We start from the raw sequence: 57,671 nt of genomic DNA, 5'->3' as shown, positions 1-57,671 counted from the left end.
AGGCATCGCCGAGCCCGACAGATAGCCGGCGGTGCTACACGGGGTCGATCCGGCAGAGGCAGAAGGGGTGGCCCGCGGGGTCCGCGTACACCCGGAAGTCCTCCTTGTCCTCCGCGTGGAGTGGCCGTCCACCCAGCTCCAGCACCCGGGCCTCGGCCGCGTCGATCTCCTCCCAGGTGGTCCCGCCGTCGAAGTCGAGGTGGAACTGCTGGGAGTTGCGGTCCGCCCGCGGCCACTCCGGCGGGGTGAGCCCCGGTGCGCTCTGGAAGGCCAGCCGGGGGCCGCCGGGGACACGCAGGACCACCCACTCGGGGTCGTCGTCCTCCGGGGTGCCGCCCACGATCCCGGCGTAGAAACGGGCGAGCGCGCGGGGATCGGGGCAGTCGATCACGACGGAACGGAAGCGTGCGACAGTCACGAGAGCTCCTCCTGGTTGGACCGGCGGTTCAGCAGGCGCAGAGACAGAACGGGTGCCCCGCCGGGTCCGCGTACACACGGAAGGTGCGGGAGCGGTCCTCGGAGTCCAGCGGCTTCGCCCCGAGCGCCAGCACCTCCTTCTCGGCCGCGTCCAGGTCCTCGACGGTCAGGTCCAGGTGGAACTGCTGCGAGGCGTCGGGGGCGGGCCACTTCGGCGGTACGAAACCGGGGGCGGCCTGGAAGGCCAGCGACGGTCCGCCCGCGGTCTTGAGGTCCACCCAGTCGCCCTCGCCCTCGACGGTGCCGCCGAGGACGCCGGCGTAGAAACCGGCGAGCGCGCGCGGGTCCGGACAGTCCAGTACGACGACTCCGAGTTCGGCGATGGCCATGGCTTCCTCCTTGAACTCCTAGAAGCGGTGTTACCTGTAGAGCCTGGTAACCAGTAACCGTTACTGCATGCTCCCGTATTGGGGGTAACCTCGCAAGGGGATTAACTAGCTAGGTAGCGTGCAGCCATGAGTGAGCGATCGCCCGCGCCCGGTGCCCTTGACCTGGTCGAGGCCCTGGTCAACACGGTGGATCTGGAGTCGGGCGCCGATTCGCTGGACACGGCGGAGGGACGGGCGCGCTTGGGGATCGCCGAGGGCGAGGTCGCGGAGGCGCGCGAGCTGCGGGAGTCGCTGCGGGTCGCTCTGCTGGCCCACGCGGGGCATCCGCCGCATCGCGCGGTGACGCCGCTGGGGGAGTTGCTGGCGGCCGCGCCGCTGGTCCTGACGGTGGCCGCGTCGGACGGCTCGGCCGCCCTCGCCCCCGCCGACCCCCGCCCGCTCCTCTCCCGTGTCGCCGCCGCCGTCGCGGAGTCCCTGATCGCCGGCACCTGGACGCGGCTGAAGGCCTGCGAGGCGGCGGACTGCCACTGGGCGTACTACGACCGCAGCCCGGCGGGCCGGGGGCGCTGGTGCTCCATGCAGGTGTGCGGCGCACGGGCGAAGATGCGGAGGTATCGGGGGAAGGGGGCGCCTTAGGAGTGCGGCGCCGTGGGGGAGCCGGTCGCGCTCACGCGGAGCCGCATGTCGACACAGCTCCGCGCCCTCCAGGGGCGCGGGGAACTGCGCGAGCGGCCACGACGGCGCCGCACCCGACCTACACGCCCTCCTCTCCTCCCCGCGGAGCCGAAGCCGCCGCCCGCGACCCCACCAGAAGCAGGCACAGCACCGCGACCCCCGCGACCAGACCGGCCAGGACCAGCAGCGGATCCAGCGGCCGGGCCGGAGACGCGGACGCCTGGGTCGCGGCCGGCTGCGCCGCCTGCGAGGCCTGTGGCGACGGCGCCGTCGGCGGTACGGCCGCCTGGGACGCCGTGGGTGAGGGCGAGGAGCCGGCACGGGGCGCCGCAGCGCTGCGGCCCGTCGTCATGCCCGGCATCGTCGAGTGCTCCTGCTGACTCGTGGACGGCTGCGTGTGCTCGTGCTGCGTCGGTGCCGCCGGGGTCGGCGCCGGAGCCGCCGCCCGGACCGTGATGCCCGCGGTCATGTCCGGGTGGACCGTGCAGACATAGCCGTAGGCACCGGCCGTGGTGAACGTGAAACTCCAGCTCTGACCCTTGTTGAGCATGGGGGAGTGGATCGCGAGCGGGCCGGAGGTGGTCTTCACGTCGTGCGGTGCCGTGTCGTAGTTGGTCCACGTCACCGTGGACCCGGCGGGCACACTCAAGGACGCCGGCGAGAACGCGTACCCCTTCATCGCCACCTGGAAAGTCGCCGCCGACGCCTCGTGACCGTACGGCAGCATCCCCACGACGAGCAGCGCGAGCACCGCCGCGGCCCGCAGTACCCCCCTCATGCGAACTCCGCCGCGACGAGCAGCCTGAGGCGCGTGGCCGGAATCCGCCAGGGCAGCCGGAATCCGGTGGCCCGGCGCAGCAGCCGGTACGGCAGCTTGGCCGCGCCCACGACGAGCAGCCGGTTCTCCTCGCGCTCGACCACCCGCAGCCGCAGCAGGACGGGGAAGGCGACGTCGTTCAGGGCGAGGTCGCCGGTGACCTGGAGCCGGTCGCCGGGCACAGTGTCGACCCGCTCGGAGGTGAGGACGGCCCGCAGTTCACGGTCGTCGAACGCGAAGCGGAACGCGGGCTGTTCGGCGTCCGGGGACATCTCCATGGACGCCTCGGCGAGCGGTATCCGTCGCCGCCGCAGCGGCAACGGTCCGTACCAGGCGGTGAGTTCGGTGAGCGAGCGGCCGGGGGCCACGGTGTAGCGCTGGGGCGGAGGAACGGTGGGCAGGGTGACGGTTGTCATCCCGAACTCCTTGGAAAGCGGTTCCCGAAATGTGGTGGCGGTGTGGAGAATGGGGCATGGACGCCGCTCCGGCCGGCTGAGCCCCGGCCGGAGCGGCGTCCACCCTTGCGCGGGACGCGTCAGCAGCTGGCGGTGAGGAAGTCCGTGGTGGGCTTGAGCATGTGCCCGGCCCACACGGTGTGCATCTTCACGTAGCTGTCGACGTCGAGCAGGTCGGTGACCTGCTGTCCGAGCGATTCCTCCAGGTGTGCCGAGTAGATGTGCTGGAGCAGCACGGTGAGGGTGTCGTCGGCCACCGAACCACCGTCACTGACGGCCGGCTTGAGGATGGACTCGATCCACACCGTGTGCATCTTGAGGTACGAGTCGAGCGCCAGCGCGTCCTGTACCTGCTGGCCCGGCGACTCCGAAAGGTGCGCCGCGTAGAGGTGCTGCAGGATCGGCAGCAGCTCGTTGTTGATGCTGGCGCACTGCTCGCCGGAGCCGGAGCCACCACCGGAGGTCGGCGTGGCCGTCGGGGGCGCGGTGGGCGTACCCGTGGGCGGCGTCGAGGTGGGGGTGGCCGTAGGAGTGGCCGTGGGCGTGCCGGTCGGCGTCGCGGTCGGGGTGGGCGCGGGCGTCGTACCGCCACCGCCACCGCCGGACGCGGCGACGACCTTCACGGACGACACCATGTCCGGGTGCACCGCGCAGTAGTACTCGTACGTCCCCACCTTGGTGAAGGTGTACGACCACGACTGGCCCTGCTTCAGGGTCCCCGAGTCGAAGGCCACCGGGGCCTTGGTCGTGGTCACCGTGTGCGGTGCGCTGTCGTGGTTGGTCCACTGGACGGTCTGGCCGGCCTCGACGACGAGCTGCTTACCGTCGCCGAACTTGTAGCTCATGATGTCGACCTGGTAGTCCGGCTTGGCGGCCGCGGCGGGCTGGACCTCGGCAGCGGCGGCAGCGGGCGCCTGAGCCGCGCCCGCGGTCTGCTGCGAGGAACTCGTCGAACCCGAGGCCGCGTTCAGCAGTCCGAGGCTGAGCACGGCCGCGAGTGCCGCACCGAGCCCCACGAACAGCAGGGACCGGCCCCCGGACCTACCGGCCTTGGCCGTCGGCGGCTCGAGCCGCCGCTCGCCGGTCTCATCGCTTCTTTTCACTTCAACTCCTATTGTTTCCCAGGGAGTTGTTTCCCATGGAGTTCAGCGGCCAGGATCGGCCGTGACCAGCAGACTCGTCACGGCGAGGACGACGAGGACCAGCCCCGTCTCAGCCGCGACCGAGTAGCCGAAGGGCCGCACGGTGGCGGCGTCGCCGCGCAGCAGCACGGCGAGATCGAGGCGGGTGCGCACCCACTGGCGGCTCGCGTACGCGGCCACCAGGACGCCCCCGAGGACGGCTGTCTTGACGAGCAGCAGATGCCCGTACGAGGTGTGCAGCAGGGCGCCGTACGACCCCACCACCTGCCAGGCGAGCACCAGCCCGGCGCCGACGATGGCCGTGACGCTCACGGCCGCGAGCTTGGAGTAGCCCGGCACGACCCGCGCCAGCTCCGCGGCCCGGCGGCGCGGCAGTACGGCCAGCGCGAGCATGGCGAGCCCGCCGATCCACAGCGCGGCCCCGAGCAGGTGCACGAAGTCGGCGACGGCACCCCAAGTGGGCTCACTGCCCTCGGAATTGTGGCCCGTCATCCCGGTCGTGCGCAGCAGCCCGAAGGTCACCGCGAGGGCGCCCACCCGCCAGCCCGGCGAGCGGGAGGTGGCCGCGCCGCCCTGGAGCAGCGCGCTGAGCACCACGGCCGCGAGCACCCACATCAGCCCTCGTGCGGCGAGCACGATGCCGGGTTCGGTGGCCAGGATGTCCGCGTAGGTCGCCGGGCGCAGCGCGTCCCGCAGCCCGCCGAAGGAGGTGTAGGCGCCCTGGAGCCCGACGGCCGCCACGGTCGCCAGCAGCCCGCCCGTCCAGGCGAGCCCCAGCAGCGCCCGGGCCCGCGGTTCCCGGGTGCCGCCCGGCCACAGCAGCGCGACGAACGCGAGCCCGCCGACGAACAGGGCCAGCGCGAGGTATCCGGTCCAGCGGACGGCGACGAGGCCCTTGCGCACCGAGGGGGACGGCGCGGGGGCGGCAGCCGGGGCCTCGTCGCCGCCGGTCCTGGTGGCGGCCGTGCCGGCGGTGAAGCTGATCCGGCCGGAGGAGGCGTGCCCGTCCTCCTCGTCCACGACGGACCAGACGACGGCGAACCTCCCGTCCGCCGGGCTGTTGAGAGCGACCCGCACGACACTCTTCTTCGCCGTATGCGACACCGGCAGCCGGTCGCCGTCCACCGTCAGCACCCGTACGTCGGCCAGGTCGACGGCCTCGTCGAAGGTGAGGACGAGGCTGCCGGGCGCCTTCTTCAGGTCTGCCCCGTCCTTGGGGGAGGAGCTCACCAACTGGGTGTGGGCGGAGGCCGGTTGGACCGCGCCGAACAGGGCGCAGAGCAGGGCGGCGAGGAGGAGCAGGGTCCGGCGCAGGGTCGTCACGGGGTCGCCTCCGGCTGCGGGGAGGCGGAGGCGGGGGCGAGGATGCCGCCCAGGAGGCTCGAGGCGGGGGCGAGCCCGACGCAGGGGGAGGCGGTCGGCGACGGGGACGGGGTCGCCGCCGGGGCGTCCAGGAGGCCGAGGACGGAGTCGGTGACCCCGACGAGCAGCGGCTGTACGAGCTTCACCTCACCGTCCGCGCAGCTGTCCGTGCCCGAGGGGGAGGGCGTGGGCGAGGTGGGCGCGGGGGTGGGCGTGGGCGAGCCGGTGCCCGGGACCGGCGTGGTGCCGTGGCCGGCGTGCCCGCCCCCCTGGCCACCACCGGAGCCGATGGGGACCGTACCGGTCACCGCGCCCCCGCCGCCGTATCCGAGGCCGCCGCCGACTCCGCCGACTCCGCCGTACGAAGGCAACTCCCCTGAGCCCACCGGGCCTTGACCACTCCCCGGGGAAGTCGTCGCCGGTGCCGTGGCCGCGGGCGGGGTGACCGGGGGAGCGGCCTCGGCCGCGCCGGAAGCGGGGGCGCCGATGCCCGACGCGTAGCCCAGCACGATCACCACGGTGCCGACGAGCGCCCCGGCGACCAGTTCGTCGCGGTGGTCACGCGGAAGGACACCCGTCGCCCTGCGGAACAAGGGCATGACTCACTCCTGACATGCTCAGCTCAATCCGACCGAAGAACGCGGCCGATGACGAACAGTGGAGTGGAGAGCGGATTCCGCATCAATACGCACCGGTTAACCGATGGTTGCCTACCTCTCCATTGCGGGGGCGTGGTCTGTGAGAACGGTCGATTCCGCACCGTGCTCGAATGCAAATCGAACTCGTGTTGAGGATTCCGGGGAGGGCAGGCATATGCCAATGCGTAAGGTCCCGACGAAATATCAGAGAAGCCGACCGACGAGGGCCGCGGCCTGCTCCGGCTGCTCGTCCAGCCAGCTTCCCAGGTGCTTCCGCACGGTTTCCTCGACGGCGGAGCGCACGGTCACGTTGCCCAGCGCGCCGCATGTGGCGCCGAGGAACTCGGGCTCGTCCAACTTCACCGACACGACAGCCGTCAGGCCCGCACAGATCCTTTCGGCGCTCAGATCGGGATCGGCCGGGGTCAGCAACTGCTGCTTGCGCGCATACGCGTTGACCGCGGCGGCCACTCCCCCGCGGAAGCCCTCCGTGTGCGTGCCGCCCTCGGGGGTGGGCCGGCTGTTGGCGAAACTCCGGATCCGCTCCTGGCGGGAGCTACACCACCGCAAACCCACCTCCACCGCCCCAGTTTTCGGGTCCTCTCGCTCGAAGCGGATGACGTCCGGATGGAGGGGCGGCCCCGCCTCCGCATCGAGGAAGGTGACGAACTCCCGCACACCGTCAGGGAATCGCAACCGCACCGAACGGGGCACGCCCGAAGTGCGTTCGTCGGTCAGCGAGATGTCCAGGCCCCGGTTCAGGAAGGCCAGTTCCCTGAAGCGCTCCTCGAGCGCGGCGAACGAGAACTCCGTCGTCTCGAAGATGCCGTCGTCCGGCCGGAAAGCGAGGGTGGTCCCGCTTCCGGTCGTCGGTCCGGCGGCGACAGGTGCGGTGACCGCGGCGCCGCGGACGTACTCCTGGACCCAGAGCACCCCCTCACGCCGCACCTCGGCCCTCAGGCTGCTCGACAGGGCGCTGGTGACGCAGGGGCCGACACCGACGAATCCCGACGTCACCGAGTGGCGACCGCCGGGGTCCGCCCCGGTGACGGGTCGGGTCAGCAGGCTCTCGAGACCGGGGCCGCCGACGTGCCCCGCGGCCTCGACGGGGACACCGGGTCCGTCGTCGGCGACCCGCACGCCACCGTCGGCGGTGAGGGTGACGTCGACGTGGGTGGCGCGGCCGGCCAGGACCTCGGCCACGGCGCGGTCGGTGGCCTCGAACACCAGCTGCCGCAGGCCGCGTTCGCCGACGGAGCCGACGTACATCCCGGGCCGCTTCCGGATGGCTTGCCGCCCCTCCAGAACCTCGATCCGACTGGCGTCGTACCTGCTGGCTTCCCCGCTCACGAAATCCTCCCGCGATGCCGCCCGACAGACCTCGCCAGCGTAGGGGAAATCCCGAAAAACACCAGGTCAGAGTAGGTTTGCCGCAGCCGTGGACGGGCGGGTGAACCCCGAACAGGAGGCCGCCGACCAAAGGGGTCCGAGCCCGTCACCACATCGCGTCCCGGACAGCACCGAGACCCCGCACGGCCCCATTGCCGGCGCCCCTGAGGACGTTGATTCACCTGCTTCTCGCGAGGAGGTTCCGGCGTTCACGCCGGGGAGGAGCACGGTCATGGAAGATCCCACCGACCCCGGGAACCTGCGGGCGGCGGCGCGGAGAACCGCGGCCTGATGCCCGTGACGCGCGGGCCGCCGGAGCGACGCTCGTACAGTTCCCGGAGAGGGCGATCACCTACCCCGGCAAGCACGTGATGTCGTCCGGCCCTCAGGGGACGCTCGCCGCCGCGGACTGGAGCCGGGGCGACTGGGACGTCGGTACGTGCCGAGGCACGGGCCGTCGCCGATCTGGCCGGAGAACTGGGCCTGTGGGTCGCCTTCGGAGCACCGCATCCGTTGACCTGGCCGCACCGCCCGCACAACAGTCTGTACGTGGTCTCGGACACCGGGGAGCTCGTCGGCCGCTACGACATGCGCTACCTGTCGCACACCGAGGTCTCGTACCTGTACACCCCCGGCACGGCCCCCCTCGTCTTCGAGGTCGACGGCGTCCGGTTCGGTGTCGCGCTGTGCATCGAGGCGAACTTCCCCGAACTGTTCGCGGAGTACGAGCGGTTGGACGTGGACTGGGTGCTGCTCTCCGTCATGGTCTACGACGCCGCCCGCGCGGTCCTCGCGCAGGCCTACGCGACCCTCTACACGTACTGGGTGGGCTACGCCGTCCCGGCCCAGTTCGGAGCGACCGCCCCCGCCACGATCACCGCCCCCGGCGGCCGACGCCTCGCGACCGGCCCCGTCGGCAACCGGCCCGGCCTCGCCGTCGCCGACATCGACCCGGACACCCAGGACCCCGACATCGACATCGCCCTCCGCCGCGCCCGCCCCTGGCGCCGGACGGCCCGCGGGGGGCTGTACGACAGCCACGTCGTCGTGGGCGACGCCAGAAGCGACATCCGCACCGAATTCTGACGTGAACGCGGCCGCACTCGTACGGCATCATGCGTGGATGATCACCGTGCGGCCCGTCCTGGAGATCTGCGCTCCCGAGGGCTTCGACCTGTGGCCGGTCGCCGCGGCCGAGCCCTACACCTTCCTGCCGCTCGGTGGAGAACTCACCCAAGACGAGATCGGCACCGCGGTGATGGCCCTCGCCTCCTGCAACGACCTCGACCCCGACGACGACCGTCCGCCGCGCCCCGCCGACCCGCTCGGCGGCTTCCTGCACGGGCTGCTGACGATGGATCCGCTCTTCGCCTCGGGCGGCCTCCGGGTGACCGACACGGCCACCGGCGCGGTCCTGGTGCCGGGCTGCTGCAGCGGGCTGGAGGACCGGGGCGACTGGTGGGAGGTCCTCGACGGCGACGGCTGGGCCGGCTTCGGCCACAACCCGTCACCCGTGGCCGAGCGGTACGGCGAAACCGTCCGCCTGACCGTGGACAGCGACGCGGAGGCGAGTCCGGTGATCGAGGTCTCCGTGCCCGAACTGCGCCGCCTGCTCACCCAGGCGGAACACGAGGTGGCCGCCTTCCTCCACCAGGCCGCGCTCTGGACCGCCAGACAGCTCCCCGACCGCTCGGAGCAGGTCTCCAGGGCGATCAAGCGCGCGCTGACGCTGCCCACGCCCGGTACGTCCGGGCCGTAGACGCTGACACCGCCGCGGTCGAGGCGGTTGGTTGCACTGATGTTCCGGTGCCGGCCGTGTCGGGGTGTTGGTGCTGGTTGTGTCGGGCGGTGGGCCGTGTCGGGGTGTTGGTGCTGACTGTGTCGAGGCGGTGGGCCGTGTCGGGGTGTCGGTGCTGACTGTGTCGAGGCGGTGGGCCGCGCCGCGGTTTCGGTGCTGCCGGTGTCAGGCGGCCCCCCGGCCCGGATCCCTGGTGCCGCCGGTGGTCAGGCGGTGGGCCGGCCCATCGCCCGGTAGGTCCACCCGGCCTTGCGCCACAGCACCGGGTCCAGCGCGTTGCGCCCGTCCAGGACGACCTTCGCCGCCGCCACCTCGCCGAGGGCCGCCGGGTCCAGTTCGCGGAACTCCCGCCACTCCGTGAGGTGGAGCACGACGTCGGCGCCCCGGACCGCGTCCACGGCGGTGTCGGCGTAGACGAGGGTCGGGAACAGACGGCGGGCGTTGTCCATGCCCTTCGGGTCGTAGACCGTGACCTGGCCGCCCTGGAGGTGGATCTGCCCGGCGACGTTCAGCGCGGGCGAGTCCCGGACGTCGTCCGAGTCGGGCTTGAAGGTGGCGCCGAGCACCGCGACCCGCTTGCCGAGGAACGGTCCGCCGCCCAGTATCTGCCGGGCCAGTTCCACCATCTGGCCGCGCTGGCGCATGTTGATCGAGTCGATCTCGCGCAGGAAGGTCAGCGCCTGGTCGGCGCCGAGCTCACCCGCACGCGCCATGAAGGCCCGGATGTCCTTCGGCAGACAGCCGCCGCCGAAGCCGATCCCGGCCCGCAGGAACTTCTTCCCGATCCGGTCGTCGTAGCCGATGGCCTCCGCGAGCCTCGCGACATCGCCGCCGGAGGCCTCGCACATCTCCGCCATCGCGTTGATGAAGGAGATCTTGGTCGCCAGGAAGGAGTTCGCGGACGTCTTCACCAGCTCGGCGGTCGGGAAGTCGGTCACCACGAACGGCGTGTCCTCGCCGAGCGGCGTCGCGTACACCTCGCGCAGCAGCTTCTCCGCACGCTCGCTGCGCACGCCGACGACGATCCGGTCGGGGTGCAGCGTGTCGTCCACCGCGAAGCCCTCGCGCAGGAACTCCGGGTTCCAGGCCAGCTCGGCGTCGGCGCCCGCGGGGGAGTGGTCGGCCAGGTAGCGGGCGAGCCGGTCGGCGGAACCGACGGGCACCGTCGACTTGCCGACGACGAGGGCCGGGCGGGTCAGATGAGGGGCGAGGGACGCGATCGCGGAGTCGACGTACGACATGTCGCAGGCGTACTCGCCGTGCCGCTGCGGGGTGTTCACACAGACGAAGTGCACGTCACCGAAGGCGCCGACCTCTTCCCAGTCCATGGTGAAGCGGAGCCGGCCGGTGGAGCCCTCGATCCCGGCGACATGCTTGCGCAGCAGGTCCTCGAGACCCGGCTCGTACATGGGGACCTCGCCCCGCTGGAGCATCTCGATCTTCTCGGGCACCACGTCGAGCCCCAGCACCTCGAAACCGAGCTCGGCCATGGCCGCGGCGTGGGTGGCGCCGAGGTAGCCGGTACCGATCACGGTGATCTTGAGGGCCATGGAGACTCCAGAAAGGGGGACGGGCCAGTGCGCGCCCGAGCATAGTCGGAGCGTCTGACGGGCAGTTTTCCCGCTGTCGCCAAGCTCACGTATCACTCCCGTGGGCCGGGCCCTAAAATTTGAGTTACTTAACGGTAATTAGCACAGGCACTGCAGCGTCCTTGGAGCGTGAGAGACCTTGGCCGGATCGGCTGACTTCGACCTGTACCGCCCGTCCGAGGAGCACGACATGCTCCGGGACGCCATCCGCTCGCTGGCGGAGGCGAAGATCGCGCCCTACGCCGCCGCGGTCGACGAGGAGGCCCGCTTCCCGCGCGAGGCGCTGGACGCGCTGGTCGCCAACGACCTGCACGCCGTGCACGTCCCCGAGGAGTACGGCGGCGCGGGCGCCGACGCGCTGGCCACGGTGATCGTCATCGAGGAGGTCGCCCGCGCCTGCGTGTCCTCCTCCCTCATCCCCGCCGTGAACAAGCTGGGCTCGCTCCCGGTGATCCTCTCGGGTTCCGAGGACCTGAAGAAGAAGTACCTGTCGCCGCTCGCCAAGGGCGACGCGATGTTCTCGTACGCCCTCTCCGAGCCGGACGCCGGCTCCGACGCCGCCGGCATGAAGACCAAGGCGGTCCGCGACGGCGACCACTGGATCCTCAACGGCGTGAAGCGCTGGATCACCAACGCGGGCGAGTCCGAGTACTACACGGTGATGGCGGTCACGGACCCGACCAAGCGCTCCAAGGGAATCTCCGCGTTCGTCGTCGAGAAGTCCGACGAGGGTGTCTCCTTCGGCGCCCCGGAGAAGAAGCTCGGCATCAAGGGCTCGCCCACGCGCGAGGTCTACTTCGACAACGTCCGCATCCCCGCCGACCGCATGATCGGCGACGAGGGCACCGGCTTCGCCACCGCGATGAAGACCCTGGACCACACCCGCATCACCATCGCCGCCCAGGCCCTCGGCGTCGCCCAGGGCGCCTTCGACTACGCCAAGGGCTACGTCCAGGAGCGCAAGCAGTTCGGCAAGGCCATCGCCGACTTCCAGGGCATCCAGTTCATGCTCGCCGACATGGCCATGAAGATCGAGGCGGCCCGCGCCCTGACGTACCAGGCGGCGGCGGCCTCCGAGCGCCTCGACAAGAACCTCACCTTCCAGGGCGCGGCGGCCAAGTGCTTCGCCTCGGACGTGGCGATGGAGGTCACGACGGACGCGGTCCAGCTGCTGGGCGGGTACGGGTACACGCGGGACTACCCGGTGGAGCGGATGATGCGCGACGCCAAGATCACGCAGATATACGAAGGCACGAACCAGGTCCAGCGGATCGTGATGGCCCGCAACCTGCCGTAGCGAGCTGCGGAGGAAGCCCCGGTCCGATGGGGCCGGGGCTTTTCAGCGCGCTGCCCGCGCCGCGTACGACACGAAGTCCCCCAGGCGGTGGGCCCGAGGGCGAGGTGGGGGCCGGTCGGGTTCTTGGAGTCGCGTATGTGGATGGTGGTCGGGGTGGGGGCTGTCTCGACGCAGGCGGCGAGATCCCCTCGCTCCCGGCCTCAGTCCTCGAACCCCTCCGCCGCCCGCTTCTCCCGCAGCTCCAGGATCGCCCGGCGCCTCGCCAGTCGATGTGTCCGGCGGATCTGGGCCTCCTGGTAGCGGCGCTCGTCCCGTTCCGTCTCCGGGAGCACCGGCGGGACCCGGCGGGGCCTGCCGTCGGCGTCGACCGCGGCGAAGACGAGGTAGGCGGAGCCGACCTGGGTGGCGGGCGTGGACTCGTTCCAGCGTTCGGCGAGGACCCGCACACCGACCTCCATCGAGGTCCGGCCGGTCCAGTTGACCTGGGCCTTCACATGGACGAGGTCACCCACCCGGACCGGCTCCAGGAACGCCATCTCGTCCATGGAGGCGGTGACCGCGGGCCCGCCGCTGTGCCGGCCTGCCACCGCGCCCGCCGCGTCGTCCACCAGCTTCATGATCACGCCGCCGTGCACGGTACCGAGGAGGTTGGTGTCGGCCTGGGTCATGATGTGACTCAGCGTGGTGCGGGACGCCGAGGTGGGCTTGCCCGGGATCTCCGGAGTACCCGGTTGCGCGACGGTGGCCTGGTCTGTCATGGCCTCCACCTTATGCCGTGATGACAATCGCGGAATTTGTGTCAGCTTGGCAACAGCGGTGCCCTGATTTTCCGACGACCCTTGTATAGGGCACAGCCGGTACCTGCACACTGGGCCCCATGAACGATTGGCCCGAGGGATGGTCCGGCGACAACCGTGACCGGTACGGACGCGGCAGCGCGAGCGCACAGCCCGAGAGCGCCCGCGTGATGCGGCAGGTCGGCCGCGGTCAGGGGGCGCCCGGGCAGTCGGCGCCGCCGTACGGCAACGGCGTGCCCCAGCAGCCGTCGTACGTCGACGGCCGGGGCCACGGCGGTGGCTACGACAGCGGCTACAACACCGGCCAGGTCTACGGCGCCCCTGGCGGGGGCGGTGGCTACGGCGGCCCCGCCGAGCCGGGCGGCAGCGGCCGCGGTCCGCGGCCCGCGCCGAACTGGCGCAAGCGGATCAAGTGGACCGCGATCGTCGTGATCACCGGGCTGATCGTGACGACCGTCGCGACCTACTTCTGGGCCGACTCCAAGCTCAACCGCGAGGTCGACCTGTCCAAGGTCATCGACCGGCCGGAGCAGGGCGACGGCACCAACTACCTGATCGTCGGCTCCGACAGCCGCGCCGGACTCTCGTCCGAGCAGAAGAAGCAGCTGCACACCGGCTCCGCCGCGGGCAAGCGCACCGACTCGATGATGATCCTGCACACCGGCAGCAACGGCGACACGCTGATCTCGCTGCCGCGTGACTCGGACGTGGAGATCCCGACCTTCGTGGGCTCCGAGTCCGGCAAGACCTACAAGGGCACGGGCCGGCACGTGAAGCTGAACGCCGCCTACGCCGAGGACGGCCCCGAGCTGCTGGTGCGCACGGTCGAGTACAACACCGGGCTGAAGATCGACCACTACGTCGAGATCGGCTTCGCCGGCTTCGCGAACATCGTGGACGCGGTCGGCGGGGTCGAGATCGACATCCCCAAGGGCGGCATGAAGGACACCAAGTCCGGTGCGAACTTCACGGCCGGCAAGCAGACCCTGAACGGCGACCAGGCCCTCGCCTTCGTCCGCACCCGGTACGCGCTCGCGGGCTCCGACCTGGACCGCACGAAGAACCAGCAGAAGTTCCTGAACGCGCTCGCCAACCAGGTCGCCACCCCGAGCACCATCCTGAACCCCTTCAAGCTCTACCCGACGATGGGCGCGGGCCTGGACTCGCTGATCGTCGACAAGGACATGGGCCTGTACGACCTGGGCAAGATGTTCTGGGCGATGAAGGGCGTCAACGGCGGTGACGGCACGTCCATGAACATGCCGATCTCCGGTTCCACGGGCGGCAACCTGGTCTGGGACAAGGCCAAGGTGAAGACCCTGGTCGACGAGCTGAAGAACGACGAGAAGGTCACCGTCTCGGGCAACTGAGGGCCAGGGTCCTCAAGTCCGCCGTCCCGAACCGAGCAGCGCGATGTGCGGAAGGGCCAACTGCCCTTCCGCCACCGTGTGTTCGGCGCACAGCCGGTCGTACTCCCGCCGGATCCGTACGACGGTCCCCGCATCCTGCGAGGTGACGATCAGTCCGATCGTGGCGACCCCGCCCACGGCGGCGCTCCACCACTCCTCGACTCCGGCCCGGTGCTCCCAGGTGAGTTCGGCCGCCTCCGCCTCGATGAATCCGGCCCCGCCGAGCAGTTCGGCGAGGCCGTCCGCCGTACGGGGCCAGTCCTGCGCCGGATCCAGCCGCGGGAGGTAGGCCGGCGCCACGGCCCCGCCCGCCTCGCAGGCGCGGCCCAGCAGGTCCTGTCCCGCGCCGCGCCGTGCGCTCCACGTCGTGAGGGCGATCCGGCCGCCGGGGCGCAGCAGGCGGTGGAGTTCGGCGAGGGCGGCACGGGGGCGACCGACATGGTTGAGGACGAAGTTGCCGACGACGGCTTCGAACTCGCCGTCTGGGTAAGGGAGTTCGGGCAATACACCGGTGCACGCGTCGAGCCCGCGGGCACGCGCCGCCGCCACCATCCCGGCGTCGGCGTCCACGGCACTCACCCGGGCACCGCGCGCCCGCGCCGCCACCGCCGCCGTACCGGTGCCGGTGCCGACGTCGAGGACCCGCGTCCCCTCACCCACTCCGGCCGCGTCGAGCAGGGCCTCCACCGGGTGGGCGCACAGCCGCGCGAAACTCCCGGCATAGGCCTCGGTCCGGCCTCGCCACATCTCCCGCTCGGCGGCGTCGAAGGCCTCGGTGGCGTCCGTCGCCGGGGGCAGCGGCGGCGGCCGGAAGAGCCGGTCCGCGGGCCGTCCCCGCTCGTCCGTGTAGGGCGGCGTCGTGTTCTCGGGCGAGGTCATGTCCGGCAGTCTGCACCCCGATGATCAGGGGCAACTCCGGCAGGGTGCCCGCCCCCGCCGATCAGGGGCACTCCGGCAGGGCTGCCCACCCCGCCCATCAAGGGCCCCCCGATCAAGGGCACTACGCCCATCAAGGGCCCCCGATCAAGGGCACTACGCCAATCAAGGGCACCCCGCAGGGCGCCCTTGATCCGGTCAGCCGGCCGGCGTCACATCGCCATCCCCGACATCGCCTGACAGGTCTGCGCACAGCGACGACACGCCTCCGCGCAGCGCATCATCTGGGCGTCGTCCGGCATGGACATACACGCCTCGGCGCACATCTCGCATGCCTTGGCGCACATCGCGCACATCTCCGCTGACAGGGGCGAGCGGCGCATCATCATGTCCGCGCACATGCGGGTCATCTCGGCGCAGTCGATGAGCGCGCGCATGATCTGCATCTGCGCCTGGCCGCCCATCTGCATGCAGGAGCTCATGGTCTCCTCGCAGACGCTGTGGCATTCCATGCACGCCGCCACGCAGTCCTGCATCTCCTTGCTCATCGCGGACATGCTCTCGGCCTGGGTCATGGCTCCTCCTGGGGGACGCGGGAGCCCGGGCGGGCCCCGTGCCCTTCCGTCCTACGCCCGTCCGGCCCCGACCGCCACAAAACTGACGCAATCGGGCGTTGGCCCGGGCCCATGGGGCGGCGGCCCGGATCAGCCCCGGCCGGGGTCGTGGTTCCGCCTGCACGCACCCCACCTCGTCCGCCTGCACGCACCCCACCTCGTCCCCCTACACACACCCCACCTCGTCCCCCGTGACCACCCCGAACTCCCCCTGGAGCTCGTCCTCGGCCCGTACCTTGCGTACCCGCTCGAAGTCCGCGCCCGCGATCACCTTCAGCACCGCCCCCTGACCCTTCACCGCCCGCAGCTCGCTGCCGGGCAGGGCCGCCGCCAGGGAGCGGGCGGAGCGGTCCCAGCGGGGGTCGTAGGCGACGACCGTGCGCTTCAGCGTGCGGTCGGCGGAGTTCACCGGGAACCCCGTCGTGCGGAACCCCGTCGACGCCAGCGCCGCGTCGACGCGCTTGCCGAGTCCGTCCGCCGCCGTGCCGTTCTCGACCTGGACGCGGATCTGCTGCGGGGCCACCGGGACCAGCAGCGCCTTGTTCTTCGGCTTGTACGCGGCCAGCGGCTGGTCCTCGCGCAGGGACTTGAAGAGCCGCGACGACTTCACGGGGTCCCACTTCAAGGTCGACCCCACGCCCTTGACGGCGTATCCCATCTCCTCGATCGGCACGGTCGTGAACTCCGAGGAGGACGGGGAGAAGTTCCGCATCGCCCGGCCCAGACCGAGCAGTTCGTCCGTGCCGAAGCCCTTGTCGGCGCGTACGGAGCCGAGGACGGCCCGGGTCACGTCGCGGAACCTCATCGGGTTCAGGAGGATGCCGGACGAGGTCGCCCGGTCGATCAGCGCCGCGAGGAAGCGCTGCTGCCGCTTCATCCGGCCGAGGTCGGAGGAGCCGTCGGCGTGCCGGGAGCGGACGTACTGCAGGGCCTGCCCGCCCATCAGCCGGTGCCGGCCGGCCGCGAGGTCGAGGCCGGTGTACGCGTCCTTGAGCGGGTCGGCGTTGCAGATCTCGACGCCGCCGAGCACGTCCACCGTCTTCATGAAGCTGGTGAAGTCGACCTCCAGATAGTGGTCGATCTTCACATGGGTCATGTTCTCGACGGTCCGGACCGTCAGCTGGGGCCCGCCTTCCGCGTAGGCCGCGTTGATCTTGATGGGGTGCCCGTGGTGGCGTTCGCCCGTGGTCGCGTCGACGTGCGCGGGCGTCATCGCGTACGAGTCGCGCGGCAGGCTCACCACGCTCGCCCGCTCCCGGTCCTCCGAGATGTGCACGATCATGATCGTGTCGGTGCAGTGGCAGGGCTCGCCGCCCAGCCGGTACTTCTGCCGCTCGGCCTCGGTGATCTTGTCGCGGCCGTCGGTGCCGACCAGCAGCACGTTCATGCCGTCTCCGGCGCGCGGCCGGTTCTTCATGTCCTTGAAGGGGTCCACCCGCGCGATGTCCGCGTCGAGGCTGGTGACGACCGCGTGCCCGATCCCGGCGGAGGCGAGCACGACGACGGACAGCGTGGTCGCCGCCCGCATGCCCCAGCGGGGCCGCTTGCGTCGCACGGGGGGCCGGGAGGGCCGGCGCTGCGGGGGGCGAGGGCGGGCGGCGGAGGGGCGGGGCGGCGTGCTGGGCATGGGGGGACACCTCCGCGAGGGCAGCCGAACGAGGGATCATGAGCACCGTAGGCCCATACGATCTGCGACGACCGGCACCGCCCCGGGCGGGGCGCGGAGGTGTCCCCCGTTCGCGGTAACGTGTGCTCCCTATGAACGCCAAGCCCGACGTGCAGCTCCCCGCCGTATCTGTGATCATGCCCGTCCTCGACGAGGAGCGGCATCTGCGCGGAGCCGTTCAAGCGATCCTCGCGCAGGAGTACGCCGGCGAGCTGGAGGTCGTGATCGCCCTCGGTCCGTCCACGGACCGCACGGACGAGATCGCCGCCGAGCTCGTACAGGAAGACCCGCGCGTCCACACCGTCCCGAACCCCACCGGCCGCACCCCCGCCGCCCTCAACGCCGCGATCAAGGCATCCCGCCATCCGATCGTCGTCCGCGTCGACGGGCACGGCATGCTCTCGCCGAACTACATCGCGACCGCCGTACGGCTCCTGGAGGAGACCGGCGCGCAGAACGTCGGCGGCATCATGCACGCCGAGGGCGAGAACGACTGGGAGCACGCGGTCGGCGCCGCGATGACCTCGAAGATCGGCGTCGGGAACGCGTCCTTCCACACGGGAGGCGAGGCGGGCCCGGCCGAGACCGTCTACCTCGGCGTGTTCCGTCGCGAGGCGCTGGAGCAACAGGGCGGCTACAACGAGGAGTTCATCCGCGCCCAGGACTGGGAGCTCAACTTCCGGATCCGTGAGGCCGGCGGGCTGATCTGGTTCTCGCCGGAGCTCAGGGTGTCGTACCGCCCGAGGCCGAGCGTGAAGGCCCTCGCCAAGCAGTACAAGGACTACGGCCGCTGGCGGCACGTCGTCGCCCGCTACCACGAGGGCTCCATCAACCTGCGCTACCTCGCCCCGCCGGCCGCGGTGTGCGCGATCGCGGCCGGAATCGTGGTCGGCGCCGCGCTGACCCCGCTCGGCTTCGTCGTCCCCGGCGGCTACCTCGCGGCGATAGTCCTCGGCTCGCTGCCCGCGGGCAAGGGGCTCCCGCTGAAGGCACGGCTCCAGATCCCGGTGGCCCTCGCCACCATGCACATGTGCTGGGGCTACGGCTTCCTGACCAGCCCGCGCTCGCTGGCCAGGCGGGTCATCGCCTCGCGTCGGCCCGCGGTGCTGAACAAGGTGTGAGTCGCATCACCAGGTGAACCCCGGGTTGACGTGCATGCAGGCCGAGTCGTCCGCCCCGTTGAGGGCCTCAGCCGTCTTCGGGGTGGTGTTGTCCTCCTTGGCAGCCTTGTACGTCGTACCCTCGCGCCAGTCGGCGCCGATGACGAGGGTGACCCCGGAGACGTCCGTCGACTTCTTCACCGAACTCATGGGGATCCCCAGGGACTTGGCGACCGCCTGGGCGTCGCCCTCCAGTTCGGCGCTCGGGTAGCGCACGAGTGTCGTCGGCTCGCTCAGGGACCCCGTCCGGTCGGCGACCGCCTTGTCGTAGCCCTTGTCCACCAGCAGTCCGGCCACCGTGCTCGCGCGGCCGCTCGCCGCGGCCAGGGAGCCGGTGCGGGTGCCGTTCTGGACCAGGACCCCGATCTCGTCCTTCGCGGCGGCCGGGTCGTCGGAGGCCGCCTCGGCCTTCTCGGCGGTCGCCTTCCTCGCGTCCTTGCCGTCCAGCGCGATGTCGTCGCGCACCAGCCGGAAGAGCTGCTCGGCGTCCTCGGTCGGCTCCACCCGGGCGCCCACGTACCGATTGGGCATCGTGGTCATGGTGATGCGCTCCGGCTCGACCTTCCGCAGCTCGTTGCTGAGGTCGTAGAGCTTCTTCACGGTGCCGAGTCCCGAATCGACCGTGACCGCCTTCGTGGCCTGCTCGGCGAGCTTGCGCAGCTTGTTCGGGCTGCTGAGGGTGGCGTTGTCGCGCAGCTCACGGACCATCGAGTTCATGTACATGTGCTGGGCCTTGGCGCGGGCGAGGTCGCTGCCGTCCTCGAAGCCGTAGCGGGTGCGCAGCCACTGCAGGGCCTGCTCGCCCTTGACCGGGTGCGTGCCCTTCTCCAGCTTCAGGCCGGAGCCGTGCCCCTTGCTGTCCCGCGAGAGGATGTTGGCGTCCACGCAGACCGGGACACCGCCGATGGCGTCGGCCATGGACACCACGCCCGAGAAGTCGACCATCATGAAGTGGTCGATGTGGATGCCGGTGAGCTCCTGCCAGGTGGCCACCGTGCAGCCCGGGCCGCCGTGGCCGAGGCTCTGGTTGGTCATCGCCCGGCCGTCGCTCGCCGCGTACACCTTGCCGTCGTCCGGATCCGTGCACGTGGGGATCTTCACGAGGGTGTCGCGCGGCATGCTGACGACCGAGAGGTTGCTGCGGTCGGCGGACAGGTGCAGCAGCATCTGCACGTCCGCGAGCGGAGTGGAGCCGAACGTCTCCTTGGCGCCGCCCAGCTTCTGGTTCTCCTCGTTGTCCCGCGCGTCGGAACCGATGATCAGGATGTTCAGCGGGGTCTGGCCCGCCGCGTTCGGCGTCGGCTCGGCGACCTTGTTGTCGCCCAGGTTCAGGTCGTCCTGCTCGATGTTGGAGTTCAGGTGCCGGTAGTAGAGGTAGCCGGTCCCGGCCACCGCGAGTATCAGCACCGCGAGCGTGGTCGCGGACCATCTGAGCATCCGGTGCTTGCGCGGCGCCCTGCGGCTGCCGTGCCCGGACTCCGCCTCGGTCCCCGGCGCGACGTCCTGCACGCTGTATTGCGTTGTCAACGTTCCCGTCCTCCCCACCCACCCCACCGGACCCGCACGCCATGCGTCGGGCCCGCCGCACGTCTTAGACATACGACGGGCCCGTGAGGTTGCCCTACGAACCTGTGTGAGACCTGGGGCCTGCCTCTGTGGACCTCAGCTCGCGCACTGCGCCTTGTCCGCCGTCGACTTGTCCACGCCCGGTGCGGCCGCCGCGGAGGAGTTGAGCTTCACGCCCGCGCCCTTGAAATCCTTGCCCAGGGTGAGGGTCATGGTCGGCAGGCCCTGCGCGTTGGTGACGCTCTTGCCCGGCTTCATCGCCGAACCGGAGAGCCCCATGATGTCCGCGAGCCTGCGCGCCTGGTCGGCCTGGTCGGGGGCGTACTCCAGGGTCGTCTTCGCGAGCGCCGCCTCGGCGTTGCCCGCGTTCTCGGACTTGGTCACGCCCTCCTCGGTCTGGAGGTAGGCCAGCTGCTGCTGCGCGCTGCCTCCCGCCGCACCGCCGTTGAGGATGCGCACGCGGACGTCGGACGCGGCGGACTTGGTGCCCTTGAGCCGGGCCGCGACCTCCGCCTTCTCCTTCTTCTCCTGCTTCTTGACCTCGGTGAAGGAGACGTCGTTCTTGATCGCGTCGAAGATCGCGGGGGCCCTCGTGTCGTCGATGACCACCGTCGCCTTGACCACCGTCTCGGCGGGGTTGTCCTTGACCGGGATCGTCATGAAGCTGATGTTCTTCGTCGGCACCTTCTTGAGCTCCAGGGCGATGTCCTTGAGCGTGCCGACCTTGCCGATCGCCTTGTCCACGGTCAGCGCGTTGGTCGCGGCCTCCGCCAGCTTCAGCAGCTTGGTGGGGCTGGTGAGGGTGTCGCCGGAGGTCATCTTGCGCATCAGCGAGCCCAGGAACTGCTGCTGCGCCTTGATCCGGTCCAGGTCGCCCTTGTTGCCGAAGGCGTGCCGGGTACGCACGAAGGCGAGGGCCCGCTCGCCCTCCACCTTCGACTTGCCGGCGGGCAGGACGAGCTTCGACTGCTTGTCGTCGACGGCCTTCTCCACACAGACCTCGACCCCGTCCACCGCCGTGGTCAGGGTCTTCACCGCGTTGAAGTCGGCCATCACGAAGTGGTCGGGCTTGATGCCGGTGGCCGCCTCGACCGTGCGCATCGTGCAGCCCGCGTCCCGGCCCTTCTCGCCGAGGCTCTTGTTGAAGCGGACGTCCTCCTGCCCCGCGACGACCGTCTCGGAGCCGTCCTCCTGCTTGGTCTCGCAGTCCGGTATGTCGACGATCAGGTCGCGCGGGATGCTGAGCGCGGTCGCGTTCGTCCGGTCCTTGGAGACGTGCAGCAGGATGTTGGTGTCGGCGTGGCCCACGCTGCCCGCGTCGCCGTAGCCCTCGTTGCCCTCACCGGTGCGCTTGTCGGTGCCGATGATGAGGATGTTGAAGGCCTCGTCCTTGCTGAAGTTGCTGGCGGCCGCGTCGCCGACGTCGGTCGTGCCGACGTTGCCCTCGAGGTGCTTGAGGTAGAAGTAGCCCGTCGTGGCACCGGCGACCAGGACGAACGCCATCGTGCCGCCGGTCCACAGCAGGGCCTTCTTCGCCTTCGACTTCTGCTTGACCGGCCGCCGTCCGCGCCGCCCCGGCAGCGGCTCCTCGGGCGGCGCGCCCCGCCGCCTGCGCGGTGGCGGTACGTCCCGGCCGGGGGCCACGGGGGCGGTCGTACGACTGCCCGGTACACCCGTCCTGCTCGGCGAAGGCGCGGCCGCGGCCCTGCGCGGGCCGGGAATTCCCGGCTGCGGTGCGGAAGGGCTCAGTCGCAGTTCGTATTCGCCGGTGTTCGGATTGAGCACCCACTGGTCTGCGGGGTCGACGTCGTCCGCCCGCCCACGGCCTTGTGCGTCCACGTTGTCCGAATCCTCCGTCAGGGCCACACGGCGATCGCTGGATCGCTCACACTATCCGCCCGGTTGGGCCTGGAGCGACGTGAGTTGTTCCTGCTCCGATCCTGTCAGTATGTACGCACACCCCGGCCCCTCCGTTCGGCCCCCGGCCGTCCCGTTCTCCTAATAGGTGTAGACCGAGTACACATCCATGCACTGACCGGTGTCCGAGCCGTTGATGGCGTCCGTGTTGCCCGGCAGATCACCGGCCTTGGCCTCGGACTGCTTCGGATACGCCGTCCCGGTACGCCAGTCGGCGCCCACGACGAGGGTGACCCCGGAGACATCGGTCGACTTCTTCACCGAACTCATGGGGATTCCCAGGGACTTGGCGATGCGCTGGGCGTCGCCCTCCAGGTCGGCGCTCGGGTAGCGCACCACCGTCCGGTCTTCGGAGAGGCCCGCCGTCGCGTCCTTGGACGCCTGCGAGAAACCCTTCCGCACGAGCTCCTCGGCGATCGTGCCGGCGCGTCCGCCCACCGGGCCGAGGGTGGAGGTCGCCGTCGCGTTCTGCACGAGGACGCCGATCTCGCCGTCCGGCGCGGAAGGCGCCTTGGTGGCCGCGACGGTCTTCTTCCCCTTCGAGGCCTTGCCCTTCTTGTCGAGGGACACGTCGTCGCGGAGCATCTCCCAGAGCTTGTCGGCGTTCGCGCCGTCGGGTACGACGTGCTCCTTGTTCTTCGGATCCTTGACGTTCGGCATCGTCACCGAGGTGATGCGGTCCGTCGGCACCGACTTGAGCTGCATGCCCAGGTCGTAGAGCTCCTTGACCGAGCCGATCTCCTCGGACACCTGGAGGGACTTCGTGGCCGCCTCGGCGAGGTCCATCAGCCGCGGGGTGTCGGTGAAGACGTTCTGCCCCTTCAGCGTGCGGATCATCGAGTTCAGGTACATGTGCTGGGCCCTGGCCCGCATCAGGTCGCTGCCCCAGGCATGCCGGGTGCGCAGCCACTGCAGGGCCTGCTCGCCCTTGACCTTGTGCGTGCCCTCCGGCATCTTCAGCCCGGATCCGCCGGGCACCTGGGCCGTCGGGCGGTCCCACACGTTCTGCTTCACACAGACCGAGACACCGCCGATGGCGTCCGCCATCCGCACCACGCCCGAGAAGTCGATCGTCATCCAGTGGTCGATGTAGACCCCGGTGAGGTTCTGCCAGGTGGCGAGCGTGCAGCCGGCGCCGCCGCGCGCCAGGGTGGTGTTGATGATGTCGTTGGTCGGCGGGTACGTCTTCCCGGTGTCCGGGTCCGTGCACTTGGGAATGTCGACCCGGGTGTCGCGCGGGATGCTCACCATCGCGGCGCTCTTGCGGTCCGCGGACAGGTGGATCAGCATCTGCACATCGCCCAGCGGCGGGTTGCCGCGGTTGTCCCTGCTGCCGCCGAGCTTCACGTTCTCGTCGGAGTTACGGCTGTCCGAGCCGATCAGCAGGATGTTCAACGGCGTCTGCCCGGCCGCGTTGGCCTCGGCCTTGCGCGCCTTGGAGTCACCGCTGCTGCGCTCACCCTTGCGGATGTTGCCGTTCAGATGCTGGTAGTAGAGGTATCCGGCGCCGGCCGTGCCGAGTATCAGCACGGCGAGCGTGGTCGCCGACCATCTGAGCACCCGGTGCTTGCGCTGGGCCCTGGCCCGCCGCCGCCCGTGCCGCCCGGGTCTGTCCGGACCGGGCCCCTCGGCGGGCCGCACATCCGGCCGCGCCCCCTCCTCGTGCACACTGCTGTGCCCCATCCCCTGTCTCCCCACCCTCACGCAGAACGAACGCAAAGACCTGCCGTACGACTGGTTAGACGCACGACAGGCCTCTTAGGTCACCGCGGAGCCTGCGAACAACTCCCGTCTGCGGCACGAGCGTCCGGCACGCACGCTCGCGGCCTTGCCTACTTGGCGCACTCGACCTTGTCGGCCGTCGACTGCTGCACCCCCTCGGGTGCCTTCGTCGCCGTGGTGAAGGACACCCCGGCGCCCTTGAAGTCCTTGCCGAGGGTGAGGGTCATGGTGGGCAGGCCCTGGGAGTTGGTGACGCTCTTGCCGGGCTTCAGCTGGGCTCCGGACAGGCCCAGGATGTCCGCGAGCCTGCGCGCCTGGTCGGCCTGGTCGGGGGCGTACTCCAGGGTCGTCTTCGCCAGCGCCGCGTTCGCGTTGCCGGCGTTCTCCGACTTCAGTACGCCCTCTTCGTTCTGCAGGTACTCCAGCTCGGCCTGCGCGCTGCCCGCCGCCGCACCGCCGTTGAGGATGCGCACCCGCACCTCGGACGCGGCCGACTTCGTGCCCTTGAGCCGGGCCGCCGCCTCGGCCGCCTCGGCGCTCTTGGACGCGCTCGCCTTCTTCTTGACCTCGGTGAACGACACGTCGTTCTTGATCATGTCGAAGACGGTGGGGGCCGTCGCGTTGTTGAGGACGACCGTCGCCTTCACCTTCTCCGTCGGGTTGTCGACGACCGGCACCGTGGTGAACGTCAGGTTCTTCACGTTCAGCTTGCCCAGCTCCAGACCGAGGTCCTTGAGCTTGCCGATGCTGTCGAGGTTGGAGTCGACGGTCAGCGCCTTGGTGCCCGCCTCCGCCAGCTTGATCATCTTCGTCGGGTCGGTGAGCGTGTCGTTCGACTTCAGCTTGCGCATCAGCGCGCTCAGGAACTGCTGCTGGAGCGTGATCCGGCTCAGGTCACCGCCGAAGCCGACCGAGTGCCGCGTGCGCACGAAGGCGAGAGCCTGTTCGCCCGAGATGGTGTGCGTGCCCTTCGACAGCTTGAGCTTGGAGTCCTCGTCGTCGATGTCCTTGGCCAGACAGATCTCGACCCCGCCGACCGCCGTGGTCAGCGTCTTGACCGCGTTGAAGTCGGCCACCATGAAGTTGTCGGCCTGGATCCCGGTGAGCTCGGTGACGGTCCGCACCGTGCAGCTGGGCGTCCGTTCGTCCTGGCCCAGGCTCGTGTTGAAGCGGACGTCGTCCGTGCCCGGGATGACCTTGGTGCTGCCGTCCTCCTGCTTGGTCTCGCAGTCGGGGACGTCCACGATCAGGTCGCGCGGGATGCTCAGCGCGGTCGCGTTCGTCCGGTCCTTCGAGACGTGCAGCAGGATCGTGGTGTCCGCGTGCCCGACGCTGTCCTTGTCGCCGTAGCTCTCGTTGCCCGCGCCGGTGCGCTTGTCGGTGCCGATCAGCAGGATGTTGATCGCCTTGTCCGACTGGAAGCCGCCGGTGCTCGCACCGTCGTCGGAGACGGAGGTGATGTTGCCGTTCAGGTGCCGGATGTAGAGATAGCCACCGCCCGCCGCCGCGACCAGCACGAACGCCATCGTGCCGCCCGTCCACAGCAGGGCCTTCTTCGCCGTCGACTTCTTCTTGACCGGCCGGCGCCCACGGCGACCCGGCAGTGGCTCCTCGGGCGGCGCGCCCCGCCGCCTGCGCGGCGGCGGCACCGCACGGCCCGGCGCCACGGGAGTGGCCGTACGAGCGGCGGGTACTCCCGCCCTGTTCGGGGAGGGCGCGGATCTGCGGGGACCGGGAATACCCGACTGCGGTGCGGAAGGGGTCAGTCGCAGTTCGTATTCACCGGTGTGCGGGTTGAGTACCCACTGGTCTGCGGGGTCGATGTCGCCCGCCCGCCCACGGCCTTGTGCGTCCACGGTTGCTGAATCCTCCGTCGGCCGGATGCACCGGAGCGCTCACACTAGCTGCCCGATTCGCCGACAGGTTACGGCGGTGACAAATTCCACGCCCCTACAACCGGGCAATCCGCCCATTTGCTCGGACACCGGTTCGCCGCCTTGGGAAACGCTTTACCCGCAGCTGTCCTCGGCGGCCGTGTTGCCGCGGAAGGTGGGCGCCGTGCCCCCGTTCTCAGATTCTCCATAGGGTTCTTCGTCATGAGAATGTTCTGAAAACTTCCGGGCTTTCTCCGTCACCTTCACCGGCGCATCCTTGCGCAACCGTTCGAAAAGTCGCCGGGCCTCGGGTTCCGCGAGTTGATCACGATTGGCGTCGTTGACGTACGGCTCCCGCGGCACGGTAAGGAATTGCACACGCTCCGTAGGGATGTGCCGCAAGCCGCGCACGAGTTCGTACAGCCCGCGCAGACTCGCCAGATCGGGATCGGTGGTGAGCGAGGAAGTCGCCGCGTCCAGCACGGGATAGAGCTTCACCGGATTCAGCAGTACGTCATTGCTCTGCACCTTGTGGACGAGCGCCCCGAGAAAACGCTGCTGACGGTCCATCCGCTCGGTGTCGCTGCCGTCGCCGAGGGACTTGCGGGCCCGCACATAGCCGAGCGCCTCCTCGCCGTCCAGCGTCACCCGGCCCGCCGGAAGCCGCAGCTTGGCCGCCTTGTCGTTGATCGGTTCGTCGAGACAGACCGTCACTCCGTCGACGGCGTCCACCATGTCCTTGAACCCGTGGAAGTCGACGACCATGTGATGGTCCACGCGAATGTTCGTGAGTTTCTCGACGGTCCGGATCGTGCAGGCCGAACCGCCCTTCTGGAAGGCGCCGTTGAACATCGTGAACGCGGGTTCACCACGGGTCCCGTCCGACCCCAGACAGGCCGGCACCTGCACCATCAGGTCCCGCGGCAGCGACACGGCCGTCGCGGTGCGCCGTCCGGCGGACAGATGCAACAGGATCGTGGTGTCCGACCGCTCGGTCCCCGAGTCCCGCCCGTACCGCGCGTTCTCGTCCCCCGACCGTGAGTCGGACCCGATCAGCAGAATGTTCTGCGCGTCCTTGACGAGCGAGGTGGGCCGCTCCTTCTCGTACCGGGCGAGTTCGGCGGCGGCCGCGTCGTCCGGGGTGATGTTCCCCTCGAGCTTGGCGTAGAGGGCCCATCCGGCACCGGCGGTGGCGGTGGCGGCCACGGCGGCGGCGAGCCCGGCACCGCGCAGCCACCGTCGCCGCCGGCGGCGTATGAGCCCTTCACCGCCGGCCGACGCCCCAAGGCCGGGCCCGAGGGCGCGAGCGCTGTCGGTCACGGGTCGGCCCACCCCTCATGGCGTACGAATCTGTCCTTACGACCATGACGCGGGCCGGTTCTCAGGGGCGGCCGGTACTGCTCCACGCGGGTGACCGCACCCGGCGTGCCGGTACTGCTCCAGTCGGGTGACCGCCCCCGGCGTCCCGGTAGTGCTCCACTCGGGTGACCGCTCCCGGCGTCCCGGTAGTGCTCCATTCGGGTGACCGCCCCCGGCGTCCCGGTAGTGCTCCACTCGGGTGACCGCTCCCGGCGTGCGCCCGTCCGGTCAGCGACGAACAGCCGTGACCCGCTCACTCTCGATCCGCTGGGCGAGCTCCTCCTCGCCCAACCGCTCCAGATGACGGCACAGCACCACGGACCCCCCGGTGGCGAGCGCCCCGTACAACCCGGCGTTCAACCCGTCCCACGTGTCGTACGGCAGCCCCGACAACACGCGGTCCCCCGTCCCCTCGGCCCGGGCCCGCTCGACGACCTCCGCCGCGCTGAACTCCCGCCCCGCCACGATCAACGCGGGCTCATCGGGGTCCACCGGAGCGAACGGAACAAACCGGTCCCCCTGTCCCGGTACCTCCACGGCATAGTCCACGAAGCCGTCCGGCGTCTGCGGAAAGCGCCCGCCCAGCGGCCGCAGGGCCAACGCGACCCGCTCCCCGGAACACGCCCGCGCCGCCTCCAGGGTCTCCGGCCCGCTCACGACCACGTCGGCCGCGGCCGGATCTCCGCCGACGTCCGCGACCACCCCCACCGACGCGCAGGCCAGCAACCACACCGCCGTCTGCCAGTGCGCGGGCAGCAGCAGCGTCACCCGGTCACCGGGCGCCGCGGCGAGGTCGCCCTGGAGGAGGTTCGAGGTCTTGGCCACCCAATTGGCGAAGGTGGCCACGGACAATTCGACACGTTCGCCCGTGGCGTCGTCGTAGAAGGTCACCAGGGGGCGTGCGGGATCCGCGGCGAGCGCGGAACGCAGCAGGTCGGCAGGGGTGCGATCGGTGGCGTTCATCCGCAGAAGCGTACGCGGGCACGCGGCCGGACACCCTCGCGCGGGGCCACCGGTTCGGCGCAACAACACCCGACGGACCGTCAGTTCCCCGATGGACAGATTTATATGACTATGTCCAGGATCGGGAGCATGCGTGGACTACTTGCTTCCTCGGTCGGCGTCACCTGCGCGGCCGCTCTCGCCCTGTCCCTCACCTCGCCCGCGGTCGCGGCGAGACCGGTGTCCCCGGCGGCCGTGAGACCGGCGTCGGGCGCGGAAGCCCCCGGCAGCACCCAGTCGCTGCCCCTCGCGCCCCTCGCCTCCCGCGATGTCACCCTCGCCCCGGCCGACGAACAGGGCCTGCCCCGGCGGGACGTTCAGCCCTTCTCCCTGGCGGGCGTGATCTGGGACGACCCGGACACCGAGTTGCACGGCCGCGTCCAGATCCGCACCCGTGCGGCCGGCACCGACACCTGGTCCGGCTGGCAGGACCTGGAGGCCCACAACGACGACACCGCCGACCCCGGCGCTGCCGAGCGCATCTCCGGCCGCGTGCACGGCGCCACGGCACCGTTGTGGGTGGGCGACTCGGACGGCGTGGAGGTGAGGGTCCGAGCCGAAGCCGACCGCAGCGCCGAGGACATGGGCCGCGGCTCCCGTACGGTCCCCACGACCGCTCCTCTCCCGAAGGGGCTGCGTCTGGAACTGGTGGACCCGGGGGAGAGCGCACCGGCGTCCGCCCGGCAGGAAGCCGCGGCGGCAGACGCCCCCCACCGGGCCGTCGCACGCTCCGCCCCCACCCCCGAACCGGGCGAAGACCCCGCCACGATGGACACGTCCGCCCCCAACGCCGAACCGCCCGAAGATCCCGCCGCGATGGACGCGTCCGCCGCCAACACCGGTCTGGCCGCTCCCGGCGCCACCGAGATCCCGGAGCTGAACCGGCAGCAGACCGAACAGGAACTGTTCGCCCTGCGCGCGGGGGAGTTGACGGAGCAGCAGCGGACGAAGCCGTACATCGGACCGCGCCCGCGCATCGTCACCCGGCGCGGCTGGGGCGCCGACGAGAGGCTGCGCGAGCGGAAGTTCGTCTACACGAAGAAGGTCAAGGCGGCCTTCGTGCACCACACGGCGTCCGGCAACGGGTACCGCTGTACGCAGGTGCCCTCGCTCATTCGCGGTATCTACCGCTACCACGTCAAGAGCATGGGATGGCGTGACATCGGCTACAACTTCCTCGTCGACAAGTGCGGAAACATCTACGAGGGCCGGGCGGGCGGCGTGGCGAAGGCGGTCCTCGGTGCCCACACCCTCGGGTTCAACACCAACAGCATGGGGATCGCCGTCGTCGGCAGCTACGGCTCCAAGAAGCCGTCCGCCGCCGCGACGAATGCCGTCGCACGGCTCACCGCGTGGAAGCTCGGCCTGTACGGCGGCAACCCGAAGGGGAGGACGTATCTGAAGTCGGGCGGTGGCAACCGCTATCCGAAGGGTAAGAAGGTACGACTGAACGTGATCTCCGGCCACCGGGACGGCTTCGCCACGGAGTGCCCCGGACGGAAGCTCTACCGCAAACTCGGATCCACCCGCACGACAGCTGCCCGTCTCCAGGGTCGTTGACGGTCACTGAGGACCGAGAGAGACCGGGCAGACACCGAGGAGAGACCGAGCAGACACCGAGGAGAGACCGAGGAAAGTCCGTAATCCGTTTCACCGCCGTCGGGGGGCAGGCGTGAATGCCGCACGGCCACCGAAGGTGCCGCACAACGGTCGCACCAACGGTCTGCATACACTGACCGGTCGAAAGACAGTTCGGGTCGGTCCCGGCAGGAAGCGGAGACAACAGGTGACAGAAGCGATCCTCCTGGTCGGCGGCAAGGGCACGAGACTGCGACCCCTCACGGTCCACACTCCGAAGCCCATGGTCCGCGCGGCCGGCGTCCCCTTCCTCACCCACCAGCTGGCCAGAGCGAGAGCGGCGGGCGTCGACCACATCGTCCTCGCCACGAGCTACCTCGCGGAGGTCTTCGAACCGCACTTCGGCGACGGCTCCTCCCTGGGGCTTCACCTCGAGTACGTCACCGAGGTGGAGCCCCTCGGCACGGGCGGCGCGATCCGCAACGTGGCCGCCCGTCTGCACTCCGCCCCCGACGAGCCGGTCCTGGTCTTCAACGGCGACATCCTGACGGGCCTGGACATCAGGGCGCTGGTGCGCACGCACGAGACGACGGGCGCGGACGTCTCCCTGCATCTCACGAAGGTGACGGACCCGCGGGCCTACGGACTGGTCCCCACGGACGAGACGGGCAGGGTCCTGGCGTTCCTGGAGAAGCCCCAGACCCCGGAGGAGATCGTCACCGACCAGATCAACGCGGGCGCGTACGTCTTCCGCCGCTCGGTCATCGACACGATCCCGCAAGGCCGCCCGGTCTCGGTGGAACGCGAGACCTTCCCCGAACTCCTGTCGGCCGGAGCCCACCTCCAGGGCATGGTCGACTCGACGTACTGGCTGGACCTCGGCACCCCCGCCGCCTTCGTCCGCGGCTCGGCCGACCTGGTCCTGGGCCGGGCCCCGTCCCCCGCGGTCCCAGGCCGCTGCGGCGACCGCCTGATACTCCCCACGGCCAGGGTCGCCCCGGACGCGAAACTGACCGACGGCACGGTGGTCGGCGAGGGCGCGTACATCGCGGAGGGTGCCAGGGTCTCCGGCTCGACGATCCTTCCGGGCGCGGTGGTCGAACCGGGTGCCGTCATCACCGACTCCCTGATCGGCACCAGGGCCCGCGTGGGCGAACGCTCGATCCTCACCGGCACGGTCATCGGCGACGGCGCGATCATCGGCGCCGACAACGAACTACGGGACGGCGCGCGGGTCTGGTGCGACGCGAAGATCCCCGCGGGAGCGGTCCGCTTCTCGTCGGACCGGTGAGGAGAGGTTCCGGCGGCGGGTGTGGGGGCGAGCCGGGCCGGGGCGGTGGCGTCCGTTCTGGTTCCTTGTCGACGCCGGTCCGCTTATGTCAGCCCGTCCGGCGTTTGAGGACGAGGCCCCTTCAGGGCCGACGGGGTCCGGGGCGGAGCCCCGGCGGGGGTGCAGGGGGCGGAGCCCCCTGTGCGGGGTCGAAGGGGCGGCAGCTCCTGGGGACGGGAAGGGTAGGGGCGGCGGGGGCGAAAACCGCAACGCCAACCCTCACCCCGCCACACCGTCACAACCTCCCGATGTCCCCCCGAGTCATCCGCGGCGCCCGCCTCCCCGGCACCCGCCCACTCAACAGAATCAACCGAGCCGCCCGATGCCGCTGCCCCGCATACGGCTCCAGCAGCGCCAACATCGCCGCATCATCCGCATCCCGATCCCCCGCCAGCGCGAACCCCACGATCCCCGGCAGATGCAGATCCCCCACGGTCACCGCATCCGCCGCCCCATGACTCCGCTGCACCACCTCCGCGGACGTCCACGGCCCCACCCCCGGCACGACCTCCAACCGAGCCTGTGCGGCCGCCGGAGACATTCCCACCGCCTCCTCCAGCCGCGCAGCCACCCGCACGGCCCGCAGAATCGTCGAGGCCCGCTTGTTGTCCACCCCGGCCCGATGCCACTCCCACGACGGAATCAACGCCCACGTCCGGGGCGCCGGCATCACCCACAACCGCCCACCCGCCGCAGGCCCCGGCGCCGGCTCCCCGAACTTCCGCACCAGCAACCGCCACGCCCGATACGCCTCATCGGTCGTGACCTTCTGCTCCAGCACGGAAGGAATCAACGACTCCAGCACCAGCCCGGTCCGCGTCAGCCGCAGCCCCGGCCGCCGATGCCAGGAATGAGCCACCACCCGATGCCGGGGCACGAAGACGGAAGGATCGTCCGCGGCCCCGAGCAACTCCGGCAACCGCGAGAGCAGCCACTCACCCCCGGGCCCCCACGCCTCGCCGCGCACCTCACCGCCGTACACGCAGACCCGCAGGGTCCCCGGACCGACGGGCGTAAGACTGGCCCGCCACACGGACCCGTCCGGAAGAGCCCGGAACGTGGGGTCCCCGGGCCCCCGTCTGAGCGCCCCGAGCACCAGCCCGAGATCGACGGGCCACCCCGGCGCCCACTTCCGCACCAGCGGGGCCTCCACCCGCGCCGCCTCCCGCCGCGCGGCGGGCACGACGACCTCCCCACCGCGCACGGTCGTACGCGTGGGCCGGGGAGCGAAACGTCCTGCCACGAATGACGTCCTGGGATAGAAGAGGAGCCGGGACCCGGGGTACGAGAGGAACCGGGACACGGGGTACGAGAGGAACCGGAAGAAGCCCTACGAGACTAGGCGCAAGCCGAGGCCCACCACCGCACCTCGACGAAACGGGCGCACATCACCGCACCTCGATGAAACTCCCCGCATCCCGGTCCGGCCGGGGCCGGGGCTCCTCCGCCGGATGCCCCACCGCAACGGCCCCCATCGGATCCCAGTCCTCCGGCAGCCCCAGCACCTCCCGCACCACATCGCGGCAGAACATGGTGGACGACACCCACGCCGACCCCAGCCGCTCCCCGGCCAGCGCGACGAGGAAGTTCTGCACCCCGGCCCCGGCGGCGACGACGAACATCTCCCGCTCGGCCGCGTCCCGCCGCACATCGCCGTACGTGTGCGACCCGTCCATCACCAGACAGGGCACGACGAGATACGGCGCCTTCCGCAGCACGTCCCCGCGCCGCACCCGCTTGGCTATCGACTCCTCGGACTTCCCGTCCCGCCGCAGATCGGCGATCCAGGCGTCCCGCATGGCGTCCAGCAGCCCGGTCCGCGACACCTCGGACTCCAGCAGCACGAACCGCCACGGCGTCGTGTGATGCGGCGCCGGCGCGGTGACGGCCGCGGCGACGGCTCGTCGTACGGCGCCTGGGTCGACGGGCTCGTCCGTGAAGGCCCGTACGGTACGGCGCTGGGTGACCGCCTCCCGGACGGCCTCCGAGGTACCCAGCCGGAACATGTCGTCGCGCGCGTGACGCACCATGGCCCGCGCCCCCTCACCGTGCTCCTCGGCCACGACATGGGCCAGCCCGCGCACGACGGCGACGGGCAGCCCGGCGGCCTTGCCCTTGACGAGATCACCGGCGGCGGCCAGTTCGTCGGCCGTCGCCACGACGGTCGCGCTCAGCGGATTGCCGTACGCGTCCGTCCCGCCCCGCAGATCGTCCAGCACCCGCACCCCGGCGGCGCCGATGGCGACATCGGTGAGCCCGGCGCGCCAGGGCCGCCCGAAGGTGTCGGTGACGACGATCCCGACGTCGACCCCGAGGGCGTCCCGCAGCCCGTCCCGGATCGCCCGCGCCGAGGCGTCCGGGTCCTCGGGCAGCAACAGCACGGTCCCCGAAGGGGTGTTGGAGGCGTCGACCCCGGCGGCGGCCATCACGAGCCCCTGCCGGTTCTCGACGATCCTGAGCGGTCCGCGCCGGGCCACGACCCGTACGGTCTCGGCGTCGATCGCGGCCTCCCGGTCGCCCGCCTCGACGACCCGCCCCTCCGCCTTGGACACGATCTTCGAGGTGACCAGCAGCACGTCCCCGTCGACGAGCCCCGGCTCGGCGGCGGCGATCAGCTTGGCGAGGTCGTCCCCCCGAGCGACCTCGGGCATCCCGGAGACGGCCCACACCCGGAAACCGCCGCCACCCCCGTCCACCGCACCGCTCGCCGCCCCGCGCCCGGACCCGACCACCACGGTCCCGGCACCGCCGCTCGCCGCCCCGTCGCCCTTCGCCGGCCCGCCGTCGGCCACACGCGGGCCGCCCCGGCTCCCGGCCACCGATCCCGGCGCTTCCCCCGGGCCCCGTGTCTCATCCGCCACCTCGCCGCTCAAGCTCCGCGCACCTCCTCCGCCAGCTCCAGCGCCTCCTGGGCCATCCGCGCGGTCGCGTCCAGGTCGGTCATCATCAGGGGTACGGCCCGGCAGCGGATGCCGGCCGACTCGATCCGCTCGACCGCTCCGGCGTCCACGGTGTCGACGAGCCAGCCGTCCAGCAGCCCCGAGCCGTAGTGCTCGGCGACCGCCGCGGCCGTGGACTCGACGCCGACCGCCGCCAGCACCTTGTCGGCCATGCCGCGCACGGGCGCGTCCCCGACGATGGGGGACAGGCCCACCACCGGCACCCCGGCCTCGGCGATCGCCTCACGGATGCCGGGCACGGCGAGGATCGTGCCGACCGACACCACCGGGTTGGACGGCGGGAACAACACGACGTCCGCCTCCGCGATCGCCTCCAGCACCCCCGGCGCCGGCTTGGCCTGCTCCGCGCCCACCGGCACGACCGCGTGGGCCGGCACGGACGCCCGCAGCCGCACCCAGTACTCCTGGAAGTGAACGGCCTTGCGCTCGCCGTCGACCTCCACGGCCACATGCGTCTCGACCCGGTCGTCGGTCATCGGGATCAGCCGCACCCCCGGCCGCCACCGGTCGCACAGCGCCTCGGTCACCGCGCTCAGCGGATACCCCGCACCGATCATCTGCGTCCGCACGATGTGCGTGGCGAAGTCCCGGTCCCCGAGCCCGAACCACTCGGGCCCGACGCCGTACGCCGCGAGCTCCTCCTTGAGGTGGAAGGTCTCCTCGGCCCGCCCCCAGCCCTGCTCCTCGTTGATACCGCCGCCGAGCGTGTACATCACCGTGTCGAGGTCCGGGCAGACCTTCAGCCCGAAGAGGTGGATGTCGTCCCCGGTGTTACCGATGACCGTGATGTCCGCGTCCTGCGCGGCCTGCTTCAGACCGCGCAGGAACCGGGCACCGCCGATGCCGCCTGCCAGAACCACAATGCGCATGGGAGCAAGTCTTACAGGCGGGTACGACAACGCGTCATGCGGTTACGACGTCCACCTCGTCGTGGGTCTCGCGGGCGGTGCACGCGGTGTACATCGGCATCTCGGTCAGCCCCGGGTAGTACACGTGCAGACTCACCGCCGGCTCCAGCGCGTCGTTGACGACTTCGTGCACGTACCCCGGCGCGAACACCCGCTGTGCCCCCGCCCCCAGCGCGCGCGTCCCCCGCTCGGTGCGCTCGGTCAGCGTGCCCTCCAGGACGGTGAGGACCCCGGAGGAGCGGCCGTGGTCGTGCAGCCCGCTGCCCTGACCGGGGACCCAGGACAGCAGCCACACCTCGTAGCCGGGTCCGGTACGCAGCCGGTGGTACCAGCGGCTCGTCGCGTCGTACTGGACGAGGTGCGCCCACTGCGAGCGGTCGGCGGCGATGGAGCGTGCCAGGCCGACGAAGTCGGCGACGGTGGCCGGGTGCTCGCGGGGGGCCTGGAGGAGGTGCGGGACCTCGAGGAGGTCGCCGGCGATCTGGAGGTCGTTGTCGCTGTTCATGGGGTGCGATGGGTCCTCGGCGAAGAGTGTGGGGGCTGGCTGGTGTCGCGTACCGTCCGCCCGGGTCACGGGAGGACAGGAATGCCCGGGTGCGGGCGGGGAACAAGCAGCCGAGTCACGATGGACTCAGGAGCAGCCGGAGCGCGGTGGGCTCAACAGCTGGAACAGCAACAACAGCTACAGCGAGCGCGGGCAGCACCGTGGGACCCGGCGGTGCGGGTCGAGGTGAGTGCCAAGTTCGCGAGCATGCCCACAAGGACAGCGGGTCACACGTTCACTGTCAACTCGACACCTCGGAAGTGGGACATGTTTCACCTCATCCGGTCCATCTCCCTGATGAAAGGTTTGTTCGGGTGCCTACCGGGACACATGGCGCACAACCGGGCGCACGGGCCGCGACTTCGCACGACTTCCACGGGCGCACACGGAACGAGTTCGAACTGATGGGCGTCCTTCCCCGTACAGGTCCGAAAGGGCCGGCTCGGCTCGGCAGCCCTCTCGGGTCTCGTCTGCTTGTCAAGGTTTATGCCGATTTGAACACTTTCTGCTAGGCCTTGGTTCCGCAGAGTGAATAAGGGGCCCAATAGCAGATCTCGGCTTGACTCGCCCGGAGCAGCACACTTGTAATTTCACTCGTGTCGTTCAGCCGAAATCGGTAACGGCCGTCACACGGGGACGCGAAGACAGACGAGGGGCGCACATGACCGAGCTGGTGCAGCAACTGCTGGTCGACGACGCGGACGAGGAACTCGGCTGGCAGGAGCGCGCGCTGTGCGCCCAGACCGACCCCGAGTCCTTCTTTCCCGAGAAGGGCGGCTCCACCCGCGAGGCCAAGAAGGTCTGCCTGTCCTGCGAGGTCCGCTCCGAGTGTCTCGAATACGCCCTCGCCAACGACGAGCGCTTCGGCATCTGGGGCGGCCTGTCGGAACGCGAACGCCGCAGGCTGAAGAAGGCCGCCGTCTGACGCAAGGCAGGCTCCACCGCACTTTTCGTACGCAACCGAACGGCCCGTCGCCCGTGGGTTATCCACAGGCGGCGGGCCGCCGTCCTGCCCAGCCGATAGTGTGGGCGCTCGTCCGAGACGCCTCGCCGCCCCCTCAGGGCACAGGCGTCCACCGCAGTCCACCGAACCGGGGCCCGTACCTCGATGTCCGTGCACAGCCACACGGCAGCCCAAGACCACGCTGCCACTCCTGAGTTCCCGCGTCATGTGGTGACCGCGGTGCTCGTCTCCCACGACGGCGCCCGCTGGCTGCCCGACGCGCTCGCCGGGCTGCTCGGCCAGGAGCGCCCCGTGCAGTTCGCCCTGGCCGCCGACACCGGCAGCGCGGACGACTCCGCGCGGCTGGTCACCGACGCCCTCGGGGCCGACCGGGTCCTGCACCTCGCCCGGCGCACCGGCTTCGGCCAGGCCGTCGAGGAGGCCGCCCGCACCGCTCCCGTCCTGACCCCGGACGAGCTGCCGTACCTGAAGCGGCCCAGCGGCTGGGACCCGGTCACGCGCACATGGCGCGACGACGCCTACGACCTGCCGGAGCTGCCGCACGGCGAGCCGGTCCAGTGGCTCTGGCTGCTGCACGACGACTGCGCCCCGGAGCCAGACGCCCTGGCCCAGCTGCTGCGCGTCGTGGAGAACGAACTGGAGCTCGGCCGGGACGACGTCGCCGTGGTGGGCCCCAAGCTCCGCGGCTGGTACGACAAGCGGCAGCTCCTGGAGGTCGGCGTCTCCATCGCCCACTCCGGCCGCCGCTGGACGGGCCTGGACCGCCGCGAACAGGACCAGGGCCAGCACGACCACGTCCGGTCGGTGCTGTCCGTGTCCACCGCGGGCATGCTGATCCGCCGCGACCTCTTCGAGCAGCTCGGCGGCTTCGACCGGCGTCTGCCCCTCATGCGTGACGACGTCGACCTGTGCTGGCGCGCCCAGGCCGCCGGCCACCGCGTCCTGATCGCCCCCGAAGCCGTCGTACGCCATGCCGAGGCGGCCTCCCGGGAGCGCCGTACCGTCGACTGCGCGGGCCGCACCACCGCGTCCCCGCACAAGGTCGACAAGGCCGGCGCCGTCTACACCCTGCTCGTCAACACGCGTACGGCCGCGCTGCCCTGGGTGCTGGTGCGCCTGGTCCTGGGCACCCTGCTGCGGACCGTCGCCTATCTCGTCGGCAAGGTCCCCGGACAGGCCCTCGACGAGATCCGCGGCCTCCTCGGCACCCTGCTGCGGCCCGAGCGGATCATCGCCGGGCGGAGCAAGCGGGGCACGCCGGTCGTCGACAAGGACGAGCTCAGGCAGCTGTTCCCGCCGCCCGGCGCCACCGTCCGGGCCACCGTGGAACAGGTCGCGGGCAACCTCTTCGGCGGCTCCGACGCCGAGGCCTCCGCGGCCGGACGCCATGGCGGCGGCATCGAGTCCGGGCCCGGCGGCGACGACGCGGACTTCCTGGAGATCGAGCAGTTCGCCCGCCTCAAGCGCGTCGCCCGCAAGCCAGGACCGGTGCTCTTCCTGGCGCTGCTGCTCGTCGCCCTGGTCGCCTGCCGCAACCTTCTGGGTGGCGGCGCGCTCGCGGGCGGCGCCCTGCTGCCCGCCCCGGCCGACGCCGGCGAGCTGTGGTCGCGCTACGCGGACGCGTGGCACGCGGTGGGTGCCGGCGGTACCCCGTCCGCGCCGCCGTATCTGGCGATCATCGCCGCGCTGTCCTCCGTACTGTTCGGCTCGACCGGTCTCGCCCTGACGGTCCTGCTGGTCTGCTCGGTGCCGCTGGCCGGCCTCACGGCCTACTTCGCCTCCCGCCCGCTCGTCGAGTCCCGCCTCCTGCGCGCCTGGGCGGCCGTCGTCTACGCCTTCCTGCCCGCCGCCACCGGCGCCCTCGCCGGCGGCCGCGTGGGCACCGCCGTCCTCGCCGTCCTGCTGCCGCTCATCGCGCGCGCGGGCGTCGCCGCCGCAGGACTGACGAGCAGCACGGGCGCGCGTGGCAGTTGGCGCGCCACCTGGGCGTTCGCGCTCCTGCTCACGATCACCACCGCGTTCACGCCGATCATCTGGCCGATCGCCCTGATCCTCGGCGTCGGCCTGCTGGTCGTGCGCCGCACCGACATCACCGCCTACGGCCTGCGCTTCCTGGCCCAGTTCGGCACCCCCCTGCTGGTCCTCGCCCCCTGGTCGCTGACGCTGCTCCCGTTCGGCTTCTTCGAGCAGGCGGGCCTCGAGTACGGCTCCTCGGCCGCCTCCGCCCTCGATCTGCTCGGCGCGAGTCCCGGCGGCCCCGGCACGGTCGACGGGCTGATGCTCATCGGCGTGGTGCTGGCAGCCCTGGCCGCCCTGCTGCGCACCGAGCGGCAGTTCGGCATCTGGACGGCCTGGGCGGTGGCCCTGGTGGGCCTCGTCTTCGCGGTCCTGTCCAACGACTCGACCTGGGCGGGCCCCGCCACCCTCGTCTACGGCCTGGCCCTGCTGGCCGCCGCCGTGCTCGGCGCCGACGGGGCACGCGCACGCGTGGCGGAGCAGAGCTTCGGCTGGCGCCAGCCGGTCGCCGCCCTGATCGCCTTCGCCTCGGCCGCGGGCCCGCTGCTCGTCGCCGCGGGCTGGATGATCGGCGGCGCCGACGGACCGCTGGAGCGCCGCGACCCCGTCCAGGTGCCCGCGTTCGTCGCCGAGGAGAGCGGCACCCGCGACCAGGCCCGCACCCTCGTCCTCGACAGCGACTCCGCGGCCCACGTCGGCTACATGCTGGTGCGCGGCTCCGGCGCCCGCCTGGGCGACGCCGAACTCGCCGCGGCCGACGGCGAGAACGACAAGCTGGACAAGGTCGTCGCCAACCTCGTCGCCGGCTCCGGCGCCGACCAGGCGAACCAGCTCGGCGGCTTCGCCGTGCGCTACGTCCTCGTCCACAAGGGCGCGCCCCGCGAGGTCACGCGCGTGCTGGACGCCACGCCCGGTCTGACCCGGCTCAGCCAGCAGGACGGCAGCGGACTGTGGCGGGTCGACCAGGAGGTCGCGCGCGCCATCCTCGTCGCCAAGTCCGGATCCGGTACCGCGCAGCCGGTGGCCGCCGGCCCCGTGGACATCCACACCACGGTCCCGTCCGGCGCCGACGGCAGGATCCTGCGCCTCGCCGACACCGCCGACGAGGGCTGGACCGCCACCCTGGACGGCAGGCCGCTGACCCGCACCACCGTCGACGGCTGGGCCCAGGGCTTCGAACTGCCCGCCTCCGGCGGCAAGCTGGACGTCACCTTCGACGATCCCTTCACCCACACCCTCTGGCTGTGGATCCAGGGCTTCCTCGCCGTCGTCCTCGTGGTCATGGCCCTGCCCGGCCGCCGCCGCGACGTCGACGACGACCTCCCCGAGGAGCCGTCGATCCCGGCCCAGGCCGTGGCGGGCGAGGGCCGCCGCGCCCGCCGTCTGCGCGCCCAGGCCGAGGAGGCCGCGCGCCCGGACGACCTCCCCCCTCCTCCGCAGGAAGCCCCGGCCGCGGTCCCGCACCAGCAGTCCTACGCGGACTGGGACGCCCCGACCTACGCGAACGCCGAGTACGGCACCTACGGCGGCGAGCAGTACCAGGGCACGGCCCAGCAGTACCCGGCGGGCGGCTACGACCAGCAGCCGTACCAGGCAGACCCCTACCAGGGCGGCCAGTACGACCCGTACGCCTACGGCGGCCAGAACCAGCAGACGTCGTACGACCAGCAGACGTACGGCGGCCAGTACGAGCAGCAGTACGACCAGGGCTACGACCCCGCGTACGACCCGGCGCAGCAGCACCCGGACGCCACCGGCAGTGAGCGCCCCGACGGGAGTCAGCAGTGAACCGCACCACCGTGTCCCTCATCGCCGGCACCGCCGCGCTCGCCGCCGTCACCGGGTTCGCCACGCTCAGCTCACCGCAGGCCGCCGGCACCGCCAGGACGGCGGCCGAGCTGCCCGTGGAGCGCACCAGCCTGCTGTGCCCGGTGCCCAGCACCTCCGACATCGCGGAGACGTCGTACACGTCGTTCACGCCCGTCACCAAGGACGCGGACAGCGGCGGCAAGGCCGAACTCCAGGCGGCCGCCGCGGAGTCGGACGGCAAGAGCAAGAGCAAGAGCAAGGGGAAAGGCAAGAAGGCCGGCAAGCCGGTCCTCGACCCCGAGGAGCCCGGCAAGCCCGCCACCGGGGAGACCTCCGGCGGTGACGCGCCGGCCCTCGTCGGCACCGCCGAGGGGAAGTTCGCGCCCGGCTGGACCGTCCAGGAGACCACGAAGGTCGCCGCGGGCTCCGGACGCGGGTTGCAGGGCGTCAACTGCTCCGCCCCCGACACCGAGTTCTGGTTCCCGGGCGCGAGCACGGCCGCCGACCGCACCGACTACGTCCATCTGACCAACCCCGACGACTCCGCCGCCGTCGTCGACATCGAGCTCTACGGCAAGGACGGCGCCCTGGACTCCACGCTGGGGGAGGGCATCACCGTCGCGCCGCACTCCAGCGATCCGATCCTGCTGTCCACGCTCACCGAGGAGAAGCAGGAGAACCTCACTGTCCATGTGAACGTCCGCAGCGGGCGCGTGGGCGCGGCCGTGCAGGCGCTGGACGACAAGCTCGGCGGCGACTGGCTGGCCGCGTCGACGGACCCGTCGGGCAGCCTGGTACTGCCCGGTATCCCGAAGGACGCCACCTCCGTGCGCCTGGTCGCCTTCACGCCCAGTGACTCCGACGCCGACCTGAAGGTGCGGCTCGCGTCCCCCTCCGGCCTGATCACCCCCGCCGGGAACGAGACGCTGCACGTGAAGGCGGGCATGACCACCTCCGCCGACCTCGGCGACGTCACACGCGGGGAGGCCGGTTCGCTGGTCCTGACCCCCACCGACGCATCCGTGCCGGTGGTCGCCGCCCTGCGGGTCGTCCGCGGCAAGGGCGACGACCAGGAGACGGCCTTCATCCCGGCCACGCGTCCGGTCGGCGCGCGCGCGACGGTCGCCGACAACAGCGCCAAGGGCACCACGCTGTCGCTGACCGCCCCCGGCCGGGCGGCCACCGTCAAGGTCACGGCCTCGGCGGGCAGCAAGGGCGGTGAGGCGGTCTCGAAGACGTTCACCCTCAAGGCGGGCACCACCGAGAACGTGGAAGCACCCACCCCGACCGGCCTCAAGGGCACGTACGCCCTCACGGTCGAGCATGTCTCAGGAGGCCCGGTCTACGGCGCCCGCACCTTGGTGGCCACTGCCGACGGAGTGCCGGGCTTCACGATCCAGGCCCTCCCGGACGACCGGGGCATGGTGGCGGTGCCGGAGGCGGACCAGGACCTGTCGGTGCTGCAGAAGTAGCCCGGGGTGATCCGCGGGCGGTTCAGTCCTCGCCGTACCGCGGATCCACCGTCTCCGGAGTGAGCCCCAGCAGTTCGGCCACCTGCTCCACGACGATCTCGTGCACCAGCGCCGCCCGCTCGTCGCGCCCCTTGGTGCGGATCTCCACCGGCCGCCGGTAGACGACCACGCGCGCGGGGCGTCCCTCACGCGCCGGAATCGTCCCGCCGAGCGGCACCGCCTCGTCGTTCCAGGACTGTCCGTCCAGTCGGGGCACTTCCAGGACCAGGAAATCGATGTCGGCGAGCTGCGGCCAGCGCCGCTCCAGGCGCTCCACGGAGTCCTGCACCAGGTCCGCGAACGCCTCGGCCCGACTCGCGGCGAGGGGCACCTGCGGCGGGGCGATCGGGCCGCGCATGCCCCGTCCGTGGCGATCACGGCGGCGGGGCCCGGGGCCGGTGGCGCGGGGCGGTACAGGGTTGTCCATCACTGGTGAAGGGTAATCCCCGCCGCACCCCCGCGCCCGCCGCCCACGCGGTACCCCGGACATGGTCCGAAACGACGTACGGCCTGCTCGTACGGCATGTCGGCAGTTGACCATTCCAGCCAAGGTTGGGCTCGAATCCGTATCCCTGGGAGACCGCTGATCTCAAGGCAATTGACATGGTTTGCACCAACTGGTGATCGGTTTCAGGTGCGTTCGGCCCCTCGACAGCGGGTGTCCGTGCAGGTCACGGCGGTGTGACCGGAGTGCCGTGTGGGGCGTTTCACAACACGACACGGTGGGGTGACCTGGGGGAGAGTCGTCGCGGCCCGTTCAAGAGTGCGGTACCGTCCAACGTCGTGAGCCCTGTACGTCGCTGTTCGCGCACCGCTTGCGGCCGTCCCGCCGTCGCGACGCTGACGTACGTCTACGCCGACTCGACCGCGGTCCTCGGCCCGCTCGCCACCTACGCCGAACCCCACTGCTACGACCTGTGTGCCGAGCACTCCGAGCGCCTCACCGCCCCGCGCGGCTGGGAGGTCGTGAGGCTCCTCGACGCCTCGGCCCCGGCCCGGCCCAGCGGGGACGACCTGGAAGCGCTTGCCAACGCCGTGCGCGAAGCGGCCCGCCCGCCGGAGCGCGCCGCCGAAGCCGGCGGCGGAGCCCGCAGGGCCGACCCGATGGAGGTCGCGCGCCGCGGCCATCTGCGGGTCCTGCGCTCTCCCGACAACTGACCCGTCCGCTGGGCGCGTTCGGTGCTTCTCGCTCGGTGACGCACGCCCATTGACGTGGACTTGGCGCGGACACGACCATTCCGTAAGCCGAAGTGAGAAATCGCTTTCCGCATGGCGGAATCGGGGAGGCGCCCGTGTACGTCCAGGAACTCGAACCCGTCGCCGACTCGCTCGGGCTGTCCGCCCTGATCGCGGCCCTGCCCCTGGTGATCGTCCTCGTCCTGCTCGGCGGCGTCCGCATGAAGGCGCACCTGGCCGGCCTCACCGGCCTCCTGGCGGCCGCTCTGGTCGCCTGGCTCGCCTACGGCATGCCGCTGGGCCAGACCGTCTCCAGCGCCGCACAGGGAGCCGCCTTCGGGCTCTTCCCCATCCTGTGGATCGTCGTCAACGCCCTATGGGTGTACCGGATGACCGTCCGCACCCGGCACTTCGACATCCTGCGCCGCTCCTTCGGGAGACTGTCCGACGACCCGCGCATCCAGGCCCTCGTCGTCGCCTTCTGCTTCGGCGCGCTCCTGGAGGCCCTCGCCGGGTTCGGCGCACCGGTCGCGATCTGCTCGGTCATGCTCGTCGCCCTCGGCTTCGACCCGGTGCGCGCGGCCGTTGTCGCGCTGGTCGCCAACACCGCCCCGGTGGCCTTCGGCGCGATGGGCACACCGGTCGTGACGCTCGCGCAGGTCACCGGGCTGCCGTTGGACGACGTGGCGTCCGTGGTGGGCCGTCAGACGCCTTTGCTGGCCCTCGTGGTGCCCCTGGTGCTGGTCTTCCTGGTCGACGGCAGAAGGGGCCTGCGCGAGACCTGGGTGCCCGCACTGGTCTGCGGAGTCGCCTTCGCCGTCGCCCAGTTCGCGGCCTCCAACTACGTCTCCGCACAACTCGCCGACATCGGGGCCGCCTTGGCCGGCGCGGGCGCTCTGGTGGCCGTACCGCACGCGCGCGTACCGGCCGACGAGTCCGTACGCGCGTCCGTGCTGACCGGCGCGCGCAGCGAGGACCTCGACGAGAGGGACTCGCGTGGTGAAGTCCTGCGCGCCTACGCCCCGTACGCGCTGATCGTCGTGATCTTCTCCGTCGCGCAGATCCCGGCCGTCAAGGACTGGCTGGCGAAGGCGACCCGGACGTACGACTGGCCCTTCCTCAACGTCGTGAATCCGGACGGGGATCCGGTCGGCGGCAACGTCTTCACCTGGCCGATCGTCTCCACCGGCGGCACCCTCGTGCTGCTCGCGGGGATCCTGACGGCCCTCGTGCTCGGCGTGCACGCGCGCGTGGCGGTCCGTGAATGGGTGGCGACCGTCCATGAGTTGAGGTTCGCGATCCTGACCGTGACCTCCGTGCTGGCGCTCGCGTATGTCATGAACCTCTCCGGACAGGCCGCCACCATCGGCCACTTCGTGGCGGCCGCGGGTGCAGGACTGGCCTTCCTGTCACCGGTCCTGGGCTGGTTCGGAGTGGCCGTCTCCGGTTCGGACACCTCGGCCAACGCGCTGTTCGGGGCGTTGCAGGTGACCGCCGCCCGGGAGTCCGGGCTCTCCCCGGAGCTGCTGGCCGCCGCCAACAGCTCGGGCGGGGTGCTCGGCAAGATGATCTCGCCACAGAACCTCACCATCGCCTGCGCGGCCGTCGGGCTCGCGGGCCGCGAGGGCGACCTGCTGCGCAAGGTGCTGCCCTGGAGCCTCGGACTGCTGCTGGTGATGTGCCTGATCGTGGTCGGCCAGAGCTCACCGGTGCTGGACTGGATGCTGCCCTGACGTCGTGACCTGAGGTTACGGCCGGGCGCCCCCTCAGCCACCGCACAGCGCGCTGTCAGCGGGTGCGGGTAGTTTGTGTCGACCGACATAACTTCCAGGAAGGTTGGCCGTGGCTGATCTGTCACAGCTCGTGAAGGCGTACGACGTCCGCGGAGTCGTCCCGGACCAGTGGGACGAGACGCTGGCCGAGCTCTTCGGCGCCGCCTTCGTCCAGGTGACCGGGGCGAGCGCGATCGTGACCGGCCACGACATGCGGCCCTCCTCGCCGGGCCTGTCGCGAGCCTTCGCGCGCGGAGCGGCCGCCCGCGGCGTGGACGTCACCGAGATCGGCCTGTGCTCGACCGACCAGCTGTACTACGCCTCCGGCGCGCTGAACCTGCCGGGCGCGATGTTCACGGCCTCCCACAACCCCGCCCAGTACAACGGCATCAAGATGTGCCGGGCGGGCGCGGCGCCGGTCGGCCAGGACACCGGCCTCGTCGAGGTCCGCGAACTGGTCGAGCGGTGGAGCGAGGCGGGCGCCCCGGAAGCGGCCGCAGGGACCGGCACGGTCACCCAGCGGGACACGCTGGACGACTACGCGGCCCACCTGCGCTCCCTCGTCGACCTGACCTCCGTCCGCCCCCTGAAGGTCGTCGTGGACGCAGGCAACGGCATGGGCGGCCACACCGTCCCGACGGTGTTCGCGGGCCTGCCCCTGGACGTCGTCCCGATGTACTTCGAACTGGACGGCACGTTTCCGAACCACGAGGCCAACCCCCTCGACCCGGCGAACATCGTCGACCTCCAGAAACGGGTCCGCGAGGAGGGCGCCGACCTCGGCATCGCCTTCGACGGCGACGCCGACCGCTGCTTCGTCGTCGACGAGCGCGGAAACCCGGTCTCCCCGTCCGCCATCACCGCCCTGGTCGCCTCCCGAGAGCTCGCCAGGCACGGCGGCAAGGGCACGGTCATCCACAACCTGATCACGTCCTGGTCGGTCCCGGAGGTCGTCAGGGAGAACGGCGGCACACCGGTACGCACGCGCGTGGGCCACTCCTTCATCAAGGCCGAGATGGCCAGAACCGGCGCGATCTTCGGCGGCGAGCACTCGGCGCACTACTACTTCAAGGACTTCTGGAACGCGGACACGGGCATGCTGGCGGCCCTCCACGTCCTCGCCGCGTTGGGCGGCCAGGCAGACCCGCTCTCGTCCCTGGTGGCCCAGTACGACCGTTACGTCGGCTCCGGCGAGATCAACTCCACGGTCGCCGACCAGACGGACCGCCTGGCCGCGATCAAGGCGGCCTACGAGGGCCAGGAGGGCGTACAACTCGACGAACTCGACGGCCTCACGGTCACCACCCCCGACTGGTGGTTCAACGTCCGCCCCTCCAACACGGAACCCCTCCTGCGCCTCAACGCGGAGGCGAGGGACGAGGCGACGACGGCGAAGGTGCGCGACGAGGTACTGGCGATCATCAGAGCCTGACGGGACGCGGGCTGCCGACGGCTCGGGCCTCGGCGTATGCGGCCCACGTGAGGGTTTTTCCCGACGCCGGTCCGCTTCTGTCAGCCCGTCCGGCGTTTGAGGACGAGACCTCATCAGGGCGCACGGGGGCCGGAGCGGAGCCCCGGTGGGGTGCAGGGGGCGAAGCCGCCTGGGCGGGGCCGAAGGGGCGGCAGCCCCTGGTGGGGGTCCCCGCTCTGGGGGAGGGACGGGTAGGGGCGGCGGGGGGCGAAAACCGCGACGGCAATCCCCACCCGCGACCTCGCCCCAACCCCGGCGCCCCCCTCTCCCCGGCGGTACCCTGACCAGGCACATCCGCACATGCAGCCGTACCGCCCCCGAAGGGAACCCCCATGCCGCTCGAAGCCGGCCTCCTGGAGATCCTCGCCTGCCCGGCCTGTCACGCCCCCCTCAAGGAGCAGGACACCGAGCTGATCTGCACCGGCCGGGACTGCGGCCTGGCCTACCCGGTCCGGGACGGCATCCCCGTCCTCCTCGTCGACGAGGCCCGCCGCCCCGCGTAAGCGCCCCGCCGCCGTAGGCGGGGCAGCGCCCCAACTGCCGTAAGAGCGACAACGACACAGCGACCACCGGTGTCCCGGCCCCGCGCGACCGACGACCCGGCGAAGCGACAACCCGGCGTCCCCGGAGACCCGGCGATCGGAGGCTGCCGCCCCATGCTCGACGAATCGCTGCTAGACACCCCCGAGGCCCTCTCGGAGGCCGACCGCCGAGGCCTGCTCCGCGGCGCCGCAGAGGCCGGCGCCCGCGTCCGCACAGCAGCCCGGCACGCAGCCGATGCGGGGGTGAACGACCTCAAGCCCGACGGCCGCCCCCGTGCCGTCCTCATCGCGGGGCCCGGCGCCGCCGCCACCTGCGCCGCCGACCTCCTCGGCACACTCGCCGGCGCCGGCAGCCCCGTCACCCGCCTCGCCCCCACCGGAGTCGCCCCCGCCGCAGGCGCCCTGCGCTGGGAACTCCCCGGCTGGGCGGGCTCGGTCGACCTGCTTCTGCTCGCCACTCCCGACGGCACCGAACCAGGCCTGTCCCTGCTCGCCGACCAGGCCTACCGCCGCGGCTGCACGGTCGTCGCAGTGGCGCCCGCCCGCACCCCGCTCAGCGAGGCGGTCGAGGGCGCCCACGGCCTGTTCGTGCCCATGGCCACGGCCCCGTACGAGCAGGACACCCCCCTCACCGCTTCCGCCCCCGGCGTCCTGTGGGCCCTGCTCACGCCGCTCCTGGCGATCCTCGACCGCACCGGCCTGCTCACCGCCCCGACCGACACGCTCGAGAAGATCGCCGACCGCCTCGACCAGATCGCCGAGCGCTGCGGCCCCGCCATCGCGACCTACAGCAACCCGGCCAAGACCCTCGCCTCCGAACTCTTCGACGCGCTCCCGGTGATCTGGACCGAGGGCACCTCCGCAGGCCCCGCGGGCCGCCGTTTCGCCGCCGCCCTCGCCGAGCTCTCCGGCCGCCCCGCCGTGGTCTCCGAACTGCCCGAGGCCCTCGATGCGCACAGCACCCTGCTCGCCGGGCCGCTGGCCGCCGGCGCCGACCCGGACGACTTCTTCCGCGACCGCGTCGAGGAGGCTCCCGCGCTGCACGCGCGCGTGGTGCTCCTTCGCGACCGTCCGATCGGCGGTCTCAGCGCAGCTCCGGCCGCCCGTGACCTGGCCCTCAGCCACGACACGCCGATCAGCGAGCTGGAACCGGAGTCCGGCGGCGAGATCGAGACCCTCGCGGAACTGATCGCCGTCACGGATTTCGCCGCCGTTTACCTGGCGCTCGCCTCAGGGGCCTGACGTTGCCCAGGACGCCCTGATCGCCGTACGTACAGAAAGAGCCTGATGGACCGCCTCGACAACACCGTCCGCCCCTACGCCTGGGGTTCCACCACCGCCATCCCCGAACTCCTCGGCGTCCGGCCGACCGGTGAACCGCAGGCGGAGATGTGGATGGGCGCCCACCCGGGAGCCCCCTCACGCACCGGCCGGGGCACCCTTGTCGAGGTCATCGCCGCGGACCCGGCGAAGGAGCTCGGCGCCGAGGCCGTCGCCAAGTTCGGCCCCCGGCTGCCCTTCCTGCTCAAGATCCTCGCCGCGGGCGCCCCGCTCTCCCTCCAGGTGCATCCCGACCTCGCCCAGGCGAAAGAGGGTTACGACGACGAGGAGCTCCGCGGCATCCCCGTGGACGCGGGCCACCGCAACTACAAGGACGCCAACCACAAGCCCGAACTGATCTGCGCGCTCACCGAGTTCGACGGCCTGTGCGGCTTCCGCGAACCCGCGCGCGCGGCCGAACTGCTCGACGCGCTCGGCGTCGACTCCCTCAAGCCGTACGTCGATCTCCTGCACGCCCGCCCCGAGGAGGCGGCCCTGCGGGAGGTCCTGACGGCCGTCCTGACCGCCGACCGCGCGGAGATGGCCCACACGGTCACCGAGGCCGCGGCCGCCTGCGCCCGCCTCGGCGGCGACCACGCCCCGTACGCCGACATCGCCCACCACTACCCGGGCGACCCGGGCGTCATCGCCGCGATGCTCCTCAACCACGTCCGACTCCAGCCGGGCGAGGCCCTGTTCCTCGGCGCCGGCATCCCGCACGCCTATCTGAGCGGCCTCGGCGTCGAGATCATGGCCAACTCCGACAACGTCCTGCGCTGCGGCCTGACCCCCAAGCACGTCGACGTCCCCGAACTCCTGCGCATCGTCCGGTTCGAGGCCGCCGAACCGGGCGTCCTCCGCCCCGAGGCGTCCCCCGACGGCGAGGAGGTCTATGAGACCCCCATCGACGAGTTCCGGCTCTCCCGCTACGTCCTTCCCGATGGCGGCGCCACTCACGACCTGACCCGCCCGACCCCGCAGATCCTGCTCTGCACGGCAGGTTCCGTGCGAGCCGGGGAACACGAACTGAGCCCCGGCCAGTCGGTGTTCGTACCGGCGGGCGAGAAGGCCGAGGTGTCCGGCACGGGCACGGTCTTCCGGGCAACGGTGATCGTGTGACCGTGACGTGTGATCGTATGACCGGGCCTGTGGACGGCTGAGACGTCCGTGCCGGGGGAGGCTGCAAGAATGGCCCCACGGCAAAGGACGGGCAAAGGCCTGGACGGGCGTAGAGGCACTTGAGGCGAAGGGACAACGCGAGCAGATGAGCGCGTCAGGCGGAACCAGGGCGATCGTGGCGGCACTCGGCGCCAACCTCGCGATCGCGGCATCGAAGTTCGTGGCGTTCGCGTTCAGCGGCTCCTCGTCGATGCTCGCCGAGGGCGTGCACTCCCTCGCCGACTCCGGAAACCAGTTCCTGCTGTTGCTCGGCGGCAAGAAGGCCCAGCGCGAGGCCACCCCGCAACACCCCTTCGGGTACGGCCGCGAGCGCTACATCTACGCCTTCCTGGTCTCCATCGTCCTCTTCTCGGTCGGCGGCATGTTCGCCGTCTACGAGGGCTACGAGAAGATCAAGCACCCGCACGAGATCGAGCACTGGTACTGGCCGGTGGGCGTCCTCATCTTCGCGATCATCGCCGAGGGCTTCTCCTTCCGGACGGCCATCAAGGAGTCCAACCCGCTGCGCGGCAACCTCTCCTGGAAGGAGTTCGTGCGCCGCGCCAAGGCACCCGAACTCCCGGTCGTCCTCCTGGAGGACTTCGGCGCGCTCGTCGGCCTGGTCCTCGCCCTCGGCGGCGTCGGTCTGGCCCTCCTCACCGGCGACGGCGTCTGGGACGGCATCGGCACCCTCTGCATCGGCATCCTGCTCATCCTGATCGCCCTCGTCCTGGCGGTGGAGACCAAGTCCCTGCTCCTCGGCGAGGCCGCCGGCATCGATGCGGTCCAGAAGATCGAGGCCGCGATCGTCGACGGCCACACCGTCACCGGCATCATCCACATGCGCACGCTCCACCTCGGTCCCGAGGAACTGCTCATCGCCGCCAAGATCGCCGTCCAGCACGACGACACGGCCGCCGAGGTCGCCTCCGCGATCAACGCCGCCGAGTCCCGCATCCGCGAGGCCGTCCCGATCGCCCGCGTCATCTACCTGGAGCCGGACATCTACAGCGAGACCGAGGCCGCCAAGGGCGCCGACCGGGAGGCGACCCCCGGAGGACCGGCACAGCAGCCGACGCCCGGCCACTGAGGTTCTGCCGCGGTAGGGCTTGTGGGCTGTACGACGACGGGGCCCGCCGACTCTCTCGGCGGGCCCCGTCCGTTCTCGGTGCTCCGGCAGCAGCTACCGGACCTCGCTGAGCACCTCCAGCACCGCCCCCTCGTCCGGCGCCGCGATGAGCCTCTCCCGGAACCCGGGATCCATCAGCTTGCGCGACAGCAGCGCCAGGATCCGAAGGTGTTCATCGCCCGCGGCCGCCTCGGGGACGGAGATCATGAAGACCAGCCTGGCCTTCGTACCGTCCAGCGAACCCCACTCGACACCCTCGGCGGAGCGTGCGAACCCGACGACGGGCGCGGTCACCGCATCCGTCTTGGCGTGCGGAATCGCGATCTCCTCCCCGAGCCCGGTGGTTCCCTGCTCCTCCCGCCGCAAGGCGGTGGCGACCAGTTCCTCCAGATCCGTCACCTTGCCGGTCCGGGCGAGCAGCTCGGCCAGCTCCCGGATGGCGGCCTCCTTGTCACGGGCGTCAAGGGCGACCTTCACGGTCTGCTCGGTGAGATAGCCGGAGAGGACTGCGCAGTCGGCTTGGGCGCCGGCACCGGTATGGGTGTCAGCGCGGGTGTTCGCTTTGTCGTCGGCGCCGGTGCCCCCGACGTTCGGTGTCCCGGCCGGTGCCGTCTCCACGGCGGGCGCGCTCGACGAGGCCACGAGCCGTTGCGCCACCACGGCACCGGCGGCTCCACCGGCCGCCGCACCGGCGCCCACCCCGACCAGCGCGGGCTCGAGCGGCCCGGCCACGCCCAGTCCGGGCACCGGTGCCGCACCCTTGCGCCTCCGCTCGCTGACGTCGACCAACGTGACCGTCGTCAGCGCGGTGACCGCGGTACCGATCAACACGGCCACGAAGAACATCGGCACCCCGCTCACCGCGCCCAACACCGCCACGATCGGCCCGCCGTGCGGCACCGCGTCCTCGACCCCGGCGACACCGGCTATCGCGCCGGCCACAGCGCCGCCGAGCATGTTGGCCGGAATCACCTGTGCGGGCCGCGCCGCCGCGAACGGGATCGCACCCTCGGAGATGCCGAAACAGCCCATGAACAGCGAGGCCAGGCCGGTCTCCCGCTCCTGCTCGGTGTAGAGGCGCTTCCGTATCAAGGTCGCCAGTCCCTGCCCGAGCGGCATGACCGGGATCGCGGCCGCGCACATGCCCATGACCGTCTGGTTGCCGGTCGCGATCAGCCCCGTGCCGAACAGGAAGGCCGTCTTGTTGACCGGCCCGCCCATGTCGAACGCGATCATGAGTCCCAGAATCGCGCCCAGCAGGATCGCGCTCGTGCCCGTCATTCCGCTGAGCCAGTCGGTGAGGTGCTCGAACACCCAGGAGATCGGCTTCCCGATGACGTAGATGAAGAACAGCCCCAGCGTCGTCGTCGCCACGATCGGAATCACGATGATCGGCATGATCGGCTGCACGAACTTCGGGACCTTGGCCTTCTTGATCCACAGCACCAGGTACCCGGCGAGGAACCCGGTCACGATCGCCCCGATGAACCCGGCGCCCGCCTTCGAGTCGTACAGGTCACCCGTGTTCGCGATCCAGCCACCGATCATGCCGGGCACGAGGGCGGGCCGGTCCCCGATGGCGTAGGCGATGTATCCGGACAGGATCGGCACCATCAGCGTGAAGCCGATGACACCGATGTTGTTGATGTCCATCCAGAAGGAGTCCTTCGGGATGACCAGGCCGCCGGACGGGTCGGTGTGCCCGCCGAGCGAGAGCGAGATCGCGATCAGCAGCCCGCCGACCACCACGAACGGGATCATGTAACTGACCCCGTTCATCAGCGCCTTGTACGCGACGCTCCGCTCCTTGCCGCCGCCCGCTGCCGACGCGGCCGGGGTGGCGCCCGCCGTGTGCACCGGCGCAGACCGCACCCGTTCGATCAACTGCTCGGGGTGGTGGATCCCTTCGGCCACCCCCACGGTCAGAACGCGCTTGCCCACGAAACGGCTCAGGTCCACGTCCTTGTCCGCGGCGATGATGACGCCGTCCGCAGTGCTGACATCGTTGTCATCCAGGATGTTTTCAGCCCCGATCGAGCCCTGGGTCTCCACCTTCATCTCGATGCCACGGCTCACGGCGGCCTGCGCGAGCTTCTCCGCAGCCATATAGGTGTGGGCGATGCCGGTCGGGCACGCGGTCACCGCGAGCAGCTTCAACCGCTGCTCCTCGCTGCCGCCGCCCGTGGGGGGAGGTCCGGCCGGACTGGTCACGTCGATCTCCTCACGCCTTTGTCACGCGGAAACGCCGTCCCGGACGCCCCGCAAGATCGATCGGATCTTCCGATCTCTTCGCATCCCCCCTCACCTGCCCAGACCACCCGAGAAGCAAAAGTCCCTGCATGACCTGGTCTGTTGTCGCCCTTCCGCAGCTTTCAGATCTGTTGTCACCGCAGTCACGTCACCCTGTCAGCACGACTGACGGCACCTCGCCGACGTCCCGGACCTTCGCCCGTGATCGGCCTGATGTATGCGGAGGCGGACTGGGGTGCCCCGGCCGACCGGTGTAGCTTGGGACGGAGCCAGACGTCGCTGCTGATGGCGGTCGGGCGGTCCGCACGCGGACCGGCCGAGGGAGAGAGGGCCTCCGACGGACTGCGCTGCGCGCACCGGGCATGCCTGTGTCCTCTTCGGGCACCCCTGTGTCCGCCGCCGCGCAGACCAGCAGTACTTCCGCGCCCCAAACCCGAGGAGCAGCACCACATGACGACTGTCGACAACCGACAGGACTTCAAGGTCGCCGACCTCTCCCTGGCCGAGTTCGGCCGCAAGGAGATCACCCTCGCCGAGCACGAGATGCCCGGCCTGATGTCGATCCGCAAGGAGTACGCCGAGACGCAGCCGCTCGCCGGCGCCCGCGTCACCGGCTCCCTGCACATGACCGTGCAGACCGCCGTCCTCATCGAGACCCTCGTCGCCCTGGGCGCCGAGGTCCGCTGGGCGTCCTGCAACATCTTCTCCACCCAGGACCACGCGGCCGCCGCCATCGCCGTCGGCCCGAACGGCACCGTGGACAACCCCCAGGGTGTCCCGGTCTTCGCCTGGAAGGGCGAGACCCTGGAGGAGTACTGGTGGTGCACGGAGCAGGCGCTCACCTGGCCGAACACCCCCACCGGCGGCCCGAACATGATCCTGGACGACGGCGGTGACGCCACCCTCCTCGTCCACAAGGGCGTCGAGTACGAGAAGGCCGGCAAGGTTCCCTCCGTCGACACCGCCGAGTCCGACGAGCACCGCTGCGTCCTCGAACTCCTGCACCGCACCATCACGGACGGCTCGCAGAAGTGGACCCAGCTGGCCTCTGAGATCCGCGGCGTGACCGAGGAGACCACGACCGGCGTCCACCGCCTGTACGAGATGCACCGCGACGGCACCCTCCTGTTCCCGGCGATCAACGTCAACGACGCCGTCACCAAGTCGAAGTTCGACAACAAGTACGGCTGCCGCCACTCCCTGATCGACGGCATCAACCGCGCCACCGACGTCCTCATCGGCGGCAAGACCGCGGTCGTCCTCGGCTACGGCGACGTGGGCAAGGGCTGCGCGGAGTCCCTGCGCGGCCAGGGCGCCCGCGTCATCGTCACCGAGATCGACCCGATCTGCGCACTGCAGGCGGCGATGGACGGCTACCAGGTCACGACGCTGGACGAGGTCGTCGACAAGGCCGACATCTTCGTCACCACGACGGGCAACAAGGACATCATCATGGCCTCGGACATGGCCAAGATGAAGCACCAGGCGATCGTCGGCAACATCGGTCACTTCGACAACGAGATCGACATGGCCGGCCTCGCCAAGATCCCCGGCATCGTCAAGGACGAGGTCAAGCCGCAGGTCCACACCTGGAAGTTCCCCGACGGCAAGGTGCTCATCGTGCTGTCGGAGGGCCGTCTGCTGAACCTGGGCAACGCCACCGGCCACCCGTCGTTCGTGATGTCCAACTCCTTCGCGGACCAGACCCTGGCCCAGATCGAGCTGTTCACCAAGCCCGACGAGTACCCGACCGACGTCTACGTGCTGCCCAAGCACCTCGACGAGAAGGTCGCCCGCCTCCACCTGGACGCGCTCGGCGTGAAGCTGACCCAGCTGCGCCCGGAGCAGGCGGCGTACATCGGCGTCGAGGTCGACGGCCCGTACAAGCCGGACCACTACCGCTACTGAGCCGTACGGCACAGCAGCAGACCCTCCGAGGCAGGCCCCCGCACCCCCGTGTCGGGGGCCTGCCCCTTCGGCCTTGTGACCCTCGCCGTGTGACCGTCAGGCCGGACAGCCCGTCAGAAGCCAGGACCCCCATGCCCCGCGGCCGTTATTCGCTCCACGATCCGCACGATCACACCCCCCTCGCAGAAGAACACTTCCGGTGCGCCCCCGGTCCGTCCGGCTGGCGCTACGTCTCCCAACTGACCACCCCCGCGGGCGATCACAGCGGCTCGGTCGACCTCACCCTCGACGAACTCGGCCGTCCCATCCGCCTCGAACTGCACGCCGCGAGCTGGCAGGTGCGCGGTGCAGCGCTCGACGGTGTCACCTGGGTCCGCACAGACCCCACCGGGACCCACGCCACGGAAGGCAATGTCGCCGCCCATGCCTTCACCGGCACGTCCCCCGCCTTTCTCGTCGCCACCACCCGTCTCCTGCGCCTCACCCCCTCCGCATCAGCAACCCGCGTACGCCTCGTGGCCTTCACGGACCCCGTCCTCGCCCCGCGCACCGTGGACCAGTCCTGGACCTTGCTGAAAAGAGAACCACACGCCACTGACAACGGCCCGCTGACCGTGGAGGAATACCAGGTCACAGCCCTGGACACGGGCGAACAGCACACTGTGCACATCGCCGGCGACGTGGTCCTCGCGGCTCCCGGGATCGAGCTGGAGGACCTCGAATCACCGCCGTCGGCGTTCCCAGCGCCACCGCTGGACTGAAGCGACCTCAGACAGACTTCGGCGGCTGCCCGCTCCCGCACCGGACATCAGCGGCGCCCGGTAACCCGCCTGATCACGCCGGCGGAACAAACCCGGACGCGGCCCCGCCCTCCGGCGGCACGGGGGGTCGGGGCCCCTCGGAGGACTTCTCGGACGAAACCCCATCCACCGGAGCACCAGGACGCGCCACGCCCGGAGCCGCCTCGACGCCGTACGGGACAGGCGGCTGTGGAGTCAACGGAGCAGCGGGCTGCGCCCCCGGATACGGGTAACCGCCCTGCGCTCCGACCGCAGGGCCGGGCGGCCTCCACGCAGGAGACGGCCCGGCCTCCGTCGTGCCGCTGCCGTAGGCCCGCCGGGCCTCGCGGGCTTGCCGTTCCTGCACCACCGCCGCCAGATACGCGCCCGGCGGCACATCCTGCGGCGCAGGAGTTCCCGTACGCGCCGCGAGATCGGACGCCAGCCGCTCCGCCATGGCCCAGCCGACCTGCGGGTCGAGTTGGTGCATCCGCGTCAGGTACTGACGGATGGCAAGCCACAGGCCATCGGGAACCGCCGACAGATCGAGCCCGGAGAACCGGCCGGCCAGCCAGGGCGGAGGCGGCGGCACAAATCCGCTGGACTGCACAGGAATTCGCTCCCGCACGACCAGCGTTCCCGCGAACACGTCACCGAGCCGACGCCCCCGCGCCGACACGAGCGAGGCGATACAGGCCACGACCCCGAACGTCATGAGAATCTCGATGACACCGATCGCGCCCCGCACCAGCGCATGCCGGAAGCGGATGGGCCCGCCGTCGTCCCGGACCACGCGAAGCCCCACGGCGAGCTTCCCCAGCGATCGCCCATGGCTGAGCGTCTCGACCGCGATCGGGCCGCCCACCAGTACGAGCAGGAACGCGGCGATCGAGAGCGCCACCTGGGCCGCGTCGTCCAAGGAAGCGGAAGCGGCCACCAGCGCGACGGTCACGGCGATGTACACGACCACGGCCACGATCAGATCGAGCAGCACGGCCAACGCCCTGCTGGGCAGCCTCGCAGGGCGCAGCTCAAGCGCCACCGCCTCGCCCGTCACGAGCTCACTCACGCCTGCTGTCCTTCCCCTGACCCGACTGGTCAACGGCCAGTCTGCCAAGCTGAGGGCGCATCGCGTCGCAGTACGACAAGCTGACACTCATGACGGACCGCCGACGATCAGCCGAGGAGCAGGCAAACCGATGGACCTCGACGTCTTCGTCACCGCTCACCGAGCCGAATGGGACCGCCTCGACGCTCTGCTCCGGCGCCAGCGCCGCCTCAACGGCGCCGAGGCGGACGAACTCGTCGCTCTCTACCAGCGCACCGCGACCCACCTGTCGCTGATCCAGTCCAGCGCCCCCGACCCGCAGCTCACCGGTCGACTCAGCCAACTCGTGGCACGCGCGCGTAGTGCCGTCACAGGAACCCGCCGCGCCTCCTGGCGCGATGTCACCCGCTTCCTCGCCTACGGCTTCCCCGCCGCTGTCTATCGATCGCGGCACTGGTGGGTGCCCACCGCGCTGCTGTCCACCGTCGTCGCCGCACTCCTGGGCTGGTGGATCGGCACCCACCCCGAGGTGCAGTCCTCCATCGCGGCCCCCGGTGAACTGCGCGAGCTCACCCGCCCCGGCGGCCAGTACGAGACGTACTACTCGAGCCATCCCGCGGCATCCTTCGCCGCCCAGGTCTGGACGAACAACGCCCAGGCGGCCGCCATGTGCCTGGTCCTGGGGATCTTCCTGGGCCTCCCGGTCCTCTGGATCCTGTTCCAGAACATGCTCAACCTCGGCGTCGGCATCGGCCTCATGTCGTCGGTCGGCCGTCTCGACACCTTCCTCGGCCTCGTGCTCCCGCACGGCCTCCTCGAACTCACGGCGGTTTTCGTCGCGGCCGGCACCGGCCTCCGTCTCGGCTGGACCCTGATCGATCCCGGCCCTCGCCCCCGACGCACGGCACTGGCGGAGGAGGGCCGCGCTGCCGTGGGCATGGCCATAGGCCTCGCGCTGGTCCTGTTCGTCTCCGGCGCCATAGAAGGCTTCGTCACCCCCTCGGGCCTGCCCACCTGGGCCCGCATAACCATCGGGGTCGTCGCCGAGCTGGCCTTCCTCGCCTACGTCTTTGTCCTGGGCGGACGAGCGGCGCATGCGGGTGACACGGGCGACCTCGAGGCCGCCGAACGCAGCGCCACCGTCCCTACGGCCGCCTGATGTGCAGGGGACCCTGCTGAGCTGCTATTGTCTCCTTCGCCCCACAGGAGCCGTTGACACGGAGCAGGTGGGGAGGTAGATTCGAACAGTTGCCTGGAGCTGGGTTCATTCCGCTCGGTAGCAGTGAGTGTCTGTCCGCTTCTAGAAATCTTGATTTCAGAGAAGCCCCTTCCCGATGAATTCGGAAACAGATGGCCGGTCAGTCCGGTCAGAAAGTTCTGATAATGTTGGGAGCGCCGGAAAGGGAAACGCGAGAGCGGGAACCTGGAAAGCACCGAGGAAATCGGAACCGGAAACGGTCTGATAGAGTCGGGAACGCAAGACCGAAGGGAAAAGCCCGGAGGAAAGCCCGAGAGGGTGAGTACAAAGGAAGCGTCCGTTCCTTGAGAACTCAACAGCGTGCCAAAAA

The 57,671-nt window shown here is 70.9% G+C and carries 48 protein-coding genes; 21 read left to right on the top strand and 27 right to left on the bottom strand.

Going from position 1 to position 57,671, the window contains the following annotated elements:
* Window positions 1-34: 34 nt before the first annotated feature.
* Together ACIBJB_RS36260 and ACIBJB_RS36255 are read right to left on the bottom strand one after the other, a co-directional pair.
* The gene (locus ACIBJB_RS36260; protein ID WP_057611570.1) at window positions 35-418 is read right to left on the bottom strand and encodes a VOC family protein; all 384 of its coding nucleotides are present in this window, start codon (window positions 416-418) and stop codon (window positions 35-37) included.
* 28 nt (window positions 419-446) lie between these two features.
* Entirely contained in the window at window positions 447-806 is a 360-nt protein-coding gene (locus tag ACIBJB_RS36255; protein WP_398937187.1) for a VOC family protein, read from the bottom strand.
* Window positions 807-932: 126 nt separating this feature from the next.
* On the opposite strand from ACIBJB_RS36255, the gene ACIBJB_RS36250 reads away from it, so the two are divergent.
* Complete coding sequence (locus tag ACIBJB_RS36250; RefSeq protein ID WP_398937185.1) at window positions 933-1,442, top strand: CGNR zinc finger domain-containing protein; 510 nt, start codon at window positions 933-935, stop codon at window positions 1,440-1,442.
* A gap of 118 nt (window positions 1,443-1,560) precedes the next feature.
* Here the strand turns inward: ACIBJB_RS36250 and ACIBJB_RS36245 are convergent, their stop codons facing one another.
* The 6 genes from ACIBJB_RS36245 to ACIBJB_RS36220 all read right to left on the bottom strand — a co-directional run bounded on the left by ACIBJB_RS36245 (window position 1,561) and on the right by ACIBJB_RS36220 (window position 7,245).
* Entirely contained in the window at window positions 1,561-2,259 is a 699-nt protein-coding gene (locus ACIBJB_RS36245; protein WP_398937183.1) for a cupredoxin family copper-binding protein, read from the bottom strand.
* Window positions 2,256-2,714, bottom strand: a complete 459-nt coding sequence (locus tag ACIBJB_RS36240; RefSeq protein ID WP_398937180.1) for a hypothetical protein — start codon at window positions 2,712-2,714, stop codon at window positions 2,256-2,258. The genes ACIBJB_RS36245 and ACIBJB_RS36240 overlap by 4 nt, the downstream gene beginning before the upstream one ends.
* Before the next feature lie 119 nt (window positions 2,715-2,833).
* A complete protein-coding gene (locus ACIBJB_RS36235) occupies window positions 2,834-3,856 on the bottom strand; it encodes a plastocyanin/azurin family copper-binding protein (protein WP_398937178.1) in 1,023 nt (340 codons plus the stop codon).
* Window positions 3,857-3,898: 42 nt separating this feature from the next.
* Complete coding sequence (locus tag ACIBJB_RS36230) at window positions 3,899-5,218, bottom strand: copper resistance CopC/CopD family protein (RefSeq protein WP_398937175.1); 1,320 nt, start codon at window positions 5,216-5,218, stop codon at window positions 3,899-3,901.
* A complete protein-coding gene (locus ACIBJB_RS36225) occupies window positions 5,215-5,856 on the bottom strand; it encodes a hypothetical protein (protein WP_398937173.1) in 642 nt (213 codons plus the stop codon). The genes ACIBJB_RS36230 and ACIBJB_RS36225 overlap by 4 nt, the downstream gene beginning before the upstream one ends.
* 243 nt (window positions 5,857-6,099) lie before the next feature.
* Window positions 6,100-7,245, bottom strand: coding sequence for a DNA gyrase subunit B (locus ACIBJB_RS36220; RefSeq protein WP_398937171.1), 1,146 nt, complete (start codon window positions 7,243-7,245; stop codon window positions 6,100-6,102).
* A gap of 504 nt (window positions 7,246-7,749) precedes the next feature.
* On the opposite strand from ACIBJB_RS36220, the gene ACIBJB_RS36215 reads away from it, so the two are divergent.
* Window positions 7,750-8,370: a carbon-nitrogen hydrolase family protein gene (locus tag ACIBJB_RS36215; protein WP_398937470.1), complete on the top strand. Its 621-nt coding sequence runs from the start codon at window positions 7,750-7,752 to the stop codon at window positions 8,368-8,370.
* 37 nt (window positions 8,371-8,407) lie between these two features.
* On the top strand, window positions 8,408-9,043 hold the full coding sequence (locus ACIBJB_RS36210; protein ID WP_398937169.1) for a hypothetical protein: 636 nt from the start codon (window positions 8,408-8,410) through the stop codon (window positions 9,041-9,043).
* A 245-nt stretch (window positions 9,044-9,288) separates the two neighbouring features.
* Here ACIBJB_RS36210 and ACIBJB_RS36205 read toward each other — a convergent pair whose 3' ends face one another.
* Window positions 9,289-10,632, bottom strand: coding sequence for a UDP-glucose dehydrogenase family protein (locus ACIBJB_RS36205; RefSeq protein ID WP_398937167.1), 1,344 nt, complete (start codon window positions 10,630-10,632; stop codon window positions 9,289-9,291).
* A gap of 178 nt (window positions 10,633-10,810) precedes the next feature.
* Between ACIBJB_RS36205 and ACIBJB_RS36200 the strand changes: the two genes are divergently transcribed.
* The gene (locus ACIBJB_RS36200; protein WP_398937165.1) at window positions 10,811-11,968 is read left to right on the top strand and encodes an acyl-CoA dehydrogenase; all 1,158 of its coding nucleotides are present in this window, start codon (window positions 10,811-10,813) and stop codon (window positions 11,966-11,968) included.
* Here ACIBJB_RS36200 and ACIBJB_RS36195 read toward each other — a convergent pair.
* Both ACIBJB_RS36195 and ACIBJB_RS36190 read right to left on the bottom strand, forming a co-directional pair.
* A complete protein-coding gene (locus tag ACIBJB_RS36195) occupies window positions 11,869-12,105 on the bottom strand; it encodes a DUF397 domain-containing protein (RefSeq protein ID WP_398937468.1) in 237 nt (78 codons plus the stop codon). The genes ACIBJB_RS36200 and ACIBJB_RS36195 overlap by 100 nt on opposite strands.
* 63 nt (window positions 12,106-12,168) lie before the next feature.
* A complete protein-coding gene (locus ACIBJB_RS36190; RefSeq protein ID WP_398937163.1) occupies window positions 12,169-12,726 on the bottom strand; it encodes an acyl-CoA thioesterase in 558 nt (185 codons plus the stop codon).
* Between the two features lie 119 nt (window positions 12,727-12,845).
* On the opposite strand from ACIBJB_RS36190, the gene ACIBJB_RS36185 reads away from it, so the two are divergent.
* Window positions 12,846-14,135: an LCP family protein gene (locus ACIBJB_RS36185; protein ID WP_398937161.1), complete on the top strand. Its 1,290-nt coding sequence runs from the start codon at window positions 12,846-12,848 to the stop codon at window positions 14,133-14,135.
* Window positions 14,136-14,147: 12 nt separating this feature from the next.
* Here ACIBJB_RS36185 and ACIBJB_RS36180 read toward each other — a convergent pair whose 3' ends face one another.
* The 3 genes from ACIBJB_RS36180 to ACIBJB_RS36170 all read right to left on the bottom strand — a co-directional run bounded on the left by ACIBJB_RS36180 (window position 14,148) and on the right by ACIBJB_RS36170 (window position 17,291).
* Window positions 14,148-14,921 carry a class I SAM-dependent methyltransferase gene (locus tag ACIBJB_RS36180; protein WP_398937465.1) on the bottom strand — a complete coding sequence of 258 codons (774 nt, stop codon included), beginning with the start codon at window positions 14,919-14,921 and terminating at the stop codon, window positions 14,148-14,150.
* Window positions 14,922-15,262: 341 nt separating this feature from the next.
* Window positions 15,263-15,625, bottom strand: a complete 363-nt coding sequence (locus tag ACIBJB_RS36175) for a four-helix bundle copper-binding protein (RefSeq protein WP_398937159.1) — start codon at window positions 15,623-15,625, stop codon at window positions 15,263-15,265.
* A gap of 205 nt (window positions 15,626-15,830) precedes the next feature.
* Window positions 15,831-17,291 carry an LCP family protein gene (locus ACIBJB_RS36170; RefSeq protein ID WP_398937156.1) on the bottom strand — a complete coding sequence of 487 codons (1,461 nt, stop codon included), beginning with the start codon at window positions 17,289-17,291 and terminating at the stop codon, window positions 15,831-15,833.
* A 131-nt stretch (window positions 17,292-17,422) separates the two neighbouring features.
* Between ACIBJB_RS36170 and ACIBJB_RS36165 the strand changes: the two genes are divergently transcribed.
* The gene (locus ACIBJB_RS36165) at window positions 17,423-18,451 is read left to right on the top strand and encodes a glycosyltransferase family 2 protein (RefSeq protein WP_398937153.1); all 1,029 of its coding nucleotides are present in this window, start codon (window positions 17,423-17,425) and stop codon (window positions 18,449-18,451) included.
* Window positions 18,452-18,457: 6 nt separating this feature from the next.
* On the opposite strand, the gene ACIBJB_RS36160 is transcribed toward ACIBJB_RS36165, so the two are convergent.
* The 6 genes from ACIBJB_RS36160 to ACIBJB_RS36135 all read right to left on the bottom strand — a co-directional run bounded on the left by ACIBJB_RS36160 (window position 18,458) and on the right by ACIBJB_RS36135 (window position 27,891).
* Entirely contained in the window at window positions 18,458-20,089 is a 1,632-nt protein-coding gene (locus ACIBJB_RS36160) for an LCP family protein (protein WP_398937150.1), read from the bottom strand.
* 63 nt (window positions 20,090-20,152) lie between these two features.
* A complete protein-coding gene (locus ACIBJB_RS36155; RefSeq protein ID WP_398937148.1) occupies window positions 20,153-21,895 on the bottom strand; it encodes an LCP family protein in 1,743 nt (580 codons plus the stop codon).
* 159 nt (window positions 21,896-22,054) lie between these two features.
* On the bottom strand, window positions 22,055-23,656 hold the full coding sequence (locus ACIBJB_RS36150; protein ID WP_398937145.1) for an LCP family protein: 1,602 nt from the start codon (window positions 23,654-23,656) through the stop codon (window positions 22,055-22,057).
* 149 nt (window positions 23,657-23,805) lie between these two features.
* Window positions 23,806-25,551: an LCP family protein gene (locus ACIBJB_RS36145; RefSeq protein ID WP_398937143.1), complete on the bottom strand. Its 1,746-nt coding sequence runs from the start codon at window positions 25,549-25,551 to the stop codon at window positions 23,806-23,808.
* A 153-nt stretch (window positions 25,552-25,704) separates the two neighbouring features.
* Window positions 25,705-26,889: an LCP family protein gene (locus ACIBJB_RS36140; protein ID WP_398937141.1), complete on the bottom strand. Its 1,185-nt coding sequence runs from the start codon at window positions 26,887-26,889 to the stop codon at window positions 25,705-25,707.
* 267 nt (window positions 26,890-27,156) lie between these two features.
* Window positions 27,157-27,891 (bottom strand): TIGR03089 family protein, encoded by a 735-nt coding sequence (locus ACIBJB_RS36135; protein ID WP_398937139.1) that lies wholly within the window; start codon window positions 27,889-27,891, stop codon window positions 27,157-27,159.
* A 129-nt stretch (window positions 27,892-28,020) separates the two neighbouring features.
* On the opposite strand from ACIBJB_RS36135, the gene ACIBJB_RS36130 reads away from it, so the two are divergent.
* Complete coding sequence (locus ACIBJB_RS36130) at window positions 28,021-29,490, top strand: peptidoglycan recognition protein (protein ID WP_398937138.1); 1,470 nt, start codon at window positions 28,021-28,023, stop codon at window positions 29,488-29,490.
* A 226-nt stretch (window positions 29,491-29,716) separates the two neighbouring features.
* Window positions 29,717-30,799, top strand: coding sequence for a sugar phosphate nucleotidyltransferase (locus tag ACIBJB_RS36125; protein WP_398937136.1), 1,083 nt, complete (start codon window positions 29,717-29,719; stop codon window positions 30,797-30,799).
* A 274-nt stretch (window positions 30,800-31,073) separates the two neighbouring features.
* Here ACIBJB_RS36125 and ACIBJB_RS36120 read toward each other — a convergent pair whose 3' ends face one another.
* The 4 genes from ACIBJB_RS36120 to ACIBJB_RS36105 form a co-directional block, all read right to left on the bottom strand.
* On the bottom strand, window positions 31,074-32,081 hold the full coding sequence (locus ACIBJB_RS36120; protein WP_398937134.1) for a DNA-3-methyladenine glycosylase family protein: 1,008 nt from the start codon (window positions 32,079-32,081) through the stop codon (window positions 31,074-31,076).
* 145 nt (window positions 32,082-32,226) lie between these two features.
* Window positions 32,227-33,570 (bottom strand): coenzyme F420-0:L-glutamate ligase, encoded by a 1,344-nt coding sequence (locus tag ACIBJB_RS36115; protein ID WP_398937464.1) that lies wholly within the window; start codon window positions 33,568-33,570, stop codon window positions 32,227-32,229.
* A 137-nt stretch (window positions 33,571-33,707) separates the two neighbouring features.
* Window positions 33,708-34,667 (bottom strand): 2-phospho-L-lactate transferase, encoded by a 960-nt coding sequence (gene cofD / locus ACIBJB_RS36110; protein WP_398937132.1) that lies wholly within the window; start codon window positions 34,665-34,667, stop codon window positions 33,708-33,710.
* Between the two features lie 34 nt (window positions 34,668-34,701).
* A complete protein-coding gene (locus ACIBJB_RS36105) occupies window positions 34,702-35,211 on the bottom strand; it encodes a cysteine dioxygenase (RefSeq protein WP_398937130.1) in 510 nt (169 codons plus the stop codon).
* Window positions 35,212-35,911: 700 nt separating this feature from the next.
* On the opposite strand from ACIBJB_RS36105, the gene ACIBJB_RS36100 reads away from it, so the two are divergent.
* The 3 genes from ACIBJB_RS36100 to ACIBJB_RS36090 all read left to right on the top strand — a co-directional run bounded on the left by ACIBJB_RS36100 (window position 35,912) and on the right by ACIBJB_RS36090 (window position 41,511).
* Window positions 35,912-36,175 carry a WhiB family transcriptional regulator gene (locus tag ACIBJB_RS36100; RefSeq protein WP_003990679.1) on the top strand — a complete coding sequence of 88 codons (264 nt, stop codon included), beginning with the start codon at window positions 35,912-35,914 and terminating at the stop codon, window positions 36,173-36,175.
* A gap of 183 nt (window positions 36,176-36,358) precedes the next feature.
* On the top strand, window positions 36,359-40,018 hold the full coding sequence (locus tag ACIBJB_RS36095) for a glycosyltransferase (protein ID WP_398937128.1): 3,660 nt from the start codon (window positions 36,359-36,361) through the stop codon (window positions 40,016-40,018).
* Window positions 40,015-41,511, top strand: a complete 1,497-nt coding sequence (locus ACIBJB_RS36090) for a DUF5719 family protein (protein ID WP_398937126.1) — start codon at window positions 40,015-40,017, stop codon at window positions 41,509-41,511. The genes ACIBJB_RS36095 and ACIBJB_RS36090 overlap by 4 nt, the downstream gene beginning before the upstream one ends.
* Before the next feature lie 22 nt (window positions 41,512-41,533).
* On the opposite strand, the gene ACIBJB_RS36085 is transcribed toward ACIBJB_RS36090, so the two are convergent.
* On the bottom strand, window positions 41,534-41,977 hold the full coding sequence (locus ACIBJB_RS36085; RefSeq protein ID WP_088245448.1) for a metallopeptidase family protein: 444 nt from the start codon (window positions 41,975-41,977) through the stop codon (window positions 41,534-41,536).
* A 356-nt stretch (window positions 41,978-42,333) separates the two neighbouring features.
* Between ACIBJB_RS36085 and ACIBJB_RS36080 the strand changes: the two genes are divergently transcribed.
* From ACIBJB_RS36080 to ACIBJB_RS36050, 7 genes are all read left to right on the top strand, one after another.
* Window positions 42,334-42,708, top strand: a complete 375-nt coding sequence (locus tag ACIBJB_RS36080) for a DUF3499 domain-containing protein (protein ID WP_398937124.1) — start codon at window positions 42,334-42,336, stop codon at window positions 42,706-42,708.
* A 134-nt stretch (window positions 42,709-42,842) separates the two neighbouring features.
* Window positions 42,843-44,459 (top strand): L-lactate permease, encoded by a 1,617-nt coding sequence (locus ACIBJB_RS36075; RefSeq protein WP_398937122.1) that lies wholly within the window; start codon window positions 42,843-42,845, stop codon window positions 44,457-44,459.
* 103 nt (window positions 44,460-44,562) lie between these two features.
* The gene (locus tag ACIBJB_RS36070) at window positions 44,563-45,930 is read left to right on the top strand and encodes a phosphomannomutase/phosphoglucomutase (RefSeq protein ID WP_398937120.1); all 1,368 of its coding nucleotides are present in this window, start codon (window positions 44,563-44,565) and stop codon (window positions 45,928-45,930) included.
* Between the two features lie 371 nt (window positions 45,931-46,301).
* A complete protein-coding gene (locus ACIBJB_RS36065) occupies window positions 46,302-46,472 on the top strand; it encodes a Trm112 family protein (protein WP_355900926.1) in 171 nt (56 codons plus the stop codon).
* A gap of 153 nt (window positions 46,473-46,625) precedes the next feature.
* Window positions 46,626-47,753, top strand: coding sequence for an SIS domain-containing protein (locus tag ACIBJB_RS36060; protein WP_398937118.1), 1,128 nt, complete (start codon window positions 46,626-46,628; stop codon window positions 47,751-47,753).
* Between the two features lie 45 nt (window positions 47,754-47,798).
* Window positions 47,799-48,950, top strand: coding sequence for a mannose-6-phosphate isomerase, class I (gene manA, locus ACIBJB_RS36055; protein ID WP_398937116.1), 1,152 nt, complete (start codon window positions 47,799-47,801; stop codon window positions 48,948-48,950).
* Window positions 48,951-49,095: 145 nt separating this feature from the next.
* Window positions 49,096-50,079, top strand: coding sequence for a cation diffusion facilitator family transporter (locus ACIBJB_RS36050; protein WP_398937114.1), 984 nt, complete (start codon window positions 49,096-49,098; stop codon window positions 50,077-50,079).
* 93 nt (window positions 50,080-50,172) lie between these two features.
* On the opposite strand, the gene ACIBJB_RS36045 is transcribed toward ACIBJB_RS36050, so the two are convergent.
* Complete coding sequence (locus tag ACIBJB_RS36045; protein WP_398937112.1) at window positions 50,173-52,329, bottom strand: fructose-specific PTS transporter subunit EIIC; 2,157 nt, start codon at window positions 52,327-52,329, stop codon at window positions 50,173-50,175.
* Window positions 52,330-52,818: 489 nt separating this feature from the next.
* On the opposite strand from ACIBJB_RS36045, the gene ahcY reads away from it, so the two are divergent.
* Complete coding sequence (gene ahcY / locus ACIBJB_RS36040; protein WP_398937110.1) at window positions 52,819-54,276, top strand: adenosylhomocysteinase; 1,458 nt, start codon at window positions 52,819-52,821, stop codon at window positions 54,274-54,276.
* A 131-nt stretch (window positions 54,277-54,407) separates the two neighbouring features.
* Entirely contained in the window at window positions 54,408-55,037 is a 630-nt protein-coding gene (locus ACIBJB_RS36035; protein WP_398937108.1) for a hypothetical protein, read from the top strand.
* A 73-nt stretch (window positions 55,038-55,110) separates the two neighbouring features.
* Here the strand turns inward: ACIBJB_RS36035 and ACIBJB_RS36030 are convergent, their stop codons facing one another.
* On the bottom strand, window positions 55,111-56,124 hold the full coding sequence (locus tag ACIBJB_RS36030) for an RDD family protein (protein ID WP_398937106.1): 1,014 nt from the start codon (window positions 56,122-56,124) through the stop codon (window positions 55,111-55,113).
* Between the two features lie 130 nt (window positions 56,125-56,254).
* Between ACIBJB_RS36030 and ACIBJB_RS36025 the strand changes: the two genes are divergently transcribed.
* On the top strand, window positions 56,255-57,262 hold the full coding sequence (locus ACIBJB_RS36025; protein WP_398937104.1) for a stage II sporulation protein M: 1,008 nt from the start codon (window positions 56,255-56,257) through the stop codon (window positions 57,260-57,262).
* Window positions 57,263-57,671 lie beyond the last annotated feature (409 nt).

Source organism: Streptomyces sp. NPDC050759, assembly GCF_044456945.1.
Classification (GTDB): Bacteria; Actinomycetota; Actinomycetes; order Streptomycetales; family Streptomycetaceae; genus Streptomyces.
This window is presented reverse-complemented; position numbering and strand designations above follow the sequence as displayed.

What these genes read in the sequence shown, in the direction of transcription:
- ACIBJB_RS36130 (WP_398937138.1), top strand. Translation starts at nt 28,021, where the DNA reads ATGCGTGGACTACTTGCTTCCTCGGTCGGCGTCACCTGCGCGGCCGCT.
- ACIBJB_RS36175 (WP_398937159.1), bottom strand. Translation starts at nt 15,625, where the DNA reads ATGACCCAGGCCGAGAGCATGTCCGCGATGAGCAAGGAGATGCAGGAC.
- ACIBJB_RS36240 (WP_398937180.1), bottom strand. Translation starts at nt 2,714, where the DNA reads ATGACAACCGTCACCCTGCCCACCGTTCCTCCGCCCCAGCGCTACACC.
- ACIBJB_RS36210 (WP_398937169.1), top strand. Translation starts at nt 8,408, where the DNA reads ATGATCACCGTGCGGCCCGTCCTGGAGATCTGCGCTCCCGAGGGCTTC.
- ACIBJB_RS36025 (WP_398937104.1), top strand. Translation starts at nt 56,255, where the DNA reads ATGGACCTCGACGTCTTCGTCACCGCTCACCGAGCCGAATGGGACCGC.
- ACIBJB_RS36060 (WP_398937118.1), top strand. Translation starts at nt 46,626, where the DNA reads ATGCTCGACGAATCGCTGCTAGACACCCCCGAGGCCCTCTCGGAGGCC.
- ACIBJB_RS36135 (WP_398937139.1), bottom strand. Translation starts at nt 27,891, where the DNA reads ATGAACGCCACCGATCGCACCCCTGCCGACCTGCTGCGTTCCGCGCTC.
- ACIBJB_RS36245 (WP_398937183.1), bottom strand. Translation starts at nt 2,259, where the DNA reads ATGAGGGGGGTACTGCGGGCCGCGGCGGTGCTCGCGCTGCTCGTCGTG.
- ACIBJB_RS36035 (WP_398937108.1), top strand. Translation starts at nt 54,408, where the DNA reads ATGCCCCGCGGCCGTTATTCGCTCCACGATCCGCACGATCACACCCCC.
- cofD (WP_398937132.1), bottom strand. Translation starts at nt 34,667, where the DNA reads ATGCGCATTGTGGTTCTGGCAGGCGGCATCGGCGGTGCCCGGTTCCTG.
- ACIBJB_RS36050 (WP_398937114.1), top strand. Translation starts at nt 49,096, where the DNA reads ATGAGCGCGTCAGGCGGAACCAGGGCGATCGTGGCGGCACTCGGCGCC.
- ACIBJB_RS36170 (WP_398937156.1), bottom strand. Translation starts at nt 17,291, where the DNA reads ATGCCCAGCACGCCGCCCCGCCCCTCCGCCGCCCGCCCTCGCCCCCCG.
- ACIBJB_RS36250 (WP_398937185.1), top strand. Translation starts at nt 933, where the DNA reads ATGAGTGAGCGATCGCCCGCGCCCGGTGCCCTTGACCTGGTCGAGGCC.
- ACIBJB_RS36190 (WP_398937163.1), bottom strand. Translation starts at nt 12,726, where the DNA reads ATGACAGACCAGGCCACCGTCGCGCAACCGGGTACTCCGGAGATCCCG.
- ACIBJB_RS36205 (WP_398937167.1), bottom strand. Translation starts at nt 10,632, where the DNA reads ATGGCCCTCAAGATCACCGTGATCGGTACCGGCTACCTCGGCGCCACC.
- ACIBJB_RS36165 (WP_398937153.1), top strand. Translation starts at nt 17,423, where the DNA reads ATGAACGCCAAGCCCGACGTGCAGCTCCCCGCCGTATCTGTGATCATG.
- ACIBJB_RS36150 (WP_398937145.1), bottom strand. Translation starts at nt 23,656, where the DNA reads ATGGGGCACAGCAGTGTGCACGAGGAGGGGGCGCGGCCGGATGTGCGG.
- ACIBJB_RS36160 (WP_398937150.1), bottom strand. Translation starts at nt 20,089, where the DNA reads ATGTCTAAGACGTGCGGCGGGCCCGACGCATGGCGTGCGGGTCCGGTG.
- ACIBJB_RS36180 (WP_398937465.1), bottom strand. Translation starts at nt 14,921, where the DNA reads ATGTGGCGAGGCCGGACCGAGGCCTATGCCGGGAGTTTCGCGCGGCTG.
- ACIBJB_RS36095 (WP_398937128.1), top strand. Translation starts at nt 36,359, where the DNA reads ATGTCCGTGCACAGCCACACGGCAGCCCAAGACCACGCTGCCACTCCT.
- ACIBJB_RS36225 (WP_398937173.1), bottom strand. Translation starts at nt 5,856, where the DNA reads ATGCCCTTGTTCCGCAGGGCGACGGGTGTCCTTCCGCGTGACCACCGC.
- ACIBJB_RS36105 (WP_398937130.1), bottom strand. Translation starts at nt 35,211, where the DNA reads ATGAACAGCGACAACGACCTCCAGATCGCCGGCGACCTCCTCGAGGTC.
- manA (WP_398937116.1), top strand. Translation starts at nt 47,799, where the DNA reads ATGGACCGCCTCGACAACACCGTCCGCCCCTACGCCTGGGGTTCCACC.
- ACIBJB_RS36100 (WP_003990679.1), top strand. Translation starts at nt 35,912, where the DNA reads ATGACCGAGCTGGTGCAGCAACTGCTGGTCGACGACGCGGACGAGGAA.
- ahcY (WP_398937110.1), top strand. Translation starts at nt 52,819, where the DNA reads ATGACGACTGTCGACAACCGACAGGACTTCAAGGTCGCCGACCTCTCC.
- ACIBJB_RS36065 (WP_355900926.1), top strand. Translation starts at nt 46,302, where the DNA reads ATGCCGCTCGAAGCCGGCCTCCTGGAGATCCTCGCCTGCCCGGCCTGT.
- ACIBJB_RS36255 (WP_398937187.1), bottom strand. Translation starts at nt 806, where the DNA reads ATGGCCATCGCCGAACTCGGAGTCGTCGTACTGGACTGTCCGGACCCG.
- ACIBJB_RS36185 (WP_398937161.1), top strand. Translation starts at nt 12,846, where the DNA reads ATGAACGATTGGCCCGAGGGATGGTCCGGCGACAACCGTGACCGGTAC.
- ACIBJB_RS36085 (WP_088245448.1), bottom strand. Translation starts at nt 41,977, where the DNA reads ATGGACAACCCTGTACCGCCCCGCGCCACCGGCCCCGGGCCCCGCCGC.